This is a genomic window from Actinomyces dentalis DSM 19115, assembly GCF_000429225.1.
Lineage (GTDB): Bacteria > Actinomycetota > Actinomycetes > Actinomycetales > Actinomycetaceae > Actinomyces > Actinomyces dentalis.
Map to the genome: position 1 here is coordinate 1 of NZ_AUBL01000003.1, position 57671 is coordinate 57671.

At 73.5% G+C, this 57671-nt stretch carries 42 protein-coding genes (1 of these 42 running past the window's edge); 24 read left to right on the forward strand and 18 right to left on the reverse strand.

Annotated elements, in window-relative coordinates; genetic code table 11:
* Window positions 1–1627 precede the first annotated feature (1627 nt).
* Window positions 1628–2293: a hypothetical protein gene (locus G446_RS19700; protein WP_156916471.1), complete on the forward strand. Its 666-nt coding sequence runs from the start codon at window positions 1628–1630 to the stop codon at window positions 2291–2293.
* A 695-nt stretch (window positions 2294–2988) separates the two neighbouring features.
* A complete protein-coding gene (locus G446_RS0101535) occupies window positions 2989–3855 on the forward strand; it encodes an undecaprenyl-diphosphate phosphatase (protein WP_026408804.1) in 867 nt (288 codons plus the stop codon).
* Window positions 3856–4056: 201 nt separating this feature from the next.
* Here the strand turns inward: G446_RS0101535 and G446_RS0101540 are convergent, their stop codons facing one another.
* Window positions 4057–5679 carry an OmpA family protein gene (locus tag G446_RS0101540; RefSeq protein ID WP_026408805.1) on the reverse strand — a complete coding sequence of 541 codons (1623 nt, stop codon included), beginning with the start codon at window positions 5677–5679 and terminating at the stop codon, window positions 4057–4059.
* 383 nt (window positions 5680–6062) lie between these two features.
* On the opposite strand from G446_RS0101540, the gene fxsT reads away from it, so the two are divergent.
* The 8 genes from fxsT to G446_RS0101580 all read left to right on the forward strand — a co-directional run bounded on the left by fxsT (window position 6063) and on the right by G446_RS0101580 (window position 20970).
* The gene (gene fxsT, locus G446_RS15285; RefSeq protein WP_051285540.1) at window positions 6063–9560 is read left to right on the forward strand and encodes an FxSxx-COOH system tetratricopeptide repeat protein; all 3498 of its coding nucleotides are present in this window, start codon (window positions 6063–6065) and stop codon (window positions 9558–9560) included.
* Between the two features lie 141 nt (window positions 9561–9701).
* Window positions 9702–12332 carry a tetratricopeptide repeat protein gene (locus tag G446_RS18555; RefSeq protein ID WP_051285541.1) on the forward strand — a complete coding sequence of 877 codons (2631 nt, stop codon included), beginning with the start codon at window positions 9702–9704 and terminating at the stop codon, window positions 12330–12332.
* 164 nt (window positions 12333–12496) lie between these two features.
* On the forward strand, window positions 12497–15127 hold the full coding sequence (locus G446_RS20510; protein WP_051285542.1) for a tetratricopeptide repeat protein: 2631 nt from the start codon (window positions 12497–12499) through the stop codon (window positions 15125–15127).
* A 58-nt stretch (window positions 15128–15185) separates the two neighbouring features.
* On the forward strand, window positions 15186–15383 hold the full coding sequence (locus G446_RS0101560) for a hypothetical protein (RefSeq protein WP_026408806.1): 198 nt from the start codon (window positions 15186–15188) through the stop codon (window positions 15381–15383).
* A 73-nt stretch (window positions 15384–15456) separates the two neighbouring features.
* Window positions 15457–15648 carry a type II toxin-antitoxin system HicA family toxin gene (locus G446_RS0101565; protein WP_026408807.1) on the forward strand — a complete coding sequence of 64 codons (192 nt, stop codon included), beginning with the start codon at window positions 15457–15459 and terminating at the stop codon, window positions 15646–15648.
* Window positions 15645–16013 (forward strand): hypothetical protein, encoded by a 369-nt coding sequence (locus G446_RS0101570; RefSeq protein ID WP_026408808.1) that lies wholly within the window; start codon window positions 15645–15647, stop codon window positions 16011–16013. The genes G446_RS0101565 and G446_RS0101570 overlap by 4 nt, the downstream gene beginning before the upstream one ends.
* Window positions 16014–16159: 146 nt before the next feature.
* On the forward strand, window positions 16160–17668 hold the full coding sequence (locus G446_RS0101575; RefSeq protein WP_026408809.1) for a metallophosphoesterase family protein: 1509 nt from the start codon (window positions 16160–16162) through the stop codon (window positions 17666–17668).
* Complete coding sequence (locus tag G446_RS0101580) at window positions 17665–20970, forward strand: AAA family ATPase (RefSeq protein WP_245574540.1); 3306 nt, start codon at window positions 17665–17667, stop codon at window positions 20968–20970. Before G446_RS0101575 ends, G446_RS0101580 begins: the two co-directional genes overlap by 4 nt.
* A gap of 107 nt (window positions 20971–21077) precedes the next feature.
* On the opposite strand, the gene G446_RS0101585 is transcribed toward G446_RS0101580, so the two are convergent.
* From G446_RS0101585 to G446_RS0101595, 3 genes are all read right to left on the reverse strand, one after another.
* A complete protein-coding gene (locus tag G446_RS0101585; protein WP_026408811.1) occupies window positions 21078–21548 on the reverse strand; it encodes a DUF6912 family protein in 471 nt (156 codons plus the stop codon).
* A gap of 912 nt (window positions 21549–22460) precedes the next feature.
* Window positions 22461–24530 carry a CpaE/TadZ family protein gene (locus G446_RS15300; RefSeq protein ID WP_051285544.1) on the reverse strand — a complete coding sequence of 690 codons (2070 nt, stop codon included), beginning with the start codon at window positions 24528–24530 and terminating at the stop codon, window positions 22461–22463.
* Entirely contained in the window at window positions 24527–25231 is a 705-nt protein-coding gene (locus G446_RS0101595) for a CpaB family protein (protein WP_245574541.1), read from the reverse strand. The genes G446_RS15300 and G446_RS0101595 overlap by 4 nt, the downstream gene beginning before the upstream one ends.
* A gap of 112 nt (window positions 25232–25343) precedes the next feature.
* On the opposite strand from G446_RS0101595, the gene G446_RS0101600 reads away from it, so the two are divergent.
* Window positions 25344–25559, forward strand: a complete 216-nt coding sequence (locus tag G446_RS0101600; protein WP_026408813.1) for a helix-turn-helix domain-containing protein — start codon at window positions 25344–25346, stop codon at window positions 25557–25559.
* Window positions 25560–25578: 19 nt separating this feature from the next.
* On the opposite strand, the gene G446_RS0101605 is transcribed toward G446_RS0101600, so the two are convergent.
* Window positions 25579–26139, reverse strand: a complete 561-nt coding sequence (locus tag G446_RS0101605) for a hypothetical protein (protein WP_026408814.1) — start codon at window positions 26137–26139, stop codon at window positions 25579–25581.
* Window positions 26140–26260: 121 nt separating this feature from the next.
* Here G446_RS0101605 and G446_RS19705 point away from each other — a divergent pair, with 121 nt between their 5' ends.
* Both G446_RS19705 and G446_RS20810 read left to right on the forward strand, forming a co-directional pair.
* Complete coding sequence (locus G446_RS19705) at window positions 26261–27100, forward strand: LysM peptidoglycan-binding domain-containing protein (protein WP_026408815.1); 840 nt, start codon at window positions 26261–26263, stop codon at window positions 27098–27100.
* Between the two features lie 12 nt (window positions 27101–27112).
* A complete protein-coding gene (locus G446_RS20810; RefSeq protein WP_245574542.1) occupies window positions 27113–27784 on the forward strand; it encodes an Rv3235 family protein in 672 nt (223 codons plus the stop codon).
* Between the two features lie 122 nt (window positions 27785–27906).
* Here G446_RS20810 and secA read toward each other — a convergent pair whose 3' ends face one another.
* Complete coding sequence (secA, locus tag G446_RS0101620; protein ID WP_026408817.1) at window positions 27907–30867, reverse strand: preprotein translocase subunit SecA; 2961 nt, start codon at window positions 30865–30867, stop codon at window positions 27907–27909.
* Window positions 30868–31145: 278 nt separating this feature from the next.
* On the opposite strand from secA, the gene G446_RS15305 reads away from it, so the two are divergent.
* Entirely contained in the window at window positions 31146–32105 is a 960-nt protein-coding gene (locus G446_RS15305) for a ComF family protein (RefSeq protein WP_051285545.1), read from the forward strand.
* 179 nt (window positions 32106–32284) lie between these two features.
* Entirely contained in the window at window positions 32285–32926 is a 642-nt protein-coding gene (gene hpf, locus G446_RS0101630) for a ribosome hibernation-promoting factor, HPF/YfiA family (RefSeq protein WP_026408818.1), read from the forward strand.
* Between the two features lie 36 nt (window positions 32927–32962).
* Here hpf and G446_RS0101635 read toward each other — a convergent pair whose 3' ends face one another.
* Genes G446_RS0101635 through mtrA form a run of 3 tightly spaced genes read right to left on the reverse strand, consistent with a single transcriptional unit; the run spans window position 32963 to window position 37349 of the window.
* Window positions 32963–34801: an LpqB family beta-propeller domain-containing protein gene (locus tag G446_RS0101635; RefSeq protein WP_026408819.1), complete on the reverse strand. Its 1839-nt coding sequence runs from the start codon at window positions 34799–34801 to the stop codon at window positions 32963–32965.
* Window positions 34798–36669 (reverse strand): MtrAB system histidine kinase MtrB, encoded by a 1872-nt coding sequence (mtrB, locus tag G446_RS15310; protein ID WP_273119092.1) that lies wholly within the window; start codon window positions 36667–36669, stop codon window positions 34798–34800. The genes G446_RS0101635 and mtrB overlap by 4 nt, the downstream gene beginning before the upstream one ends.
* Window positions 36666–37349 carry an MtrAB system response regulator MtrA gene (gene mtrA, locus G446_RS0101645; RefSeq protein ID WP_026408820.1) on the reverse strand — a complete coding sequence of 228 codons (684 nt, stop codon included), beginning with the start codon at window positions 37347–37349 and terminating at the stop codon, window positions 36666–36668. Before mtrA ends, mtrB begins: the two co-directional genes overlap by 4 nt.
* Before the next feature lie 159 nt (window positions 37350–37508).
* Here mtrA and G446_RS15315 point away from each other — a divergent pair, with 159 nt between their 5' ends.
* From G446_RS15315 to G446_RS0101670, 5 genes are read left to right on the forward strand one after another with little or no spacing between them, the layout of a single operon-like run.
* Entirely contained in the window at window positions 37509–38672 is a 1164-nt protein-coding gene (locus G446_RS15315; protein WP_051285546.1) for a DUF7847 domain-containing protein, read from the forward strand.
* Window positions 38673–38703: 31 nt separating this feature from the next.
* A complete protein-coding gene (locus G446_RS15320; RefSeq protein WP_211228216.1) occupies window positions 38704–39393 on the forward strand; it encodes a DUF4129 domain-containing protein in 690 nt (229 codons plus the stop codon).
* A complete protein-coding gene (locus G446_RS0101660; protein WP_026408821.1) occupies window positions 39390–40580 on the forward strand; it encodes a DUF4350 domain-containing protein in 1191 nt (396 codons plus the stop codon). Before G446_RS15320 ends, G446_RS0101660 begins: the two co-directional genes overlap by 4 nt.
* Complete coding sequence (locus tag G446_RS0101665) at window positions 40577–41617, forward strand: AAA family ATPase (RefSeq protein WP_026408822.1); 1041 nt, start codon at window positions 40577–40579, stop codon at window positions 41615–41617. Before G446_RS0101660 ends, G446_RS0101665 begins: the two co-directional genes overlap by 4 nt.
* Window positions 41618–41654: 37 nt before the next feature.
* Window positions 41655–42947, forward strand: a complete 1293-nt coding sequence (locus G446_RS0101670; RefSeq protein ID WP_026408823.1) for a DUF58 domain-containing protein — start codon at window positions 41655–41657, stop codon at window positions 42945–42947.
* Window positions 42948–43027: 80 nt separating this feature from the next.
* On the opposite strand, the gene G446_RS0101675 is transcribed toward G446_RS0101670, so the two are convergent.
* The gene (locus tag G446_RS0101675; RefSeq protein ID WP_026408824.1) at window positions 43028–44023 is read right to left on the reverse strand and encodes a stage II sporulation protein M; all 996 of its coding nucleotides are present in this window, start codon (window positions 44021–44023) and stop codon (window positions 43028–43030) included.
* A gap of 14 nt (window positions 44024–44037) precedes the next feature.
* Here G446_RS0101675 and G446_RS0101680 point away from each other — a divergent pair, with 14 nt between their 5' ends.
* Window positions 44038–44895, forward strand: coding sequence for an RDD family protein (locus G446_RS0101680; RefSeq protein ID WP_026408825.1), 858 nt, complete (start codon window positions 44038–44040; stop codon window positions 44893–44895).
* A gap of 47 nt (window positions 44896–44942) precedes the next feature.
* Here G446_RS0101680 and G446_RS0101685 read toward each other — a convergent pair whose 3' ends face one another.
* Window positions 44943–45386 (reverse strand): DUF3499 domain-containing protein, encoded by a 444-nt coding sequence (locus G446_RS0101685; RefSeq protein ID WP_026408826.1) that lies wholly within the window; start codon window positions 45384–45386, stop codon window positions 44943–44945.
* 99 nt (window positions 45387–45485) lie between these two features.
* Here G446_RS0101685 and G446_RS15325 point away from each other — a divergent pair, with 99 nt between their 5' ends.
* Window positions 45486–45947: a metallopeptidase family protein gene (locus tag G446_RS15325; RefSeq protein ID WP_026408827.1), complete on the forward strand. Its 462-nt coding sequence runs from the start codon at window positions 45486–45488 to the stop codon at window positions 45945–45947.
* A gap of 120 nt (window positions 45948–46067) precedes the next feature.
* Here G446_RS15325 and G446_RS15330 read toward each other — a convergent pair whose 3' ends face one another.
* Genes G446_RS15330 through G446_RS0101705 form a run of 3 tightly spaced genes read right to left on the reverse strand, consistent with a single transcriptional unit; the run spans window position 46068 to window position 52095 of the window.
* Window positions 46068–47579 (reverse strand): DUF5719 family protein, encoded by a 1512-nt coding sequence (locus G446_RS15330; RefSeq protein WP_245574543.1) that lies wholly within the window; start codon window positions 47577–47579, stop codon window positions 46068–46070.
* Window positions 47576–51844, reverse strand: coding sequence for a glycosyltransferase family 2 protein (locus G446_RS15335; RefSeq protein ID WP_026408828.1), 4269 nt, complete (start codon window positions 51842–51844; stop codon window positions 47576–47578). The genes G446_RS15330 and G446_RS15335 overlap by 4 nt, the downstream gene beginning before the upstream one ends.
* Window positions 51841–52095 carry a WhiB family transcriptional regulator gene (locus G446_RS0101705; protein ID WP_245574547.1) on the reverse strand — a complete coding sequence of 85 codons (255 nt, stop codon included), beginning with the start codon at window positions 52093–52095 and terminating at the stop codon, window positions 51841–51843. Before G446_RS0101705 ends, G446_RS15335 begins: the two co-directional genes overlap by 4 nt.
* A gap of 298 nt (window positions 52096–52393) precedes the next feature.
* Between G446_RS0101705 and G446_RS15340 the strand changes: the two genes are divergently transcribed.
* Entirely contained in the window at window positions 52394–53302 is a 909-nt protein-coding gene (locus tag G446_RS15340) for a TIGR03089 family protein (protein ID WP_051285547.1), read from the forward strand.
* Window positions 53303–53389: 87 nt separating this feature from the next.
* On the opposite strand, the gene manA is transcribed toward G446_RS15340, so the two are convergent.
* Together manA and G446_RS18560 are read right to left on the reverse strand one after the other, a co-directional pair.
* Window positions 53390–54580, reverse strand: coding sequence for a mannose-6-phosphate isomerase, class I (manA, locus tag G446_RS0101715; protein WP_026408830.1), 1191 nt, complete (start codon window positions 54578–54580; stop codon window positions 53390–53392).
* 86 nt (window positions 54581–54666) lie between these two features.
* Complete coding sequence (locus G446_RS18560; RefSeq protein ID WP_051285548.1) at window positions 54667–54864, reverse strand: hypothetical protein; 198 nt, start codon at window positions 54862–54864, stop codon at window positions 54667–54669.
* 16 nt (window positions 54865–54880) lie between these two features.
* On the opposite strand from G446_RS18560, the gene rfbA reads away from it, so the two are divergent.
* Window positions 54881–55753, forward strand: a complete 873-nt coding sequence (gene rfbA, locus G446_RS0101725) for a glucose-1-phosphate thymidylyltransferase RfbA (RefSeq protein WP_026408831.1) — start codon at window positions 54881–54883, stop codon at window positions 55751–55753.
* Window positions 55754–55793: 40 nt separating this feature from the next.
* Here the strand turns inward: rfbA and G446_RS0101730 are convergent, their stop codons facing one another.
* Together G446_RS0101730 and G446_RS0101735 are read right to left on the reverse strand one after the other, a co-directional pair.
* Window positions 55794–56870 carry a pyridoxal-phosphate-dependent aminotransferase family protein gene (locus G446_RS0101730; protein WP_026408832.1) on the reverse strand — a complete coding sequence of 359 codons (1077 nt, stop codon included), beginning with the start codon at window positions 56868–56870 and terminating at the stop codon, window positions 55794–55796.
* A gap of 133 nt (window positions 56871–57003) precedes the next feature.
* Window positions 57004–57671 carry the 3' portion of a Gfo/Idh/MocA family protein gene (locus G446_RS0101735; protein WP_026408833.1) on the reverse strand. 679 nt of this gene lie beyond the right edge of the window, so 668 of the gene's 1347 nt are visible here — the last part of the coding sequence; the start codon falls outside the window, past its right edge — the gene reads right to left on this strand; it ends in the stop codon at window positions 57004–57006.

A 57671-nucleotide genomic window follows, 5' to 3' on the forward strand; every position in this document is an offset into this window, starting at 1 on the left:
GCCCGCCACCATCCACCTCAGCAGGAGCACCGCCTGGGCCCGGCAGGTGGCCGCCCTCTGCCACGGACGCGCGTCGTGCGCCCTGCGGTGGGCGGCCAACCACAGGCAGATGGTGTGGGCGATGGACTCGGGAACATCCAAAGTGGCAGGATAGGACAGCACGCGGGGACCCCCTGGTAGCGAATCCAGTGGTCAGAACACACTATCCCGGGCGGCCCCCGCGCGCACCACCCCCGCCCCCGCCCAATCCCCCCCGCGCCACTGCGCCGATCCCGGCCAGTCCAGGGGCCCTCCTGGTGAGAAAGGCTCAATATTCAGTCCGCTAAGGCGCACCTGGCGGAGATCCCACCAGGAACCGCGGCTCTTTTCCTCGCTCCTGTACCCGAGCGCCCTGAACTCGTAGCCCACCTCATCATCGACCACACTGGAAGCTCAACCTGTTCCGTTGCTGAGCTCCCCGACGAGACGGTCCGCGCGATTGCCGCGCTGCACGAGGGCAATCACTATCTGACGCATCAGGAGCTCAGCAGGTTCTCGCGAATCATCCCTTCGGAGATCCTAAGACTTCCTCCCGGCACGCCGATCCTTCTGGTCCCGCTCGAAGAACTGTGGCCGATCCCGTGGCCAGCGATTCCTCTCCAGGGCACCGCTGAAGAGCCCCTCGGACAACGGCACCCGCTAAAACTCTGCCCCTCGCTGTCTGTTGCAACCGCGGTGAGGAGAAGAAGCTTCCCCGCCGAACGCCGCGTACGAGCGTGGATTGGCCCTGACGTTCTTTCAAAAGAATCCTGGCCCTTCAAAGACTCGGACTGGTGCCACTCGTCGACGGAGATCCTCGAAGCACTGACCAATGGAACTCCGAACCAGGATGCCGTGGTTGTTGCTCACGGGGTTCCTGCAGAAGGAATTACACACGCACTGGTCCTCGATGAAGGAAAATTCCTCACTCCCTTCGAGGCGATGATCGGCACACCACCGGGCAGGGTCGGACTGCTGACGTGCTGGAGTGCTCACACACCCATCGGCTCGTCCGGAGACCCGCTTAACGTTGCAACGGTCATGCTCGCACGAGGAGCTAATAGCGTATTAGCGACTTCTGCCGAACTCGCCGATGATTCTCTGAGCGGGATCTTCGCAGGCAATGTGATTCATGACGTCTCTGAAAGTGATTGGGGTCGCTCTCTTCAGAGGGCCATCACCCGGTTCTCACGCACGGAGCCGTTCCAGGAGGACCTTTCGAGATGGGCCCCTCTGCGCGTTCTGGGCGCGTGGTGACGATTGAGAGCAAGCCGTGTTCGACCAGGATCTGACTAATCTGGCCTTCCAGTTCCAGAGAGAAGGATTGATCTCTGCCGAGATCAGTGGAAGACCTCCGCGCCTCTTAGCCCGAGGGAAGTGCCCTCGGTGCGGACAAACCTTTGACATCAACATGCCCATGTCTATCGTCGCGGTGGGGCATTTAGGACTAGGACTCGGCAAGAGAAGGAGATTATTGGAATCGGCTCCCAGTACCTCCAGATATATTACACAATCCGTGATCTGCAACGCAAGGCTCGAGGTGGAAGGGACAACCACTGAATGCGGCGCCTGCTTCAAGTTGTACGCAAAACGCCCCGAAGGATAACCCATGAACGATCAGACGGCCCCGAATGACCCTCACTCCGACCTGCCCGCCATTCCGCCTCGAGCACCCACAGAAGAAGAGCGCGCAGCCCTTTCGGAGTGGAAACTACTGATAGAGACAGCGACGCAAGAGGTTTCCGAATCGGCGACCAAATGGCGAGAAGGACTACTGGCTCTGGTGACCACAGCATCGTCAGGGCTGCTAGTAATTCGAAGCACCGAGTTGTCAACCCTCCAGGGCGTCATGTTCTGGATAGTATTGATAGCATGGTCAACGGCATCAGTCGCAGGCATGATCGGGGTCTGGTACTCGCTCTCCGCCAGTGCGGGCACGCCGATAGAGATTGACTACAGCACGTTTGCGAGAGACTATGGCTCGGTCGAGGGGTTCCGCATAGAGCAGAGCCTTCACATTGCAAGAACACTGCGAACAGCCCGTCTCGCAGTCATACTCAGCCTCACTCTCACCCTGATCGGAGCATTCTCGCTCCACCTGTCACACAATGTCGTAGAACCAAGACTCTTGATCGAAACCACGACGGGGAGCTTTTGCGGATCGGTGGAATCGGCGGACCACGGTGAGATCCATCTTCTGATCGACGGCGAGCGCGATGCGCGCGTGTTCCCCTTCTCCGACGTTTCCAACCTCAGCGTTCACAGTTCCTGCTGAATCCGCGGTCACTACTCGCAGAGCACAGGGCTGCAAGGAAAGGAGAGGGAGCGCACGGACCTCCTCGTCTCCGCACCCGCCCATCCCCGTCACCACCTTGATCCGGGCCCATCCCGGGATCTTTCTGGTGAGAAGGACGCATTCTCCCCTCGGTGGGAGTGCGCACTGGAATGAGAGGCTCCTCCAGGGCTCAGGAGAGGAAGCTTTTCTTAGTCCAGAAAGTCCCTCTCGCTCCGGCGCAGGATCTCATCGAGCCGGGTGACGCGGCATCGGCAAGGTCCCCGCGCGCGACCGCGTTCCTCTTTGACGGCCGACGGGTCGAACACCCCGTCGTTGCCCCCGCGTCGATGCCGACGGGTACGTCAACGTGCATACCCTCCCCCAGCTCCCACCCGGAGCGCGGACCCGTGCGGGGTCTCCGGGCGAGCACGACGACGTGACGTCTCACACCTGATGTCCCCGCGCTGAGCGCCGCCGTCGTCGAGACCCCAGCGGTCGGACGTCACCTCGTCCAACGGGGCCTCCACGTGCTCGACGGCGCGCCCGAGTCCGAGGGCACCGCTGGCATCCGCCCTCGGCTCCTGGTCCGCGGGACGCCGTGAGGCAGGTTCCACACGGACACTCAGCGCGCGTCCAGGGCGGCAGCGGGTAGCCTCACGATCGCCATCGCCGCACGCACCCCTGGGAGACGCCCCATGAACTGGCTGCACGCCGTCATCCTCGGCATCGTTGAGGGCATCACCGAGTTCCTGCCCGTCTCCTCCACGGGTCACCTCAACATCGTTGAGAAGCTCCTCGGCTACCAGATCGACGACAAGGGCATGACCGCCTTCACCGCCATCATCCAGATCGGGGCGATCCTGGCCGCCGTCGTCTACTTCTGGAGCGACATCGTGCGCATCGTCGTCGCCTGGTTCAAGGGCCTGGCGAGCAAGGACGCGCGCAAGGACCCCGACTACACCCTGGGCTGGGGCATCATCCTGGGCTCCATCCCGGTGGCCGCCGTCGGCCTGCTGCTCAAGAGCTTCATCGAGGTCACCGCCCGCTCCATGTGGGTCATCGCCGGCGCCCTCATCATCTGGAGCGCCGTCATGTGGTTCGCGGACGAGCACTCCGACGGCCCGGTCGGCGCCACCCACGCCTCCACCGGCAAGGGCATGAGCGAGGTCAAGGTCAAGGACGCCCTCATCATCGGCTCCTTCCAGGCCCTCGCGCCCGTGCTGCCGGGCATCTCCCGCTCCGGGGCGACCATCTCCGCGGGGCTGTTCCTGCGCTTCGACCGGGTGACCGCCACCCGCCTGTCCTTCTTCATGGGCATCCCCGCGCTCATCGCCGCGGGCCTGCTCGAGGCGGTCACGGCGGCGGAGGACATCAGCTCCCCGCAGATCGGGTGGACCGCCACGATCATCGCGACCGTGGTCTCCGGCGTGGTCGCCTACGCGACGATCGCCTGGCTGCTGAAGTTCGTCTCCTCCAACAAGTTCACCGACTTCCTCCTGTACCGGGTGGCCCTGGGCGTGATCATCATCGTGCTGGTGGCCACGGGCACTATCGCGGCCTGAGCGGCCCCGCCCCGCCTCCCCGTTGGGATGCGGGGCGGCGGCGCGGGCGGCGGGACTGGTCACCGCTGCCGCCCGCCGCCCCGCCCGCCCTCGCGGTGACGCAGAGAGGGACCGACGAGGGCCAGCGCGACGGCCGGCGGGACGGGCGACCTGCCGTTTCCGCCGGTTTCGCGTGTCTTCTCCGCCGGTTTCAGCGGCGAATCAGCCCTCGACGGGCACGTCCGTCAGGCGCCAGGGGACCGGGGTGTACTTCGAGTCGGCGGGGCGGTCCACGATCACCGTCTTCTCCCCCGTGTCCGGCCACGCCATGCAGATGCGGGCGCTCCGCCCGTCCTCGGACAGGGAGATCAGGTTGAGATCGGCCAGGGGCCGGTGCGAATCGGCGCCGACGGGCAGGTAGTCGACGGGGAAGACGTAGTTCCCGCCGGAGATCAGCGTGACTCCGCTGGCGGCGACGATCGAGCTGACGCCGCCGAGCTCGCCGCGGGCGTTGTTCAGCCCGAACCCGGCCGAGTCCCTGAAGTAGGTGGACAGGAACTTCAACTTCTGATCGTTCCCCGACACGACGAACTCGCCGAAGAGCAGCCCGCCGCGCCGCGTCACCTTGTCCAGGACGATGGTGACCCCCGGGTCGTCGGCGCCGCTCGAGACGGAGACGCCGTCGGGCCCCTTCGCGCTGGGCCCGGCCGCCTGCGGCGCGTCGCCCCCGCCGGGGGTCTGCGGGGCGTCCGGCTTGGTGCCGCCGGTGGGCGTGATGACGATCTCGACGCGGCGGTTGGCGGCGCGGGCCGCGTCGTCGGTGCCCTGCGCGCGGGGTTCGGTCTCGCCCTTGCCGGTCGTCTGAACCGTCCACGCCGACAGGGGCGTGAGCTGCCCCAGGCGGTCCGACACCGCCTGCGCCCGCTTCTCCGACAGCGTCTGGTTGTAGGCGTCGTCGGCCACGTCATCGGTGTGACCGGTGACGGTCAGGGCCCCGCCGTCGGGGTACGAGGCGATGGTGTCCGACACCCCCTTGAGGATCCCCTCGGCGTCGGCCGACAGGTCCGCCGAGTCCGACTCGAAGGACACGTCGTTGGACACCGTCACCTTCACCGAGTCATCCGTGGTCAGCTCGCTGGTGGACCGGTCGACGGCCTCGACGTAGCGCTCCAGGGCGAGCGGCGCCGCCCGGTTCTGATCGGGCTCCGCCTCCTTGAGGACCGCCTGCGCATCGAGGTCCGGGACGGCGCCGGCGTCCACGACCGGCACCTCGAAGAAGCCCGTGTCGCTGAGCATGACCGTCACGCTCGTCACCTCGGGTCCCACCCCGCCGAAGGTAGGGTGGTAGTCGGCCGACCCGCCAGCCTTCACGCCGGGCAGGCCCGCGACGGCGCCCCGCGTCGTCACCCAGACGCGGCCGGCGCCGGGATCGACCATTCTCAGGGGCCGAGTGGCCGTCAGGTCATGCACAACGGTGCCGACCCACCGGTCGCCGACGCCCAGCTCGCCGTCCTGGATCGGGTCGTCGGACGGACGGTCGACGTGGAGGCACAGGATCGAGGAGGATTCGTCCACGCGCACGAGCGGGCCGATCCTCACGTCGAGGGTGTGGCCGCCCAGGACGTTCTCGAGGCGGGTGTCGACCGCCGTCGGGGCGGTCGACGGCGAGGCCGCGCCGGGCGTCGAGGATCCATCCGCCGAGGGCGCGCCCGCCGTCGGCACCGGCACACTGTCGTTGCAGGCGGCCGCGGCGCCGATGGCGAGGGTCAGGAGCGGCAGGGTCAGGGCATGACGGCGGGTCAGGACGCGGCGGCGGGGCGGGAGGGGACGATTGGCGGAAGGCACGAGACACCTCTTCGTATGGCCGATGGAGTACGGAGCACGCGGCCGGCCGGTTTCACGGGCCGGCCGGCGGCACTCGCCACCGTAGACGCCCGCCCGCCGCCCGCCCATGGGGAGAAGCGCCCGGTCCCCTCCCCGTCCGTCCCCGTGGACAACCTGTTCGGAGCGTCCTCGGCCGGCGAGCGGGATGGGGGCTTGACACCTCGCCGGCGCCCACCGGGCCGCCGGTCGCTCCGAGGATGCCACGGCCCTGTTCGATCCACCGCCCGACTCCGGCGCCGCAGATGCGGATCGGCCCGACGAGTGACACAGCAGTGCGGATGTCTCCAACAACAGAACACCCCCGCTCCGCGCATGCCAGCGGCTCGATCCCGTAGACTGCCGGCATGGTCGCCCTCTCCCTGATCCCGCTCGGCACGCGCCTGGCCGAGTTCGTACTGCAAGCCCCGGTCGTGATGGCCGTCCCGTCCGCCGACGCCCTCGGCGAGGAGGTCGCCTCCCGTCTGGAGGCCGGGGTCACGGATGCCCGACGCCGATGCGAGGAGCAGGGCGTTGACGCCGTCCTGCTGCGCGGTGCGGCGACCGAGGTCGAGATCCTCCTCGCGGAAGTGGTCGCCGATGACGACGCCGTCGGAGCCCTCGCCCGGGAGCCCGGTCACTTCGAGGAGACCCTTCGCGAGCGGGCCCGGGATCGCCGCCGGGACGTGGAGGCGGCGGTCGAACCCTTCTTCGACGCGCTCGTGGGGGCCGTCTGCGGGGAGTTCGCGCGACTGGTACCGGAATCCGCGTGTCCTCGGCGCGGGGACCCCACCCGCCCGCGCATCCGGTTCGGCAGCCGTCCCGCGGAAGATCCCGGGTTCGTCGTCAGGCGGGAGCAGGCGAGGCTGTTCGACGCCGTCTTCTCCGAGGCCGCGCCGCGCACGGTGCTCACGGGAGCGGCCGGCAGCGGGAAGTCGCAGCTCGCGACCGCCGTCGCGGCCCGCTGCGAGGCGGAGGGCTGGCCGCTCGTCGCCTGGATCAGCGCGGAGTCCCGCGGGGCCCTCGTCTCGGGGTTGTCCGGCCTCGGCCGAAGGCTCGGCGTCGACGGCGGGCGGCAGCACTCCCCCGAGGATTCCGCGCGGCGGTGCCTTGAGGCGCTGGCGTCAGCGGAACGGGCGGACCGGCTCATCGTCCTGGACGATTTCGACAGTCCCGACGACCTGACCGACCTCATCCCTCGTGGGGAGGGGCTGCGAGTCCTGGCCGCGACGAGACGAACGGATTGGGATCAGGACCGCTTGGCGCATATTCGCGTGGGGGGCTTCGAGCGAGAGCAGTCGATCGGAATGCTGCTCGACCGCACGAATCAGACCGACCGCGAGGCGGCGGACGCCATCGCCGAGACTCTCGGCGACCTGCCGCTGGCAGTTTCGCAGGCCGCGGCAACTATCAAGCGCGGCCGGTACGGTCTCGAGGATTATCTCGAGCAACTCGAGAAAGGCTCCTCGAGGCCACGGCGCCACCGTCCGGAGGGGGATTGTTCCGAAGCGATTGGTACAGCTCTGCGGCTGGACTTCCAGAGTGCGTTCGAATGGATCGGGAGTCGGAGCCCGCGCCAGGCCATGATCACCCGTTACAATCTCGGCATTCTCGCCCTGCTCGCCGCCTCGGGAATACCCAGACGCTGGATGGAGGGCGCGGACGAGGGGTCCTCCGACGCCCGTGAGGCGCTGAACGCGCTCATCGAGTCCTCGGTCTGCAGACTGTCGGAGGACGGCACCAGGGTGATGCTGCCCCGGCTTCAGGTCCAGGTCATCCACGAGGACTGGGAGAACGATCCGGTGCAGCGGGAGCGGACCGAGAGGGAGGCGGTCGGTCTGCTGAATGTGGCGGATTTCTTCTACATACAGAAATCGCAGGGGGAGGTCCGGCTCCGGGAGGTCCTCGACCTTGTGGACCAGTTGCGGGCGACGGCCGAGCAGAACTACTCGAAGAACCTGTTCGCTAATCCCCGAATCGGAGACGCCATCACGGCCGTTCTCCAGTGCACGGCGGAACTCGGGATTCCCCAGGCGTCCCTGCTCCTGTCCGGCGCCGTGGAACGTCTCAGCGATTCCCTGGGATCCGATCATCCCGAGGTCGTTCTGCGCGCGCGCACCAGTCTCGCCTACGCCTACAGGGATACGGAAAGGCTCGATGAGGCCATCGACCTGTACGAACGGGCCCTCGCCGACAGCGCCCGCGATCTGGGGCCGGATCACCCCCGCACCCTCGCCGTCCGCGACGCTCTTGCGGGTGTTTACCGGGAGACGGGCGAACTCGATCGGGCCATCCCCCTGTATGAACGCAGTCTCGCCGATCGACTCCGCATCCTGGGCGCCGATAATCTCGATACTCTGCGCTCGCGCAACAATCTCGCCTACGTATATCAGACTGCGGGAAGACTCGATCAAGCCATTGATCTGTTCACGCAGAATCTGGCGGAGCACGAGCGCCTCCTGGGCCCCGATCACGCCCTCACCCTCAGTGCCCTCAGGAATCTCGCCAACGCCTGCCAGGAGGCGGGCAGGATCGACGAGGCCACACCCCTGTTCGAGCGGGTCCTCACTGACAGCATCCGCATTCTGGGGCCCGATGATCCCGGCACCTTCATCTCCCGCAACAATCTCGCGGGAGCCTATCAGGGGTCGGGAAGGATCAACAAGGCGATTCCCCTGTTCCAGCAGAACCTCACCGACAGTGCTCGGGCCCTGGGTCCCGATCATCACGACACGGTCGTTTTCCGCAACAATCTTGCGAACGCCTACGCGATCGCGGGGAAGCTCGACCGGGCCATCCCACTGTTCGAGCAGATCCTCAACGATCACGAACGATCCCTGGGGCCGGACCATCCCCACACCCTCGCCTCCCGGGGGAATCTCGCAGATGCTTATCGGGAGGCGGGCCGACTGGAATCCGCCATTGACCTGTTCACGAAGAACCTGGCATATCACGAGCAGATCCTCGGCCCCGAGAATCCAAATACTCTCTCATCGCGCAACAACCTCGCGGGTTCATATAAGGACGCGGGCAGGCTGGAGAAGTCCATCGAGCTGTTCGAGCGGGTCCTGACGGACCGCGAACGCATTCTCGGACCCGATCACCCCGACACCCTCGCTTCCCGGAGCAATCTCGCGGGCGCCTACCAGGAGGCGGGGAGGATTGATGAGGCAATTCCCCTGTTCGAGCGGGTCCTGACGGACTGCGAGTGCTCATTGGGGACCGCGGATCCTCACACTCTCGCCGCGCGAAACAATCTCGCGGGCGCGTACTTGAAGTCGGGTAAGCTGGATCAGGCCCTCCTCCTGTTCGAGCAGGTTCTGACGGACCGCGAACAGGCTCTGGGCACCATGCATCCTCTCACCATTATCTCGCGCGGCAATCTCGCGGGCGCCTACGGGGACGCGGGCGAGCTCGCCCTGGCCGCCGATATGTTCGAGCAGACCCTGGTTGACAGTCAGCGCGTTCTGGGACCCAACCACCCGCACACCCTCACCTCGCGCAATAACCTCGCCAGCACCTGTCTCGCGATGGGGAGGTTCGACCGGGCCATCGACCTGTTCGAGCAGAATCTCGCCGAGAGCCAGATACTCCTGGGACCCGACCACCCGCACGCCATAGCCTCCCGGGGAAATCTCGCCGCGGCTCATCGCGATGCGGGCAGGCTCGACGAGGCCATCGACCTGTACGAGCGGACCCTGGCCGACTGCGAACGGGTCCTCGGCCCCAAGCACCCCCAGACCGAGCTCTTCAGGAATAGGCTCGCCGCCGCCTACTGGGCCGCCGAGCGCTCCGAGGACGCCAGGGCCCTGCTGGGCCCTCTGCCCGATATCGATGGCACAGGTGCGGACCGGACCGGCGACTGAACGGGGCGCGGGCCGGACCGGCGACCGAGCGGGCGCGGGCCGAGCTTACGGCCGGTACGAATGCAGGCATCGGTGCTCCGGCCTGACGGCGGGGCGCCGTCGTCCTTCCTTCACCGGCGGGTCGACTTGTAGACTCCCGGCATGACCACCTTCTCCCTGGTCCCGCTCGGCACTCGTCTGGCCGCGCTCCTGCTGCGCGCCTCGGTCATGACAACCACCCCGCTCCCGCCGTCGGACGATGCGACGGCCGCCCCGCCCGCCGACAGCGCGGCTGCGCCAGTCGAGGAGGTCCACGTCGACTGGCGCGACATCGCTGCTCTCAGGAAGCGGGGCGATGAGGCGGCCGAGGTCCTCGGCGGGCGGATCGCCTTCCATCTGGAGGCCGGGGTCGCAGATGTTCGGCGCCGGTGCGAGGAGCGGGGCGTCGACGCCGGTCTGCTGCGGGGCGCGGTGACCGAGGCCGAGCTCCTCCTGGGCGAGTTCGCGGCTGACGACGCCGTCGTCCTGACCATTGCGCGCGAGCCCGACCGCGTCGAGCAGGTCGTCCGCAGGCGCGCCCAGAAGCACCGCCAGAACACGGGAGCAGGGGCCGAGCCCTTCTTCGACGCCCTCGTGCGGGCCATCATCGGGGAGATCACCCGTCTGGCGGGAGTCGGAGGCTCCCGACAAGAGGCCGCCGACGGCGTTGCACCGGCCTTCCAGAGCGTGCTCGAACAGATCAGGAGTCGGAGCCCGCGTCAGGCGGTGATCGCGCGCTGCCAGCTCGAAACTCTCGCCCTGCTCGCCGCCTCCGGTGTCCCCGCGCGCTGGCTGGAGTTCGCAGATGAGGGATCCGACGACGCCCGCGAGGCCCTGAACGCACTTATCGAGTCCTCGGTCTGCCGACTCTCCAAGGACAGCTCGACAGTCGGACTGCACCCGCTTCAAGGGCTGATGATTCGGGAGTCCTGGGAGGCCGAACCAGCGCATCGGGAGCGGATCGAGAAAGAGGCGGTCGGGCTCCTGGATATGGTGAACACGGTATTCATTCGGGAATCACAGGGGGAGAATCGACGACGAGAGGTACTCGATCTCGCAGACCAGTTGCGAGAGATTGCCGATCAGGACTACTCAAGAAGCCTGTTCGCCGACCCGCGCACCGGAAAGATCCTCGCAGCCGGTTTGCTGTACGTCATGGAACTCGAGGGAATCGAGTCCGCTATATCCCTGTCCAACGCGGTGGATAATCTTGTCCGCTCCCTGGGCCCCGACAATTCCTATACCCTGATTTCGCGCAATAACCTCGCGTGCGCCTACCGGGATGCGGGCAGGCTCGACGAGGCCATCGACCTGTTCGAGCAGGTTCTCGCCGGCCGACTCCGGGTCTTGGATCCTGATCACCTCGACATCCTGGCCTCTCGGAACAATCTCGCCGCCGCCTACGAGTTGGCGGAGAGACTCGACGACGCCATTCCCCTGTTCGAGCAGAACCTCACTGACTGCGAACGCATTCTGGGATCCGATCATCTCGACACCCTGGCCTCTCGGAACAATCTCGCGGGCGTCTACAAGTCCGCGGGCAGGCTCGACGAGGCCATCGACCTGTATGAGCGGACTCTGGCCGACCAGTCGCGCATCCTGGGACCCGACCACCCCGACACCCTCTCCTCCCGGGGAAATCTCGCCGCCGCCTACGAGTCCGCGGGCAGGCTCGACGAGGCCATCGACCTGCTTGAACAGAACCTGAGCGACCGGCTGCGCATCCTGGGACCCGACCACCCCGACACCCTGACCGCCCGCAATAACCTCGCCTCCGCCTACAAATCCGCGGGCGGGCTCGACAAGGCCATCAACCTGCTCGAGCAGAATCTGACGGACCATGAACGGATCCTCGGGCCCGACCACCCCCGCACCCTCATCTCTCGCAATAACCTGGCAGGATCTTACCGGGATGCGGGCAGGCTCGACGAGGCCATCGACCTGTACGAGCGGAACCTCGACGACGGTCTGCGCATCCTCGGCCCCGACCACTCCTATATCTTCAGTTCCCGAAACAATCTCGCCGGCGCCTACGAGTCCGCGGGCAGGCTCGACAAGGCCGTCCCACTGTTCGAGCGGACTCTGGCCGACCGTGAGCGCGTCCTGGGGCCCGACCATCCCGACACCTTGACCGCCCGCAACAACCTCGCTGGCGCCTACCACGCCGCGGGCAGGCTCGACAAGGCCATCGACCTGCTCGAACAGAGCCTCACTGACCGGGCTCGTGTCCTTGGCCCCGACCATCCCGACGTCCTGGGGGCCCGCAACAACCTCGCCTCCGCCTACAAATCCGCGGGCAGGCTCGACGAGGCCATCGACCTGTACGAGCAGAACCTCAAAGACTGCAGGCGCATTCTGAGTCCCGACCACCCCGACGTCTTCCTATTCCGCGATAATCTTGCGGACGCCCGCAGGAAGGCGGGAGAACTGGACCGGGCCATCGACCTGTACGAGCGGAACCTCGACGACCGCCTGCGCGTCCTGGGGCCCGACCATCCCGACACTCTGGCCTCGCGCAACAACCTCGCCCTCGCCTACGAGTCAGCGGGCAGGCTCGACGAGGCCATTGACTTGTACGAACAGAACCTGACCGACTGCGAACGCCTCCTGAGCCCCAATCACCCCTACATCGAGATCTTCAGGGACAACCTCGCAGACGCTTATCGCGCCGTCGGACGCGATGAGGACGCCAAGGTCCTGCTGGGTCCTCTGCCCGATATCGATGGCACGGGTGCGGACCAGACCGGCGACTGAACGGGGCGCGGGCCGGGCCTGCGACTGAGCGGACGCGTCCAGACTCCGGCGACTGAACGGGCCGGGCCGGCGGCCGGTACGAATGCAGGCATCGGTGCTCCGGTCCGACGGCGGGACACCGTCTTCCTCCTTTCACCGGCGGGTTGGTCTTGTAGACTCCCGGCATGACCACCTTCTCCCTGGTCCCGCTCGGCACTCGTCTGGCCGCGCTCCTGCTGCGCGCCTCGGCCATGACAACCACCCCGCCCCCGCCGTCGAATGACGCGACGGCCGCCCCGTGCGCCAACGGCGCGGCCGCACCGGTCGGGGCGACGCGCGAGGACTGGCTCGCCGTCGAGAACCTCAGTGGGCGGAGCAATGAGGCGGCCGAGGTCCTCGGCGGGCGGATCGCCCCGCGTCTGGAGGCCGGGGTCGCGGACGCCCGGCGCCGGTGCAAGGAGCGGGGCGTCGACGCGGGTCGACTGCGGGGCGCGCTGGCCGAGGCCGAGCTCCTCCTGGGCGAGTTCGCGGCGGACGACGCCGTCACCCTGACCATTGCGCGCGAGCCCGACCGCATCGAGGGGGTCGTCCGCAGGCGCGCCCAGAAGCACCGCCAGAACGTGGGAGCGGGGGCCGAGCCCTTCTTCGACGCCCTCGTGCGGGCCGTCATCGGGGAGATCACCCGTCCGGTGGGAGCCGGGGACTCCCGACAAGAGACCGCCGACGCCGCGCAGCCGTCCTTCCAGAGCGTGCTCGAACAGATCAAGAACCGGAGCCCGCGCCAGGCGGCGATCGCGCACCGCCACCTCTGGATTCTCGCCCTGCTCGCCGCCTCCGGCGTCCCCGCGCGCTGGCTGGAGTTCGCGGATGAGGGATCCGACGACGCCCGCGAGGCCCTGAACGCACTCATCGAGTCCTCGGTCTGCCGACTCTCCAAGGACGGCTCGAAGGTCGTGCTGCCGCCGTCTCAGGGCGGGGCCGTCCGGCAGGAGTGGGAAGTCGAACCGGCTTATCGGGAGCGGATCGAGAAAGAGGCGGTCGGGCTCCTGGAGTTGGTGAACACGGTATTCATCCGGAAGACACGAGGAGAGAACCAGCGACAGGAGGCTCGCGATCTCGTAGACCAGTTGCGGGCGATCGCTGATCAGGACTATTCAAGGGGCCTGTTCGCCGACCCGCGCACCGGAGAAATCCTCGCAGCCGGTTTGCTGTACGTCATGGAGCTCGAGGGCACCGAGGCCGTTATATCCCTGTCCGACGCAGTGGAGAACCTTGCTCGTGCCCTGGGCCCCGACAATTCCTACACCCTGATCTCGCGCAATAACCTCGCGTGCGCCTACCGGGATGCGGGCAGACTCGATGAGGCCATCGACCTGTTCGAACAGGTTCTCGCCGACCGACTTCGTGCCCTGGAGCCGGATCACCTCGATATCTTGGTTTCTCGGAATAATCTTGCGGACGTCTGCAAGTCCGCGGGCAGGCTCAACGAGGCCATTCCCCTGCTCGAGCAGAACCTCACTGACTGCAAACGCATTCTGGGGCCCGACCACCCCGGCACCCTGACCGCCCAGAACAATCTTGCCGACGCCTACGAGTCCGCGGGCAGGCTCAACGAGGCCATCGACCTGTATGAGCGGACTCTGGCCGACCAGTCGCGCATCCTGGAACCCGACCACCCCGACGCCCTGACCACCCAGAACAACCTTGCCGCCGCCTACAAGTCCGCGGGCAGGCTCGACGAGGCCATCGACCTGCTCGAACAGAACCTGAGCGACCGGCTGCGCGTCCTGGGCCCCGACCACCCCGGCACCCTCGTTTCACGCAACAGTCTTGCCGACGCCTACAAGTCGGCGGGCAGACTCGAGCAGCCCATTCGCTTACTCGAGCAGAACCTGACGGACCATGAACGGATCCTCGGACCCGACCACCCCCGCACCCTCATCTCTCGCAACAACCTTGCAGAATCCTACCGGGAGGCGGGCAGGCTCGACGAGGCCATCACCCTGCACGAGCGGAATCTCGCCGACCGCCTGCGCATCCTCGGCCCCGATCACCCCTCTATCTTCGGTTCCCGAAGCAACCTCGCCGGCGCCTACTATGCCGCGGGCAGGCTCAACGAGGCCATCGACCTGTTCGAACAGAGCCTGAGCGACCGGCTGCGCGTCCTGGGCCCCGACCATCCCGACACCCTGACCGCCCGCAACAACCTCGCCGACGCCTACCGGTCCGCGGGCAGGCTCGACGAGGCCATCGACCTGTACGAACAGAGCCTCAATGACCGGGCTCGTGTCCTTGGCCCCGACCATCCCGACGTCCTGGGGGCCCGCAACAACCTCGCCTTCGCCTACCGGTCCGCGGGCAGGCTCGACGAGGCCATCGACCTGTACGAACGGGTCCTCGCCGACTGCAGGCGCATTCTGAGTCCCGATCATCCCAGCATCTTCCTATTCCGCAATAATCTTGCAGACGCCTACCTGAGGACGGGAGAACTGGACCGGACCATCGACCTGTACGAGCAGAACCTGGCCGACCGCGAGCGGGTCCTGGGACCCGGCCACCCCGACACTCTGACCTCTCGCCACAATCTCGCCACAGCTTACTGGTCCGCGGGCAGGCCCGGGGACGCTATTCTCCTGTTCGAACAGACCCTGGCCGAGGCCCTACGGGCCCTGGGGCCCGACCACTCCGACACCAGACTCTTCAGGAAGAAGCTCGCAGACGCTTATCGCGCCGTCGGACGCGATGAGGACGCCAGGGCCCTGCTCGCCCCGCCGTCCGCCTCCGACGGCGAGAAGGCGGGCCGGCCCGAGGACTGATGCGAACCGTCCCGAAAGTCACGCGAGATGCACTGCGCGCCATGGAGAGGAGCAAGGCATGAGCGAGACCGTCACCGTCACGGCCCGACGCTGGTCCGGAGGTTGGGAGCTGTGGAGCGGAGACGACTGCTGGACCCAGGTCGCCCGCCTCGACCGGGCCCGCCAGCAGGTCGTCGACTACCTCGACACTGTCGACGAGGACACCGACCACTCCGACTGGACCATCACCGTCGTCCCCGAGACGGCGCCCGCGTGAAAGACGGCGTCAGCGGGCTCCGCACGCCGTCGTCCTCACAACCACCGCATATTAACGGTACTAGACTGACGTGGTGACCAAGCCCATGAAGTACCGGGAGCTCGTCCGTCTTCTGACCGAGGCCGGCTTCACCCCCCGACGGGGCAAGGGCGACCACGAAGTCTGGCGCAACGGCGCCGTGAGCGTGACCATTACACGGACGCGCGAGGTCTCCCCGAAAGTCACGCGGGATGCACTGCGCGCCATTGAGAGGAGCAAGGCATGAGCGAGGCCGTCACCGTCACCGCTACCCGCTGGTCCGGCGGTTGGGAGCTCGAGATCGACGAGAACCACCACACCCAGGTCGCCCGCCTCGACCGCGCCCGCCAGCAGGTCGTCGACTACCTCGACACCGTCGACGAGGACACCGACCACTCCGACTGGACCATCACCGTCATCCCCGAAGTAGCCTCCCTCGACCGGGTCCACGCGGCCAGGGAGACCGCCGACCGCGCCCGGGCCCTCCAGGAGGAGGCCGCCACCGCCTGGCGCGAGGCCGCTCTCGCCCTGCGCGCCGAAGGGCTGTCCGTCGCCGACGCCGCCACCATTATGGGCGTCTCCCGCGGCCGCATCTCCCAGCTCACCGCCTGAGCCGGCGGCGCGCAGAGTCCCCGGCCCCCAAAAAAAGGGGGTCGGGTGCGGGGTCGCATCCGCGCCCCGCACGGGAGGCTGCGTTGACCGGGTCCGCTCCTCTCGGGCCCGGGCGGGATCCGCGCCCCGCATGAGAGGCTGCGCCCATGCGGATCCTGCACACCTCCGACTGGCACCTGGGTCGGACCTTCCACGGCCGAGTGCTCGACGACGCCCACGCCGTCTTCGCCGACCACCTCGTCGAACTCGCCCGCGCCGAGGCCGTGGACGCCGTCGTCGTGTCCGGGGACATCTACGACCGCGCCATCCCGCCCACCGACTCCGTCCGCCTCCTGGACGAGACCCTGCGCCGCCTGAGCGACATCACCCGCGTCATCCTCACCCCCGGCAACCACGATTCCGCCCGGCGCCTCGGCTTCGCCTCCGATCTCCTGCGCGAGGGCCTGACCATCCGCGCCCGCGTCGCCGACGTCGACCGGCCGATCGTCATCCCCGGCCCCGACGGCGGCGACGGGCTGTACGTCTACGCCCTGCCCTACCTCGACCCCGACGCCGCCCGCGAGACCCTGCCGCCCCTGCTGGCCGATCGTCTCGGCGAGGAGATGGCCGACGCCGCCCGGACCGCCGACCCCGAAGGCGCCCGGACCGCCCCCGAAGGCGCCGGGGGCCACTCGGAGAAAGCGGCCGGCGATCCTCCCGGGACCGCCTCCGACGCCGCCACCCGGCGCCTGCCCCGCAGCCACGAGGCGGTCGTCTCCGGCGCGCTGCGACTGGTCGCCGCCGACCTCGCCGCCCGCCGCGCCGCCGCCCCCGCCCGCGTCCCGGCGCTGGTCATGAGTCACGCCTTCGTCGTCGGCGGTCTGCCGAGCGAGGAGTCCGAGCGGGACATCCGGGTCGGCGGCGTCGACTCCGTGCCCTCCGGGGTCTTCGCCTCCCTGGGCGGCTCGCCGTCGGCCCGCGAGTGCGGCGGGCTCGACTACGTCGCCCTCGGGCACCTGCACCGTCCCCAGGAGATCCGCTCAGCCGGCGGGGCGGGCGGCGCGGGTCGACGGAACGGACCGGACGATGCCGGCGGGGCGGGTCGGCCGAACGGGCCGGGCAAGGCCGACGGAACCGGCGGGCCGGAGGCCAGCGAGTCGGATGAACCGGACGAGTCCGGTCCGCCGCAACGGGGCTCCCGGCCGGGCCCGCGCCTGGTCTACTCGGGCAGTCCCCTCGCCCTCTCCTTCTCCGAGGCCCCCTTCCCCAAGTCCTCGGTCCTGGTCGCACTGGGTCCCGACGGCGTCGCCTCGCTAGAGCGCGTCCCCGCCCCGGTGCCGCACCGCATCGAGACCGTCACCGGAACCATGGACGAACTCCTGAGCCCCGCCTGGGATCACGCCGCGGGCGCCTGGGTGCGGGCCGTCGTGCGCGGGCCGATGCCGCTGGGCGCGACCTCGCGGTTGCGCGAGCGCTTCGGGCAGGTCCTGGCGATCGTGCGCGAGGAGGACGAGGAGGCGCCCCGCGAGCGCATCGTCGTCACCCGGGCGGCGGACCCGCTGGAGGTGTCGGCGCAATTCCTCGCCGAGGTCGCCGAGCGCGAGCCGAGCCCCGCCGAGCGCGCCGTCCTGGCCCGGGCCTACGAGGCGGTCCTCGCCTCCCGCGGGGGCGAATGATGCGTCTGCACCGACTGACCATGACCGCCGTCGGCCCCTATGCGGGCACCGAGACGATCGACTTCGACCGCTTCGCCGCCTCCGGCCTGTTCCTGCTGACCGGCCCCACCGGGTCGGGGAAGACGACGATCATCGACGCGATCGTCTTCGCCCTCTACGGGGACGTGGCCGACGCCGACGACTCCTCCAAGGACCGCATCCGCTCCCGCCTGGCGGGGCCGGAGACCCAGACCGTCGTCGAGCTGGTGTTCTCCACCTCGGCGGGCGCCTACCGGGTGCGCCGCACGCCCGCCTACCGGCGGCCCAAGCGCCGCGGCACGGGCACCACCCCGGAGCGGGCGAGCCTCAAGGTGTGGCGGTTGACCGGTCCGGACGGGCGCAGCGCCGACGACGCCGTGCTGCGCCCCGACGAGGCGGGGCCGGAGCTGGCCCGGGCGGTCGGGCTCAGCCGGAGCCAGTTCACGCAGACGGTGGTCCTGCCCCAGGGCAAGTTCGCGCGCTTCCTGCGGGCCAGCTCCGACGAGCGGCACCTGCTGCTGCGCGACGTCTTCGGCACCCGCGTCTACGACGACCTTCAGAAGGAGCTCGCCGATCGGGCCCGCGGCGCCAAGCGCGCGGCGGAGTCGGCCCGCGCCGACGTGCGCAGCGCCGCCGAGGCGCTCATTGCGCTGCTGTGCGATGCGGACGGGGCGGACGACGACGCGGACGGGGCGCCCGATCCAGCCGATCGCCTGCGCCTGGCCACGGCCGGCGCCGAGGTGGACGCCGTCGCCGTCGAGGCCGTCCTGGACGAGGCCCGCGCCGGACTCGACGCCCGACTCGCCCGAACGGAGGCGGACCTCACCGAGGCCCGGGAGCGCAGGAGTCGTGCGACCGCCGCCCTGGAGGAGGCGAAGGACCTCGCCGCCCGCCTGGCCCGGCGCGCCGAGCTCATGGAGGCGGGGCGGCGCCTGGAGGACGGCGCCGCGCGGGCGCGGGAGGACGTCGATCGGCTCGACGCCGCCCAGCGCGCGGCGCGGGTCGCCGGCGTCGAGGCCCTCGCCCGCCGTTCCGCGCTCGGCGCGAGGGCCGCGCTGGAGGATCTGGCGCGGGAGGGTGCGGGCGACGGCGAAGGCGAGGATGCGGGCGACGGGGCCCGCGCCGAGATGGCCGGCGCCCTCGACCGCCTCGACCTGGACCATCTTGGGGCCGCCGCCCCGCAGGCGGATCCGACCGCTGCCCCGGCGATAGACCCGACCGCCGCCCCGGGACCGAACTCGGTCGCGGCCCCGGGACCGGAGGCCGGCCCGACCGCGACCCCGCAGGCCGGGTCCGCACCGGAGACTGAATCCGTCCCGCAGGCGGATCCGACCGCTGCCCCGCCCCCTGTCCCGCCGCTGTCGAGCACGGCCGCCCTCCTGGAGGATCTGCGCGTTCGGGCGAAGGCCGCCCGGGAGCGCGCCGCCGCCCTCGCGCCGCTCGAGGAGCTCGAGCAGGACCTTGGCGCCCGCCGTGCCGAACTGGATGAGCGCCGCGCGCAGGAGGCGGAGATGCACGACCTGGTCGTGCGCGACGAGGAGGCGCTGGCGGCCCTGCCTCAGGACGAGGATCGGCTGCGCGCCGGTCTGGCCGCCGCGCGGCGGGCCAGTTCCCGCCTGCCCGCCCTGGAACTCGCCCACGAGCGGGCGGCCGCCCGCCTGGAGGCGCACGAGCGGCTCGCCGAGGTCGCCGAGCGCCTGGAGACCGCCGCCGGCGCCGTCGAGCAGGCCCGGACCGGGGCCCTCGCGGCCCGGGACCGGGCGCACCGGCTGCGCCGCCAGTGGATCAGTGCGACCGCCGCGGGTCTCGTCGGCGAGCTCGTCGAGGGCGAGCCCTGCCCGGTCTGCGGCTCCCCGGACCACCCCGCCCCCGCCGAGGCCGGCGCCGAGGCCGTGCCCCGCGCCGACGTCGAACAGGCCGAGGACGAGGCCCGCCGGGCCGAGGCGCTCCTCCAGGAGGCCGTCCTGGACGCCGAGCGGCTGCGCACCGAGCGGGACGCCGCGGCCGACCGCGCGGGGAGGGGCACCCGGGCCGAGGCGGCCCGGGAAGTCGAGTCGGCCGCCGCCGCCCTCGAGGCGGCCCGCGACGAGGCCGCGGCGGAGGAGCGCCTGGACGCCGAGTTGGCCGAACTGGGCCGGCGCTCGGCCGAGCTGTCGGAGCGCCTGGCGGGGCGGCGGGAGGCCCTGGCGGGCCTGCGCGCCTCCTCGCAGACCCTGGACGAGCGGCTGCGGGCCGACGCCGCCCGCATTGAGTCGGCGCGGGGGGACGCCGGCACCGTCGCCGAACTGCGCGCCGGCCACTCCGCCCGGGCGGACGCCGACGAGCGCCTGGCCGATCTCACGGCGGGGGCGCGCGACGCCGTCCTGTCCGCCATCGAGGCGGCCGGGGCCCTGGCCGACGCCCTGCGGGCCGAGGGCTTCGCCGACGCCGGGGCCCTGGCCCAGGCCGGTCTGGACCCCGGGGCGCGCGAGGACCTGGCCCGGCGGGTCCAGGAGACCGCCGTCGAGGCCGAGCGCGTGCGCCGCGGTCTGGCGGAGGGGGCCGTCGCCGCCCTCACCGGTGAGGAGAGCGCCGACGTGGAGGCGGCCGAGGCCGACGGCGAGGCGGCCGAGGCGGCCTGGCGGGAGGCCGTCGAGGCGCGCAGTTCCCTGCGGGCGCGGCGCGACGCCGTGGAGGCCTCGTGCCGGACCCTGAGCCGGGCCGTGACCGCCCTGGGAGCCGCGACCGGCGATGCCGCGGCCCTGGTGGAGGTCTCGGCCCTGGCCTCCGGCTCCGGCTCCAACCGCCGGGCCATCCCCCTGGCGAGCTGGGTGCTGCTCGAGCGCTTCGCCGAGGTCCTCGTCTTCGCCAACCAGCGCCTGGAGCACATGTCCGGCGGGCGCTACGCCCTCGTCCGCGTCGATGACGAGAAGCAGGCCGCGCGCAGGCGCGGGCTCGGACTGGGCGTCGTCGACCGCCTCGGCGGCGAGGCGACGCGGGATCCGCGGACGCTGTCCGGCGGGGAGACCTTCTACGTCTCCCTGGCCCTGGCGCTGGCGCTGGCCGACGTCGTGACCACCGAGTCCGGTGGGATCGCCATGGAGACGCTGTTCGTGGACGAGGGCTTCGGGTCCCTGGACCCCGAGGCCCTCCAGGACGTCCTGGCCGAGCTCTCGCGGCTGCGGGCCGGCGGGCGCACCGTGGGGATCGTCAGTCACGTCGAGGAGCTGCGCCGTCAGATCCCCGACCAGATCCGGGTCGGCCGCGACGATCGGGGCTCCCGCCTGCGCACGATCGGCGGTTGAGCCAGCAGACGAGGACGCCCCGGAGGCCGGGGCTCCCGCCTGCGCACGATCGCCGGCTGAGGTCCGGGCGGCGGTCGCCCGGGACCCGGACCAGCCGCGCCTGCGGCTCAGGCGCCCAGCCGCTCCGCCAGCGGGGCGCGCTCGGAGACGTCGAACCACAGCAGGTCCGCGTCCGCTGCCCGTTCGAAGGCCTCCTCGTCCCCCGTGCGCGCCGCCCGCACATCCGCCTCGGCCCGCTCCTCGTCGACCAGCAGGGCCGCCACGTCGTCCCAGGACACGGGTCCGAGGAGCTCCACCGTCCCCGGCAGCGCGTCCGGCCCGACGGCGAGCTCGCGCACCGCCTCGGCGTCGACGTCCGCGGCGATGACGATGCGCCGGTCCGCCGCGCCGTCCGCGGACGGTTCGGCCAGCAGCACGAGCGAGGCGTCGGCCGCGCACAGGCTCGCCGACATCTCCAGGCCCTCCTCATCCTCCTCCGGCAGCGCCCGCGCCAGCTGCGCGGTCACGGCATGGGCGGGGCGCGCGGAGATCTCGGGGGCGGACAGGTCGGCGGCGGTGGCGGGGATGTAGATGCGCATGGGACCAGTGTGCCCCGCCCCGCGCCTCTTCCCGGTCCCCTCGCCGAAACGGCGGAGAACCGCCGGACCCATCGAGGCGTCCGACCGGGCTCGACGCGCCGAGTCCGGCCGATCAGTCGCCGATCCTCAGTCGCGGGGCGGTTCCGGTGCGTCCTCGGAGGTCGTTTTGGCGCTCTGGGAGGATCGTTCGCGCCGGCACTCCGGGTGGGTCCAACAGTTTCCGCATGATTCCGCGGTTTTCGCAATAGTGCAGTCGGGTGCGGGACGGAACGATCCTCCCAGGGCGCCATTTCTCGTGCCTGACGCCCGCCGTGGCCTCCGCCGTCCGCCGCCCCGGAGGTAGGAGTCGGCGTACGCCCCCGTCGGCCTCCCGCGAACGCCCCGCTGTTCGCCGCCCCGGAGGAGTCAATATGGTTGCAGCTCGACTCGGCGGTGCATGTACCACCATCCGCCGCCCCGGGGGACTTCGATTCGGTGATGTCATCTCGTCTCGCATTGTGCGAGACGGGCTCGCGCGGATTGAGTTCGTGTGGATTGTGCCGGGCCGGGCTCGCATTGCGCGAGTCGAGATGGATCTCGGCGAGCAGACCTGGAATTTCGTGAACCGGCCTCGGGGTGAGCCCCCTGGCGCGGTGGCGTATCCGGCGCGGGGAGGCGCCATCCCTGGTCGGATGCGGTCGAACCGGGGGCCGCGGCCTTGAATCATCAGCGGGTCACTCCGGGCGCCCCGCAAGTCCCATGCGTCCCATCGGGCCGGGCGCCGCGATCCGCGAGCACGTCACTTAACCTGCGAGCACGTCACTTAACCCGCGAGATCGCCGGGTAACCCGCGAGAACGTACCTCTAGCAGACGTTCTCGCGGGTTAAGTGACGATCTCGTCGTCTACCCGACGATCGGGGCGCCCGGTCCGCTCAGCTCGCGTGCCGCCCCTTGCGGCGACGGGGCGGCCGACGCGCCTCCCGCGAGGTTCGTTGAGGCGTCTCCCGGGCGGTCGGCGGCGTCACCGGCGGCGGCATCGGCGGCGTCACCGGTTGCGACGGCGTCCGAGGCGCCGGTGATGTCGCCGAAGAGGGCGCCGTGAACGGAGTCGCCGCGGACGGCGGGAACGCCGCGGTGGGCGCCGCAGACGGGGGCGCCACGGGCGGCATCGTCCGGGGCGGCATCGGCGGCGGTGGGGGCGGGGGCGGCGCGGAGGCCCCGGGCGGCGCAGGCGACATGGGCGTCCCGGGCGGAGAAACCGCGAATGGGAGCGGAGGCGCGGACGCTGGCGGCACGGGCGGCGAGGGTATCGCGGAGGCACCGGGCGCTTCGGGCGCGGAGGACGCCGCAACCGGCGCGGAGACGTCCTCGGGCGCGTCGGCGCCGTCCCGGCCCGGCCCCGCCCCGGGCGCCGCCGTCCGGGGCGGGGAGCGCCGCTCAGCGCGCCGATCCCGCCACCTGCGCAGGAGCCCGCGCCGCCGCTGGCGCGAGGCGGTGCGCCGGGCGCCGGCGGCCGGATCGATCCGGTCCACGAGGACCGCGAGCGCCCGCCCCAGGGCGCTGCCGGGGGCGCCGTCGAGCACGCTGCACCCGGCGAGCATGCACTGGTCGGCCACCGGATCCTCCGGCAGCAGCGTCACCTCCTCCAGCCCGCCGAAGCGCGCCAGCGCCTCCCTGACCGCGCGCTCGGGGGACGGGCCGGCCGCGGAGGCGCGCACCCGGTTGACCACCACCTCGATCCTGCCGGCGGGGCGCTCGCCCTCGTCGAACTGGGAGACGAGCTGGAGCAGGCGGCGCACTCCGACGGGGTCCGCCGCCCCCACGATGACGACGACGTCGGCCGAGCGCACCAGGGACGCCGCCAGGGCGTCGCGCCCCGGTTCGAGGGTGTAGTCGTCGACCTCGTCCTCCAGCGGCCCGCCGGCGATGTCGACCACCGTCCAGGCGGCCACCTCCCGGCACCCGGTCCACACGTCCGCCATGGGCGAGGGCGGCAGCTCCCGCCAGCGCCCGGAGCGCCCCAGGCCGCTGAGCAGGCTGTGGTCGGGGCCGACCGGGACGAGCAGACCGACCAGGCTCTCGGTGTCCAGGCGCGAGTGCGAGGCGAGCCGGGCGGCCGTGGCCAGGGAGGAGGAGTCCTCGGGCAGGCCGAGGACTTGGACGAGGCTGGGGGCCTCGACGTCGGCGTCGACGAGGACGGACCCGCCCGCCCGGGCCAGGCCGTGGGCCAGTGAGGCGGCGACCGTGGTGCGCCCCGGCGCGCCGTGCGGCCCCCAGACGACGGCGAGCCGCCCCTCGCGGGGCTGGGCCGTCTCCGCTCCGGCGTCCGGCGGGGAGCCCGGCAGGGGGCGCCCGGCGGCCGCGGCGCGCGTCCGGGCCGACCCGTCCCGGTCCGGCGCGGACGCGGGGTGCCGGCCGTCCGCATCCGAACCGGCGATGGACCGGCCGCCGCCCGGCGCGGACGCCGGGCGGGCGCCGCCGGGCGGGCCGGGCATTCGCGCGTCGGGCGGGTCGGCGGATGCGGCGGACACGGCGGGGGCTCCGGACGGACCGGAGGCGGCGAACGAACCGGATGCGGCGGACACGGCGGGCGGACCGGCGGGCGGGAGCGCCGGCGCGGCCTTCGCACCGCCCCGGCGGGCGATCAGCTGGAGCCGGGCGCGCAGCATGGCGGGGTCGACCCGGCGCGGCATGGTGGGCCATCCGGCGGCGGCCCAGCGCCGCTCCTCGTCGTCGTCGTCCACGAGGAGGACGCCGGCGACGCCGCACCGCTCCAGGCGGTCCAGGACGGTGCGGTCGAGGTCGTCGAAGCCGGTGTCGAGGACCGCCAGCCGCGCCAGACCCGCCAGGGCGGCGCTGAGCAGCTCGGCGACGTCTCCGCAGCGGCGCACGACCCTCAGGCCGCTGCCGGCGGCGTCGAGCGCCCGCACGATCGCGGCGTCCTCCCCCGTCAGGGCCAGCAGGACGCCGTCGGCGCCGCGCCAAGCGGGAGGGTGGCTCATGAGCTCTGGCCCGTCGGCACGAGGACGAGCGGCCCCTGACCCCCCGCGGCGGTGAGCACGGGCCTCACGAGTTCGACGGGGACGAGGACCTCGACGCTGACGGTGGTGCCGCTGACGAGCCCCGTGTCCTTCTGGCCGATCGAGACGATGATGAGGTTCTGGGCGACGAGCTCGGCCTGCGGGGCGTCCGCCCGACCCGCCGCGGCGGACTGGGAGGACTGGTCGGGCAGGGCCCACAGGTCGGCGTAGTCCCCGGCCTTGACGCCTGCGGGCAGGCCCTCGGCCACCTCGATGAGGATGGAGCGCAGGTTCTGCTCCTGGGCCGGTCCGACGGCGCCGGCGGGCAGGAGCTCGCCGGCCTTGAGCGAGCGGGTGGCGACGGCGCCGGCGGGCAGGTCGCCGGCGCGCACGTAGGCGCCGGTCCCCGGATGCGAGGAGACGACCGTCAGCACGCCGTCGGCGCCCAGGTCCGCCCCCGGGGCGACGTCCTGGGCCAGGACGTAGATCTCCTCGGTCTCGGCGGCGGCGTCGACCGCCCAGGCGCCCAGGGCGACGGCGGCGCCGATGAGGGCTATGCCGCCGGTGAGCCGCGGATCCCGCCAGGGCCTGGAGCGCAGACGCGGTGGGCGGGAGCGGCCGCGCGGCGGCGTGGTCGTGTCTGTCGGGCCCTGGGAACGGGGGCGACGGAAGGCTGGACTCATGAGGTCCTCCTTGCTCACTCATGATGGTCGTGGATGCTGGGAGGGGGTCTCAGAGCATCCGTGATGTGTTTCAGGGATAGCGCACAGCGCTTCGCAATGTGACAATGGTGCCATGAGCACCACGTTCCTGACTATCGCCGACGTCGCCGAGAGACTGCAGTTGTCCGCCCAGGGCGTCCGCTCGCTCATTCTGTCCGGGGATCTGCCCGCCATCCAGGTCGGGGCGCGGCACCTGTGGCGCGTCCCGGAGGACGCCTTCGACGCCTACGTCGAGCGCCAGCTCGCCTCGACGCGCGAGATGGTCGCCGCAGGGCGCGCGGAGGGCTGAACCCGGCCGGGCGCCCCGCTCAGCGGCTGCGCACCGCCTCCACGGCCGCGAGCAGCACGCTGGTGCGCCCCCGCCGGGGACGCACGGGCTCCAGCCGCGAGGCCGGGTCGATGCCGTCGACGAGGACGTCGACGTGGTCGGCCCCGACCCGCGAGAGCCTGCCGACCACCTCCCCCGCCGCGAGCAGGAGGCGCGCCCTCGCGCCCTGACGCGCCAGGGCCCGCAGGGCCGCGGTCAGACCGGACCCGCCCGATCCGCCCCGGGCCGGATCGGCGACGGGCGCGGGGCCGGGCAGTGACGAGACGACGGCGATGGCCCGCACGGGCACGAGCGTGCGCAGCCCCTCGCCCTCGTCGATGACGAGGACCTCCCCGCCGGCTTTGAGCAGGCGCCCGTCCACGGCGAACCCGGAGAGGGTGCGCATGTGGAGCTCGGCGCCGACGGCGTTGCGCAGGCGGTCGAGGATCCGGATCCCGGCCAGCTCGGCCTCGGCGAGATCCGCGCTGGCGGCGGCGATCTCGGCCCGCCGCTCCGCGTCGAAGCGGCTCTCCAGGTCTGCCAGAAGCGCGTCCCACTCCACGGCCCCACCCCATCACACCCGCGCCGACCGGACAAGACTCGCCGAAGCACTTGACAGTACCGACACTAATCACGCATGATCAAATCATCTCAAACATAGTCGTTCGAGATAGGAGCATCTCATGCGCACCCGCCTGCGTCTCGGCGCCCTCACCCTCCTCGCCTCGGCCCTGGCCGTCGGGCTCGCCCTCGCCGCCTGCGACGCCGCCGGCCGGCTGGCCTCCGCTCCCCCCTCCGCCTGGGGCCCGACGGCGCTCACCCGGGCGCTCGTCCTCCTGGCCTGCGGCGCGGGCGCGCTCGGCGCCGCCTGGCACGCGCTCTCCGGAGCCCTGGCCGTCATCGCCCTGGCCGGCCCCGCCCCCTCGACCCGGGGAGCCGGGATCCGCCGCGCCGCGCTCCGGGCCCTGCACCGCTGGGGCGCCCCGATCATGCGGCGCACGACCGCCGGGGCCCTCGTCGCCGCGGTGGCGGCGGGCGCCCCGGCGATGGCCGCGCAGGCGCCGGGGGCGTCCGACGACCTGGGCTGGGCGCCCACCGCCTCGGCATCCGCGCCCGCCGAGCCCGCGCCCGCCCCCGGCCCGGACGCCTCCCCGGGCGCCGAGCCCGCGGCCCCGCGGCCCGATCCCGCCGCGGGAGCGCCGAGCGGGGAGACATCGGCCGCGGACCCGCCGGCCGGGGATCCACCGGCCGCGGAGGCGCCGAGCGCGCCCGCGACCACCCACCAGGTGAGCGCCGGGGAGTCGCTGTGGTCGATCACGCAGGAGCTCCTCGACGCCGGAGCCGCGGAGGCCCCGACGGACCCGTCGTCGGGCGGGCCGAGTGCGCAGGCCCGGGTCGCGCGGGCGTGGCCGATCCTGTACGCGGCCAACGCCGAGAGCATCGGCGCCGACCCCGACCTCATCCTCCCGGGGACCGTCCTGAGCGTGCCCGAGGACCTCCTGAGACCGCCGTCCCGCCCCTGAGAGGAGACCGCCGTGACCGCCGAGCCGATGATCCTGACCCAGCCGGGTGCGCCCGCGCCGCGCAACACACCCGCCCGACTCAATGCACCCGCGCAGCTCGAGGCGCCCGCACCGCCCCCGACGCCCCCTCCGCTTCAGCCGGGCGCGCCGTCGAGAGCCCCGGCCCGCGCACCGGCGCATGCCCCGGCCCGCGTCCCGGTGCGCGTGCGCCGCACCGGGGCGGGCGGCGCCGCCGTCGCGCCCGCGGCCCTGACCAACGCCGAGATCGACCGAGGATGGGACCGGCTGCGCTTCCAGCCGGCCCTCCAGCCCCGCAAGACCCAGACCGAACGGGCGGGCACGACCCGGCCGCAGATCTGCCCGGACCCCGTCCGGGTCGTGCGCGCCGTCGTCACCGCCGCCGTGGAGGTCCTCGCGGGTCTGCGCCCGGCCACCCAGCTGGGCCGCTGGACGACGCCGGAGCTCTACGACGCCATCGCCCGGCGCGCCGGTCTGGCCAGACGGATCCTGGGCGAGTACGGATCCGTGCGGCCGCGCGTGCGCTCGGTCGATCTCCAGCTGACGCGCTCGGGCGCCTACGAGGCCTGCGTCATGGTCGAGGACGGGCACCGCCTGCGGGCCGCGGGCGCGCGCGTGGAGCCGCGCCACGGCCGGTGGGTGCTCTCCGCCCTGGAGGTCGGCTGAGCCCGGCCGAATCGCCGCCGCGGGCCGTCCGCCCGGAAGGCCGCCCGGCGCCGCGAAGAGCCGCGTCGGCCCGGCCCGTCACCGGACCGACGACGTTCCGGTGACGGCGCCGGCCCGGCTGCTCAGTGGCGGCGCGAGCGCTTCTTGGCCGCGCGGCGCCTCTGGGCCCGGTTGCCGGCCTGAGCCTGACCGCCCGCCTGGGCCTGTCCGCCGGACTGCGCCCGGCTGCCGGCCTGAGCCTGACCGCCGGACTGCGCCTGGTTGCCCGCCCGGGCCCGGCCCCCGGCCGCCTGACCCGCCCGATTGCCCGCCGTCCGACCGCCGGACCGGGGCGCGGGCGCCCGCCCGGCCTCGGACCTCGTCGTGGCCTGGCCCGAGCCGTCCTCCGAGGGGGCGGAGTAGGTGACGCGCTGGTTCATCGACGCCCGGCCGGTGTCGCCCATGACGGAGCGGCGCGGCGCCGACAGGCCGGCCACGGCCGTGCCGTCGGAGCCGGCGACCGCGCGGGCGGCCTCGGCGGTCCCGTCGGCCTCGGCCCGCGCCGCGGCCGCGTCGAAGCGGACCACGTTGGCGAAGACCTGCTCGACGGTCTCCTCCCGGATCCCCTCCATCATCGCCTTGAACATGTGGGCGCCCTCGTTGGCGTACTCCACCAGCGGGTCGCGCTGCGCCATGGCGCGCAGGCCGATGCCCTCCTTGAGGTAGTCCATCTCGTACAGGTGCTCTCTCCAGCGCTTGTCCACCACCGCGAGCAGCACGCGGCGCTCCAGGGCGCGCATGGGCTCCTCGCCGAGCTGGGCGCGGGCGAGCGGGTTGACGTTCAGCCGCTCCTCGGCCTTCTCGTAGGCCAGGGCCGCGTCCTCGGTCAGCTCCGCCGTCAGCCGCTCCGCGGTGAGGTTGTCCCGCCCGCCCACGGCCTCGACGATCTCGTCGGCGGTCAGGGACACCGGGAAGAGCCGGCCGAGCTCGGCCCACAGGGACTCCAGGTCCCACTGGTCGGGGCGCCCCTCGGCGGTGGCGGCGTCGACGATGCCGCCGACCGTCTGGGAGCGGAAGTGCTCCATCTGCGGCTCGAGGTCCTCGCCGTCCAGAACCCGACGGCGCTCGGAGTAGACCTTCTCGCGCTGCTCGGTCATGACGTCGTCGTACTTGAGGACGTTCTTGCGGATCTCGTAGTTGCGCGACTCGACCTGGCGCTGGGCCGAGGCGATGGCGCGGGTGACCACCTTGAACTCCAGGGGGACGTCGTCGGGGTAGGCCCCCGAGGACATGATGCGCTGGGCCAGCCCGGAGGCGAACATGCGCATGAGGTCGTCCTCCATGGACAGGTAGAAGCGGGACTCGCCGGGGTCGCCCTGGCGCCCGGAGCGCCCGCGCAGCTGGTTGTCGATGCGGCGCGACTCGTGGCGCTCGGTGCCCAGCACGTACAGCCCGCCGAGCCCGACCACCTCGTCGTGCTCGGCCCGGCAGGCCTCCTTGGCGGCGGCCAGGGCCGCGGGCCAGGCCCGCTCGTACTCCTCGGCGTTCTCCTCGGGGTCGAGCCCCTGCTCCTTGAGCGCGGTGACGGCGATGTGCTCGGCGTTGCCGCCCAGCATGATGTCGGTGCCGCGCCCGGCCATATTGGTGGCCACGGTGACGGCCCCCTTGCGGCCGGCCATGGCGACGACGGCGGCCTCGCGGGCGTGCTGCTTGGCGTTGAGGACCTGGTGGGGGATCCCCCGCTCGCGCAGCAGGGAGGACAGCTGCTCGGACTTCTCCACGCTGGTGGTGCCCACGAGGACCGGCTGGCCGGCCTCGTGGCGCTCGGCGATGTCGTCGACGACGGCGATCAGCTTGGCGGCCGCCGTCGTGTAGACCAGGTCGGCCTGGTCGACGCGGATCATCGGCTTGTTCGTGGGGATGGGCACGACGCCGATCTTGTAGGTGCCGGCGAACTCGGCGGCCTCGGTCTCGGCGGTGCCGGTCATGCCGCAGCGCGAGCCCTCGGGGTAGAGGCGGAAGTAGTTCTGCAGGGTGATGGTGGCCAGGGTCTGGTTCTCCGCCTTGATCTCCACGCGCTCCTTGGCCTCGATGGCCTGGTGCATGCCCTCGTTGTAGCGCCGCCCGGGCAGGACGCGGCCGGTGTGCTCGTCGACGATGAGGACCTCGCCGTCGCGCACGATGTAGTCCTTGTCGAGGTGGAACAGCTCCTTGGCCCTGATGGCGTTGTTGAGGAAGCTGATGAGCGGGGTGTTCTCCGACTCGTAGAGGTTGTCGATGCCCAGGTAGTCCTCGACCCGCTCGATGCCCGAGGCCAGGACGCCGACGGTGCGCTTCTTCTCGTCGACCTCGTAGTCCCTGCCCGCGCGCAGCCGCTCGGCGATCTTGGCGAACTCCTTGTACCACTTGTTGACGTCGCCGCCGGCCGGGCCGGAGATGATGAGGGGGGTGCGGGCCTCGTCGATGAGGATGGAGTCGACCTCGTCGACGATGACGAAGGCGTGGCCCCTCTGGACGAGGTCCTCGGGGCGCTGGGCCATGTTGTCGCGCAGGTAGTCGAAGCCGAACTCGTTGTTCGTGCCGTAGGTGATGTCCATCGAGTACTGCCTGCGGCGCTCGGCGGGGGCCTGGCCGGTCAGGATGCAGCCGGTGGTCAGGCCCAGGAAGCGGTGGACGCGGCCCATGAGGTCGGACTGGTACTCGGCGAGGTAGTCGTTGACGGTGACCACGTGCACGCCCTTGCCGGTCAGGGCCCGCAGGTAGGAGGGCATGGTGGCCACCAGCGTCTTGCCCTCGCCGGTCTTCATCTCGGCGATATTGCCCAGGTGCAGGGCCGCCCCGCCCATGATCTGGACGTGGTAGGGGCGCATGCCCAGCACGCGGTCGGCGGCCTCGCACACCGCGGCGAAGGCCTCGGGCAGGAGCTCGTCGAGGGTCGCCCCCCGGTCGTAGCGGTCCTTGAGCTCGTCCGTGACACCCTTGAGCTCGGCGTCGGTGAACTCCGCGTAGTCGTCCGCGAGGGCCTCGACCTGGTCGGCGATCGAGTCGAGCTTCTTGAGGGTGCGGCCCTCGCCGAGGCGAAGGATCCGGTCGACGATCGACACGCTGGCATCTCCCTTGTCGGTGGTGGGACGCGGGCCCCGGCGGGCCGCGTCCCCCGCCCGGTCCCACCGGGCGCAGTCGATGGTCATCGTAGTGGACCGCACGACGGCGGCGACCGGCGCGCCGCGTGGTCTTGCTCGCGGCGATACCGCGGCCGCGGCCCCTCCCCCGCGGCCCTCCGCCGCGGGGCGCGCGGCTCCACGGCCCGGCCCGCCCGCCCCGGCGGCGCGGCCCTGTGGACAACCGGGGGCCGGCGGACGGCGGCGTGGGATCATCGTCCGTGTCCGCACCGACCCCCGCCCCCGCGCCTCCGCCCGCCTCCCCCCGCCGCCCGGCGCGGTCCGACGGCGCGGGGCCGACGCCGGGACGGGAGGCCGCCCGCCTGCTCCTGCCCGTCTCCTGCGCCGGCTGCGGACGGTGGGAGACGGCGCTGTGCCCCTCGTGCCGCGCCCTGCTGCGCGCCCCGCCCCTCGCCGTCGAGCGCGCCGAGGCCGCCGCGGGACTGCCGATCCTCGCCCTGGCCCCCTACGCCGGGCCGGTGCGCGCCATGGTGCTGGCCTGGAAGAGCGGCCGGAGGGAGGACCTGTCCGCCGTCATGGAGGAGGCGGGCGCCGCCGGAGGCGCGGCCTGGGCGGCGGCTCTGGGCGGCTCGGGGCGCGAGACCCTGCTCGCCTCCCGCGGGCTGCTGGTGGTGCCCGCGCCCTCGGGCGCGGCGCGGCGGCTGCGCGGGCGGCTGGTGGCGGCGCGGCTGGCCGACGCCGTCGCCCCGGCCGTCGCCCGGGAGTTGGGGCGCTCCTGGCGCCGCGCCGGCCGGCCGGCGGGGCCCGTGGTCGTGCTGAGCGCGGACGTGCTGCGGCGCGGCCCGGCCTCGGGCGGCGCGCACCAGGCCGGACGCTCGGCCCGGCAGCGGCGGCGCAACCGGTCCGCCCCGCCGCGGGTCCTGGCCCCCGTCCGCGGCTGGAGCGTCCTGCTGGTCGACGACGTCGTGACCACCGGGGCGACTCTGGGCGCCTGCGCCCGCGCCCTGGAGGGGGCCGGGGCGCGGGTCCTGGGCGCCCTCGTGGTGGCCGCCCCGCCTCCCCCGCGGCGCGGCGCCGAGCGCGTGCCGGGACCGCGCCCGAGCCGTCCCGGCGATGGGGCCGCCCACGGTCGGGGCGATGGCCCGGCCCGCGCGCCCGGAGCGTCCGCGGGCGGCGATCGCGGGGCGCGCCGGCCGTCGTCGGAGCCCGGCATGGTGTAACTTGTTGTGTCACAACACACAAGGCGCGGCGGCCCGCGAACGGGCCGCCGACCCGCCCCGCGGGGCGGATGGCAAGGAGGTGATCGGCGACCTTCCAGTGCCCGCCGTGAGGTTGCGGCGGGCATCCCCACCCGATCCCCCTCCACGGGATCATCAGGACCCAGAAAGGGATTCCCACCATGGACATCACCGTCGTCGGCCGTAACGCTGAGATCAGCTCTCGCCTGCGGGACTACGTCGAGGAGAAGGCCACCAAGGTCGAGCAGTTCGACCCCCGCGTCCAGCGCGTCGAGGTCGAGGTGACCCACGAGCGCAACCCGCGCCAGGCGGACACCGCCGAGCGCGTCGAGGTCACCGTCATCTCCAAGGGGCCGGTCATCCGGGCCGAGGCCACCTCCTCCGACCGCTTCGCCGCCTTCGACATCGCCATGGGCAAGCTCACCGAACGCTTGCGCCGCGCGCGCGACCGCAAGAAGGACCACCGCCGCTACGTGGTCGCCGCCGTTCAGGAGCGCGCCGAGCAGGCGGGCGAGGAGCCCGTCGTCCCCGAGACCGACGACGCCCCCATCGAGGACTCCCCCTCGGCGCCCACCGAGCACGGCGTGGCCGTCGAGTCCCAGCTCGGCGACTCCCCGGTGATCGTGCGCCAGAAGCTGCACGAGGCGACGCCGATGACCGTGGACGAGGCCCTGTACCAGATGGAGCTGGTGGGCCACCCCTTCTACCTCTTCATCGAGAGGGCCACCAAGCAGCCCTGCGCCGTCTACCACCGGCACGGCTGGACCTACGGCGTCATCCGCCTCGACGCCCAGGTGATGTAGGGGCGCGGCGTCCGGACGGGCGGGCCCGGCCCGGGCTCAGGCCAGGCAGTAGCCGACGTCCTGAAGATCGGTGGCCGCCACCCGCCAGGTCCCGTCGTTGCGGTGCCAGATCTGGCCGGCGGAGTCGGTCAGCAGCACCAGCCCGTCCGTCCGGTTCGCGGTCAGCTCCACGGCGCCGGCCAGCCCGGGGATGGTCGCCGCCGTCCCCCCGACCTGGATCTGCTTGACGTCGGGCGCGCCGGCCCCGCCGTCGGCCAGGACCGCCACGGCCACCGGATCGGACCAGGCCAGCGCCCGCGTCCCCCCGGCCCCCGGGACGGTCAGGGGCGGTCCCAGGCGCTGCGGGAGTCCCCGGGCGTCGCGCACGATGACGGCCGCCTCGACCCGGTCCGCCGTCTCGCCGTCCACCAGCCGGCGCACGACCAGGCGCTCGGACTCGGCCGAGACGTCCAGGGCCAGGACCCGGCTGCCGACCAGCCACTCCGCCGCCAGATCGGCCCGCAGCCCCGCCCGGTTGAGCACGACGATCTCGCCGCGGGCCGCGGTCCACGTCCAGCCGTGGCGGTCGATGACGGGGGGCGTCATCCCGCCGCCGCTCTGGCCCGCGCCCGCCTGATCGCCGCCGTCGGCCTGGTCGCCATCGCCCGCCTGGTCGCCGCCGGCCTGGTCGCCGCCGGCCGTCTGACCCGCGGACTCGTCGTCGACGGAGTGGATGACGCTGGCCACGGACCTTCCCGGCGCCAGCAGGAGCATGCTGCGGCCGGCCAGGGCGACGATGGTGCCGTCGGCGCCCACGTCGGGCCACCGGGCGCTCGTCGTCCCCAGCGCCCGGGAGGTCGCCAGGGTCTCGCGGGCCGTGGACAGCCCCCGCACGACGTTGCCCCCGCTCATGCCTATGGCCTGTCCGGAGGCGCCGGGGGCGGCGTCCAGATCCGCGGCCCCGCCCAGGGCGGTGCCCGCGTCGGCGTCCCGCGGATCCTCCCCGTCGCCGAGCGCGCGCACGCTCACGGAGTGGATGCCGGCGACCTGGGTGAGGGTGCGCTCGATCTGGGCGACGAGCAGGGCCCGGCCGGTCGGGTCGAGCGCGGCGGCCTCGGAGCTGACGCTGACCGTGACGGCCCCGTCCGCCGGCAGGGGGGCGTCGAGGCCCCCGAGGAGCCGGAGCCCGGGCGGCACGAGGGTGTCCGCGCCCGGGGCGAGCCAGTCCGAGGGCCCCCCGAGCAGCAGGCGCATGAGCGCGGGCGCCGCGGTGCGCAGGGCGGCCCACCGCAGCTCGGGCACGGCCCGCTCGCGGTCCAGCGACAGGAAGTGCAGCAGGTAGGCGGAGAACTCCTGGCCGAAGACCGGCTCGGGCAGCAGGATGCCGTCGGGGAGCGCGGCGATGCGCCACTGCCCCGTGGAGTCGGCGGTCAGGGAGTAGGACACGGCGTGGTCCTCGTCGTCCCGGGGGGTGAGGATCCCGGCGCCGTCGAGGCTGCCGATGAGCCGGGTGCGCAGATCGACGGCGCCCTCCCCGGCCTGCTCGACGACGGGCGACTCGGAGCCGGTGTAGACCATCACGATCTCCTGGGGGCGCCAGGAGTCGGCGGCCGCCTTGGTCAGGAAGCTCCGGGCGGTGGCGAAGCCGTCGGAGTACCCGGCGGCGCAGGCGCGCAGGAAGCCCTCCACGATCTCCTTCGGGGAGGCGCCGACCTCGGGCCCGGCGGCGCTCTGCACGAGCGAGTCCCCCTCGGCCACGACGACGTCGGACTGCCTGACCTCGCCGTCGCGGGGCAGCCGGGCGCAGGCGCCCACCGCCCCCGCGCCGCCCAGGGCCGCGAGCAGAGCCGCGCGCCGGCTGATGAGGGGGGCCCGGGCCCCCGGCGCCCGGGTCATCGGCGGTGCCCCGGACGGGTCTGGACGTCCTCGGGGGTCTGGGCGGTGGACACGAAGCCGGGCCCGCGCACGGTGACGCGGCCGCGCTCGCCCTCGACCGCCTCGCGCACGGCCCCCGGGGGCGGGGCGGGGGCGTCGTCGCCCTCCTCGGGCGTGATGATCGTGCGCGGCTCCGTGGTCCGGCGCGAGGCGGGGGCGGGGGGCAGGTAGGTGGCCTTGACGGCGGGGACGACCCCGGCGGCCCGGAACCCCGCCTTGGCCAGCTCGGGGGCGTCCTCGGGGACAACGTCCAGGGGGCGCGGGCCCGTGAGCGCGCCGCGCTCGCCGTCGGCGCCCAGATGGCGCGGCAGGGTCAGCAGGAAGGAGGCGCCCTCGTCGGGCCAGCCCCACACCTCCAGCGTGCCCCCGTGGAGGACGGCATCCTCGGCGGAGATCGACAGGCCCAGGCCCGTGCCGCCCAGGGTGCGCTGGCGCGAGGGGGCGGCGCGGTAGAAGCGGTCGAAGACCTTGCTGGCGACCTCCGGGGTCATGCCCACGCCGTGGTCGCGCACCCGCACGGCGACGGCGCCCTCGTTGCCGGCCACGGTGATGTCGATGGGGGTGCCCTCGGCGTGCTCGAGGGCGTTGACCAGGACGTTGCGCACGATCCTCTCCACGCGCACGGTGTCCATCTGCGCCACGACGGGCTCGTCGGGGGCGTGGACGCGCACGTCCGCGCCCAGGCGGTCGATGTGGATCTGGTTGTCGGCGATGACGGCCTCGACCAGGGCGGTCAGGTCCTGCTCGGCCACCGACAGCCGGACCTTCCCGGAGTCGACGCGGGAGATGGCCAGCAGGTCGTCGAACAGGCGGCGGAAGCGGGTGACCTCCCGCAGGAGGATGTCCAGGGAGCGCAGGGCGAGCGGGTCGTCGATCTCGTCGCGGACCTCGTCGAGCCGCTCCGCGGCCAGGGTGATGGAGGTCAGCGGGGTGCGCAGCTCGTGGGAGACGTCGGAGACGAACAGCCGCTGCACGCTGGACAGGCGCTCCCAGTTCTCCAGCTGGCGCGCCAGGGAGCCGGCCATCTCGTTGAAGGAGCGCGACAGCGTGGCGATCTCGTCCTCGCCGGTGACCTTCAGGCGCTCGTCCAGGTGGCCCTCCGCCAGGCGCTGGGCCGCCAGGGAGGTGCGCCGCACGGGGATGAGGACGCCGACGGCCAGGGCCCACACGGTCAGGACCAGCATGAGGAGGAAGCCGATGGCGGCCAGGGCGATGGCGCGCGTGGTGAGATCGATCAGCTGCTGCTCGGGCTGGAGCGTGTAGACGAGGTAGAGGTCGTAGCCCCCGGCCGTCGGCACGCTGACGCGCGAGCCGACGATGATCCCGGGGACCTGCCCGCCGTCGGCGCCGGGGACGGTCACCGACTTCCAGTACTGGCGCCCCTCCTGGCCGCCGGCGACGGTGGCGGCCAGGTCGTCGCCGACGAGGCCGAGCAGCCCGGGGTCGGTGTACATGTTGTTGACCACGGGGGTGGAGGTCTCGTCGGAGGCGCGCAGGAAGACGACGCCGATGGCGCCCGATGCGGCCGAGATCTGCCCGAGCTTGGCGACCATGTTCTTGGTGGCGACCGCCACCTGGTCGGCCGTGGTGGTGTCCGCGTTGTCGAGCTCGGCCTGCGCCGCGGCGACCCGCTGGTGGGCGTCGCTGAGGATGGCCGCGCTGCGGTCCTCGAAGACGTCGTCGCGGATGAGATTGGATACGACGAGGGTGAGCAGGACGATGAGGACGATGCCGATGCTCAGGGTCAGCGCGACCATGCGCAGGCCGAGACTGCGCCTGAACAGTCCGAACGCGTCCCCCGGGTGAAGGCGCCGGGCGCCCGCGGTCACCTCGCGTCGCCGGCGCGGTAGCCGACGCCGCGCACGGTGACGACGATCGTCGGGTGCTCGGGATCGTGCTCGATCTTGGCGCGCAGCCGCTGCACGTGGACGTTGACCAGGCGGGTGTCGGCGGCGTGCTGATAGCCCCACACCTGCTCGAGGAGCTCATCGCGGGTGAAGACCTTCCAGGGGGTGCGCGCCAGGGTGACGAGCAGGTCGAACTCCAGGGGGGTCAGGGAGATGACCTGGCCGTCGCGGCGCACCTGGTGGCCCGAGACATCGATGTCCAGGTCGCCGGCGCGCACGTGCTCGGCGGCGTCGGCGTCCGCCACGCGCCGCAGGCGGGTGCGCACGCGCGCGAGCAGCTCCTTGCTCTTGAAGGGCTTGGTCACGTAGTCGTCGGCCCCCGCCTCCAGGCCCGCGACGACGTCCTGGGTGTCGGTGCGCGCGGTGAGCATGATGACCGGCACATCGGACTCGGCGCGGATGAGGCGGCACAGCTCGACGCCGTCGACACCGGGGAGCATGAGGTCGAGCAGGACGAGATCCGGCTCGACCTGGCGGAAGATGTCCATCGCCTTGGCGCCGTCTGCGCAGAACGAGGGCGTATGGCCCTCGGACTCGAGCATGATGCCGATCATCTCTGCCAGGGCGGTGTCGTCGTCAACGACGAGGATGCGGGTGCTCATGAGCACATCCTGGCACACAGATGATGCTAACACGCTTAGGTCGTCAGATCTTGACTCGGATCACGTCTCGAGACGGAAGGCCGATCGCGCCCCGGGCGCAGGACGTCTCCTCCTGCGGACGGATGCCCCCGGTGCGAATGCGTGCCAGCATTGATTCCCATGAACAACCACGACGACTCCGGCTGGCAGTCCCCGTCGGACGACTCCGCGGACCGGGAATCCCCCCGGCCTCAGGACGACGCCCCCCGGTTCGGCGCCTACGGCTCGCCCCCGCCCGGTCGGGACGACGCCGGCTATCCGGCGCCGCCGACGCCCGCCGGCGCGGACTGGGACGCGGCGGGCGGTTTCTTCCTCGCGCCCAAACCGGGCATCATCCCCCTGCGCCCGCTGAGCATCGGGGAGATCATCAGCGGGGCCTTCGAGTCCCTGCGCGCCAACCCCCGCGCCATGTTCCTGCCCTCGCTCATCGTCCTGACCGCCACCGGCGCGCTGTCGGCGGTGCTGAACTACTTCGGCGCCAGCCTCCTCCTCTCCCGCGTGGGCGCCCTCCTCAACAATTCCTCCGACGCCGGACCCTCCGAAATCCTGCCCGCATTCATAGGCTCATTCGCCTCCCAGATGGTGGGCGCCCTGCTCACCGCGCTGGCCACCACCATCCTCACCGGCCTGCTCATCGTGGCGGTCTCCCGCTCCGTCCTGGGCCGCATCGCCACCCCCGGCGAGGTCTGGGAGCGCACCAGGGGCCGCATTCTGCCCCTCATCGGACAGACCCTGCTCATCACCCTCATCACCATCGTCGCCGATATCATCATCCTGGTCATCGGCGTCGTCCTCATCGCCGTCATCGCCGCCTCCATCATGGGCTCGGACCCGGGGGCGGGCGCGATCATCGCGACCCTCCTGGTGGCCCTCGCCCTGATCGTCCTCGTCTTCATCGCCGCCGTCTTCCTCGTCGTGCGCCTGTCCCTGGCGCCGGCGGCGCTCATGCTGGAGAACACCGGCGTCATCGAGGGCATCGGGCGCTCCTGGGCGCTGACCCGCGGCTCCTTCTGGCGGGTCCTGGGAATCCTCGTGCTCGCCGGGCTCATCACCGGGCTCGTCACCGGGACGCTGTCCTTCGGCCTGGGCATGGTCTTCGGCGTCGTCTCCGTGGGCCTGCCCGCGGCGCAGCCCCTCGTCTCCGCCGTCACCGTGCTCCTGACCTCCGTCCTGTCCGCCCTCGTCCTGCCCTTCACCGCGGCCGTGACCGCCCTGACCTACATCGACCTGCGCATGCGCACCGAGGGCCTGGACGTCGAGCTGCGTCAGGCGGCGGGCGTGTGAGTCCGGCCCCGCCCGCCCGCCGGTGCCCGCCATGAGTCCGCTCCCGGCCCTGATCGCCGCCGCCGACGCGCCCGCCACCCCCGGCGCGCAGGAGGCCCGCGAAGCCGCCGAGGCCGAGCTCGCCAAGCCCGCCTACCACCCCGTCCCGAACCTGCTGGGCCGGCTGTGGAGGTGGCTGGTCGAGCACCTCGACCCGACGACCGCCATCCCGGGGATCCCGCCCCTGCTCTCCGGGCTCATCGTGCTCCTGGTGCTCGTGACCTGCGTCGTCCTGCTCGTCGTCCTGCTGCGCCGGTTCAGGCCGGTCGGCCGCTCCCGGCGCGCCGCCCGGCTCTTCGACGACGAGCGCGACGCGCGGGCCCTGGCCCGCGCGGCCGACGCCGCCGCCGAGCGCGGCGACTGGGACGCCGCCGTCGTCGAGCGCTTCCGGGCGATCATCCGCTCGCTGGACGAGCGCGGCCTCATCGAGGACTACCCCGGCATGACGGCCCACGAGGCGGCCGCCCTCGCCTCGTCGGCCCTGGGGGCCCTGGGCGGGGAACTGACGCGGGCGGCCGTGCTCTTCGACGCGGTGCGCTACGGGGAGGTCGTCTCCACCGCGGAGCAGGACGCGTGGATGCGCGACCTGGCCCGGCGCGTGGACGCCGCGCGGATCGACCGGGCCGGGGCCGCCGGGGCGCACAGCGCGGACGCGGCCGCGCCCGCGGGGAGGCGGGCGTGAGCGCCCCGGCACGGGAAGAGCGCCCCTCCCGCCCGGAGGGGGCCGGGACCGGCTCCCAGGTCGTCGGCGAGCCGATCGGCGCGCGCCTGAGGCGCTGGCGCCCGTTCCTCATCGTCACCGCCGCCCTCGCCGTCGTCGCGCTCGCCACCAGCCTCATGCAGCCGACGACCTCGAAGATCCCCTACGCGATCGACAACCCGAAGGGCAACGGGACGCAGGCCCTGGCCCAGCTCCTGCGCGACGAGGGCCTGCGCGTGAGGAGCGCCGACTCGGTGTCCGAGGCCGCCGCCGCGGGCCCGGGCACCACCGTGGCGGTGGTCAACATCGGCCTGCTGACCGACGACCAGCGCGCCGCCCTGGCCCGCTCGGGCGCCGACATCACCGTCGTCGGCGCGCTCTACCAGAACTTCGACGGCCTGACCGCCGGGATGGTCCCGCAGGGCGCCTCCGCCACCGGCGTCCTGGCCCCGCACTGCCGGGACGACGACGCCGTGGCCGCCGAGGCGCTCGCCGGCTCCCGGGGCTCGGTGTCCGTCGACGAGGATGCGGGCGCCGCCGGCTGCTTCCCCGTGGGCGAGGACCGGTTCGCCTACGCCACGGCCCGCCTGCCGGGAGGGGGGAGGCTGCGGGTCATCGCCGACGCCGACCTGGTGGCCAACGGCGCCCTGGCCCGCTCCGGCCACGCCGCCCTGGCGATCCGCGCGCTCGGCCACCACGAGCAGCTCCTGTGGTTCGACGCCTCCCAGTCGGGCCCGCCCTCCGTGTGGGACACCCCCTCCCTGCCGCCGTGGATGCCGCCGCTCATGCTCCAGCTCGGCCTCGCGGTCCTCGTGGCCGCCCTCGCGCTCGGGCGGCGCTTCGGACGGTTCGCGCGCGAGGACCTGCCCGTGCTCGTGCGCGCCACGGAGACGACCCGCGGACGCGGGCGCATGTACCGGCGCGCCGCCGACCGCCGCCGGGCCGCCCAGGCGCTGCGCGCGGGCACCGCCCTGCGGCTGGGCCGCAGGCTCGGCGTGCCCGCCTCCGCCGAGCCGGGCGACCTCGTCGAGGTGGTGGCCCGCGCCGCGGGCCTGCCGGACCGGGTCGTCGCCGGCCTCCTGCACGGCCCCACTCCCCCCACCGACAGGTCCCTCGCGGACCTGGCCGCCCAGCTCGACCGACTCGAGAGCGAGGTCTCCTCACCATGAGCACCCATGACCACCAGTTCGGCGCCGCCCCGGCCCGCTCCGACGGGGAATCGGGCCCGCGCCCGCCGGCCGGCCGCGGCGACCGCTCGGCCGACCCGCGCGCGCGCCTCGTCGCCGTGCGCACCGAGGTCGGCCGGGCCGTCGTCGGGCAGGACGCGGCGGTGACCGGCCTGGTCATCGCGATCCTCGCCGGCGGGCACGTCCTGCTCGAGGGCGTGCCGGGCGTGGCCAAGACGCTGCTCGTGCGCTCCCTGGCCGCCTGCCTGGACGTGGGGACCAAGCGGGTCCAGTTCACCCCCGACCTCATGCCCGGGGACGTGACCGGCTCGCTCGTCTACGACGCGCGCAGCGCCGAGTTCTCCTTCCGGCCGGGACCGGTGTTCACCAACCTCCTGCTGGCCGACGAGATCAACCGCACGCCCCCCAAGACCCAGGCGGCGCTGCTGGAGGCGATGGAGGAGCGCCAGGTCTCCGTCGACGGCGAGCCCCGCCCGCTGCCCGACCCCTTCATGGTCATCGCCACGCAGAACCCCGTCGAGTACGAGGGCACCTACCCGCTGCCCGAGGCCCAGCTCGACCGCTTCCTGCTCAAGCTGGTCCTGCCCCTGCCCGAGAGGGGCCAGGAGATCGAGATCCTGTCCCGCCACGCGGGGGGCTTCGACCCGCGCGACCTCGTCGGCGCCGGGCTGAGCGCCGTCGCCTCCCCCCGGGACCTGGCGGCCGCCCGCGAGCAGGTGCGCACCATCGGGGCCTCCCCCGAGGTCCTGGCCTACATCGTCGACCTGGTGCGGGCCACCCGCTCCTCCCCGTCCGTGTCCCTGGGGGTCTCCCCCCGCGGCGCCACCGCGCTGCTGGCCACCGCCCGCGCCTGGGCCTGGCTGTCCGGGCGCTCCTTCATCACGCCCGACGACGTCAAGGCCCTGGCCCTGCCGACGCTGCGCCACCGCATCGGGCTGCGGGCCGAGGCGGAGCTGGAGGGCGTGACCACCGAGTCGGTCATCACGGGCGTCCTGCGCTCCGTGGCGGTGCCCCGCTGAGCGCGCGCCCGCCCATGCGCGGGGAGAGGAGGAGAGCGTGTACCTGACGCTGCGCAGCGTGTGGGCGATGGCGCTCGGCGCCGTCGCCGTCATCGCCTTCCCGCGCCCGCTGTCGGCGGTGGTGTGGACCGCGGGGGTGGCCCTGGCGGTCCTCGTCGACGTCGTCGCCGCGCCCTCGCCGCGCGCCATGCGGGCCGAGCGGGAGGCGCCCCGCGCCATCCGCCTGGGCGAGTCGGCCACGGCGACGCTCACCATCGGCAACGGGGGCCGGCGCCCGGCCCTCCTGCAGGTGCGCGACGCCTGGCCGCCGTCGGCCGGGGCCGACGCCGCCCGCCCGACCATGGCGGTGCCCGCCGGCGAGCGCCGTCGCATCCGCACCGTGCTGACCCCGACCCGCCGCGGCGACCGCCGCGCCGACCTGGTCACCATCCGCGTGCGCGGGCCCCTGGGCCTGGCCGGGCGGCAGGCCTCCCTGCGGGTGCCGGCGCGCGTGCGGGTGCTGCCGGCCTTCGCCTCGCGGCGCCACCTGCCCAGCCGCCTGGCGCGCCTGCGGGAGATGGACGGGCGCAGCGCCGTCAATGTGCGCGGGGCCGGCACCGAATTCGACTCCCTGCGCGAGTACGTGGTGGGCGACGACGTGCGCTCCATCGACTGGCGCTCGTCGGCCCGGCGCGGCGAGGTCCTCGTGCGCACCTGGCGCCCGGAGCGGGACCGGCGCGTCCTCGTCCTCATCGACACCGGGCGCCTGGCGGCCGCCCGCCTGGGCGACGAGCCGCGCCTGGACGCCCAGATCGAGGCCTGCCTGCTGCTGAGCGCCCTGGCCTCCCGGGCGGGCGACCGCATCGACGTCGTGGCCCTGGACGAGCGCGTGCGCGCCCAGGTGCGCGGGCGGTCCGGCCCGGCGCTCATGAGCGCCCTGGCCGACGCGCTGGCGCCCGTGGACGCCGCCCTGACCGAGACGAACTGGGCGCTGATGACCGACACCGTGCGCTCCGCCCTGTCCCAGCGCGCCCTCGTCGTCGTCCTCAGCGCGCTCGACGGCGCCGGCGCGGACGCGGGCATGCTCCGCGCCCTGGGGGCCATGGCGCGCGACCACGCGGTGGTCCTGGCCTCCGCGACCGACCCCGGGCTGGAGGAGCTGCGACGGCGGCGCTCGGACGCGGAGGCCGTGTACACGGCCGCGGCGGCCGAGCGCGACCTGGTCGAGCTCGACGCGGTGCGCGCGCGCCTGCGCCGCGGCGGCGTCGAGGTCGTGCGCGCCGAGCCGGGCGACCTGGCGCCGCGGCTGGCGGACGCCTACCTGATGCTCAAGGCCGCGGGAAGGCTGTGATGCGGGCGGGCGGGCGCGTCGTCGGCGGGCCCGGTGCGCACGCCGCCGGCCCGGACCGCGGCCCCCGCACCGGGGCCGGCTCAGGCCGCCACGGCCTCGCTGAGACCGGCGTCCTCCTCCGCCAGGTCGCCGGTCCGGCCCGACGCGGCGGCGCGGCGCCCCAGGACGAGGGTGTAGGCCCACAGGAGCGCGAGCGCGAGCGCGCCGGCGGTGATCTTGGCGGGCCAGGGCACGGGCGCGGGCGTGACGAAGGCCTCGATGAGGCCGGCGACGGCGAGCGCCGCGGTCAGGCCCACGGCCACGGTGATGAGGGAGCGCCCCTCGGCCGCCAGGGCGGTCGCGCGCGGGCGCGGGCCGGGCGCGAGCATGGTCCAGAACAGGCGCAGACCGGCGGCGCCGGCGATGAAGATGCAGGTGAGCTCGAGCAGCCCGTGGGGCGAGATGAGCGCCAGGAAGAGCCCGAACAGGCCGTGGTCGGCCATGACGGCGCCCGCCTGGCCCAGGGCGACGGCGTTGGCGTAGAGCATGTAGGCGGGCAGGAGGCCGGTGATGCCGCCGGCCACGCACACGGCGGCGATGCGGGCGTTGTTGGTCCACACCATGGCGGCGAAGTCGGGGGCCCTGTAGGCGGAGTAGTAGGACTCGAACTGCTCGTGGGCGTAGCCGCTCAGCTCGCTGGGGCTGCCCAGGGCGGACATCGCCTCCGGGCTGCGCAGGGTCCACACCCCGACGATCACGGCGATGGCCAGTTCGACGACGGTCACGCCGAGGGTCCACCAGCGCAGGCGGTACAGCGCGGCCGGCACGCTCTCCAGCACGTAGCGGCGCGCGTCGTTCGGGGTCACCTCGCGGGTGCCCGTCACGCGGCCGCGGGCGGCGGCAACGCGGGTCGACATCAGTGCGATCAGCTGCGGCTCGGGGGCGCTGGTGCGGATGCGCGACAGGTCCCTGGCCGCCGACCGGTACAGGCCGACGAGCTCATCGACCTCGGCGCCGGTGAGCCGGCGGCGGGAGACCAGATGGTCCAACCGCTCCCACTGATCCCGGTGGGCGGCGGAGAAGGCATCGATATCCACGGCAGGAGTGTTTCATGACCGATATGACGGACGCCTCGTCCGAGCGAATGATGACGCCCGAGCTCATGATCACCGGGGAGGCCGTCGCCCTGGAGATCATTCCCGCGTCGGTGGGCCTGCGCCTGCTGTCGGGCCTCATCGACTACGGCCTGTACGCGGCGGGCGCGGTCCTGACCCTCGCCACCTGGTCCGCCGCCCAGGCGCACCTGTACCCGGGCATGTCGTTCGCGGCCGCCATCGCCCAGGTCTCCGTGCTGGCCCTGACCTGGATGGTGGTGATCCCGCTCACGGTCGAGGTCCTCTCGCGCGGCAGCAGCGCCGGCCGGCTCGTCACCGGCTGCCGGGTGGTGCGCGACGACGGCGGCGCCATCCGGCTGCGGCACAGCCTCGTGCGGGCGCTGGCCGCCGTGATCGAGGTGTGGCTCGTCCAGGGGATACCCGCCGTGTGCTCCTGCATCGTCACCAAGCGCGGCAAGCGCCTGGGGGACCTGCTGGCGGGCACCTACGTCATCAACGAGCGCTCGGGGGCGATGAGCGCCCCGCCCCTCATCATGCCGCCCGAGCTCGCCGGCTGGGCCGCGCAGACGGACATCCGCCCCCTCCCGGGGAACCTGGCGCTGGCGGGCCGGACCTTCCTCCAGCGCACCGCGACCCTCCAGCCGGCCGCCCGCGCGCGCCTGGGGGCGGGCCTGGCGGCGTGGATCCTGCCGTTCGTGGCGCCCCCGCCGCCCGCGGGCACGCACCCCGAGCGCTTCCTGGCGGCCGTGCTGTGCGAGCGCCGGGACCGGGAGCTGGCCATGAACCTGCACGACCGGGCCGTGGAGGAACGCGACGTCCTGCGTCTGGAGCGCCTGCCCTACGGGGTGGCCTAGCCGGGCCCGGGGCGGCCCGGCCCGGGCCGCGGCGGAGGGGCGGGGCGTCAGTCCTCCTTCTCGCCGCGCAGCACCCGCAGGTGGCCCCGACGCGCGATCTCGCCGTCGCCCAGCCCCGTGAGGTGGTCGGGCAGCGTGGCGGGGTCGTGGGTGACGGGGGCGGGGATGATCCCGCCGGGGCGCCCGGAGCGCTCGGCCGGGCGGGGCTTGGGGCGCGAGCTGCGCGAGGCGTCGCGCACGGCGTCGGCCAGGGCCAGGAGATCGTCCTCGCTGGGCCGGGCGGGCTCGAAGGACGTGGCCAGGCGGATCACCTGCCAGCCGCGCGGGGCGGTGAAGGACTCCACGTGCTTGGAGCACAGGTCGTAGGCCTCGGGCTGGCGCTCCGTGGCCAGGGGCCCGATGACGATCGTGGAGTCCGCGTACACGCTGGTCAGGGTGGCGACGGCGGGGTTCTCGCAGCCGGGCCTGCGGCAGCTTCTGACGCTTCTCACCAGGGCAGGCTACCGCGCGCGGGCCCGCTGCGGGAATTCCCCTCCCGCGCAATCCGCACGACGTCGTCGGCCGGACGGCGCGGTACGTATGGTGGTGCGGTGACCTCTTCGACGCAACCCGGCCCGCCCCAGCGCCTCCCCGTGCCCGCGCCGACTCCCGCGCGCCGGCGCGACCGTCACGGCCGCGGGCTGCGGGGGCCGCTGCTGCCGCCGATCCTGCCCGCCTGGCGCACGCGGGCGGAGCGATTCGACGAGCTCGTCACCTCGGCGGCCGACGACCTGGCCCGCGACTGGCCGCAGATCGCGCGCATCCAGTTCGCGGTCGAGGAGGTGCCGCCCTCGGACCCCGCCCCCTGGGAGCGCGGGGCGGTCCTGGGCCGGGGCTTCGCCGCCGAGCCGCGGGCGGGCCTGCCGGCCCGGGTGGTCGTCTACCGCCGGCCGGTGACCTCGCGGGCGGCCGACGAGGGGGAGCTGGCCGATCTGGTGCGCCGCGTCGTCGTCGAGCAGGTGGCCCTCATGCTGGGGCGCCGCCCCGAGGAGATCGACCCGGACATCCCCTGACCTTCACGGAACCGGCGGAAACGACGCGCGAGATCACCGGGCAACCCGCGGGAACGTCCGCCAGGGACACGTCCTCGCGGGTCGGCGGCGTCCCCGCTGCGGCGGGGCGGGGCCCCGCCATCAGCGCGGGAGCAGGGACAGGGCGTCGGCGACGGCGGCGTCGGACACGGGCGGCACGACGGCGATGAGCGTGCCGGGCACATCGCCGCCGACCTCGGCGGTCACCACCGCGGCGGCCGCCACCGACGCGCCCTCCGCTCCGCGGAGGGTGAGGGCCGACACCCCCGCCGGCAGCTCCGGGGCCACGGTGCTCCCGGCCGGAACGCCCACCTCCTGGCTCCACGAGCCGTCGGCGGCGGCGATGGCGATGGCGGCCGCGGCCGCGCCGGAGTTGGAGATGGTCAGTGTGCTCGTCATGCCCCCCGCCGGCAGGGTCAGCGCCCCGGAGACGGTCGCCTGCGAGTCCTGCGCCTGGATCCAGCCGACGTCGTGGACCAGCGCCCCCGAGCGCGCCGGATACTCCCCGCCGCTGCGCACCAGCCGCACGGCCGCCCCGACCGCCCGGTCCGAGGTCACGTGCACCCCGTAGGATCCGGGGCTCACCCCGGCCAGGCTGATGTCGAAGACGGCGCCGGGATCGACGACGACGCCCGAGGCGCCGGCCAACTGCGACTCCCCCTCGGGCCCGAGCATCGACAGGGACACGGTCGCCGCCTGATCGCCCGGGTTGACGATGCGCACGGCGGGGACGTCGGAGGACACGGCGCCGGCCGCATCGGCGCTCTGCCCCTGTTTGGCGGGGTCGACGAGCACGACGCCGGGCACGGTCAGGTCCGTGCCGGGGGCCGCCCCCGCGGTCAGGACCTCCGCGCCGGCCGGGGTCTCGCCGTCGAGGGACTCGGTGGCCAGGGCCGGGATGAGGGTGCCGCCCTCGGAGGTCACCGACAGGGCCAGGCGCGGGTCCGCGGCGGCGCTCTCCAGCAGGACGCCGACGGTCTGCCCCGCGGGCACCGCCACGATCCCCCCGGAGGGCAGCGAGATGGGGCCGGTCGAGCCGTACAGGGCGACCGTCGCCGTGACGGTGGTGGCGCCGGGGTTGGTCAGGCGCAGCTCGGCCGAGGAGCCGACGGCGCTCGACCCGCCCACGATCCACGACACTGCGCCGTCGGGGGCGCAGGGCGCGGCCGTCAGGCCCCGCAGGTCCCCGGCCTCGGTCAGCGTGGTCACCAGCCCGGTCGCGCTCGCGGAGATCGCCGATCCCGGGTGCACGGTGAGGATGCCGCCCTCGGCGCTGTCGATGCGCAGCGGCGTCGAGGGGTCGAGCTCCCGGCCGCCGTAGAGGGCCGACCGGGCGTCGCCGAGGAGGGTGATGGAGGTGGTGGCCGCGGCGGGTCGCAGATCGACGGCGCCCAGGGTGTTGGCGGGCGCGGCCGGGCAGGCGTAGACCGTGTCGGCCGCGGGGGCGGGCACCTGGAGGGCCCGGACCAGGGGCTCGGGGGCGGCCGGGACCCGCTCGCCCCACCAGGTCAGGGCGGCGGCGCCGGACACGAGGAGGACGCCGGCCATCAGGGCGGCGACGCGCGCGAGCATCGGCCTTCCGGGGCCCCGGGTTCGACGGCGGCGGGTGCTCATGCGACGCTCCTCCTGCCCCTGAGCGGCAGGGCCCACAGGATGGTCAGGGCCCAGACGATCCAGATGACCCGGGTCATGGCGGTGGCCGGTGCGGACCGGTGCTCGATGACGAGTTCGCCGCCCGCCCCCGCGGGGACGGCGAAGGCCTGCCGCCAGGCGCCGTCGGGCGGCGCGGCGGCGCTCAGGGGCGCGCCGTCCAGGGTGGCCCGCCAGCCCGGGTCGGCGCGCTCGGCCAGGACGAGGGTGCGCGGGGCGTCGGCGGTCTCGATGGTCGTGCTCACCCTCCCGGCGCCGGAGGGCACGGCCGTCACCGCGCCGTCGGCGGACACGAGGGTGAGGCGGGCGACGTCCCCCGGCTGGGAGGGGCCGACCCGCCAGGAGGTTCCGACGACGGTCTGGGCCAGGGGCTCCAGGCCCGGGGTCGCGTCCAGCCCGGCGCGGGCCGAGGCGGCCTTCTCCCCGGCGCGGTCGGTGAGCAGGACGACGGCGATGCCGTGGGCGGCCAGGTCGGTGGCGACGCGCTCGTCCTGGCCCGTCACGGCGCGGGCGACGACGTCGGCGAGGTCGGCGTCGGCCGCGTCGCCCAGGTCGATCGCGGCGTCCGTCCCGTCCCGGGCGGCGGACCCGCCGCGCAGGCGGGCGTCGGACCAGCCGGTGGTGCGGTCGGCCAGCTGGGCGAACAGGACGTCGGGGGTGACGTCGGTCAGCTGCGTGCCCCTTCCGCGCCACAGGCGCAGGGCCACCCCCTCCGACGTGGGGGTCAGGACCAGGACCCGGCCGGCGGTCGGCGCGCGCTCCAGCTCGCCGGCGATGACGGGCACCTGCTGGGAGGCCGGGCGCAGCGCCATGACGAGGGCCCCGGCGCCCTCGCCCGTGGAGCCGGCGGCGGCCGCGGCCCAGGTCCCGCCCACCAGGACGGGCACGAGGACGGCGACGAGGCCGACGCCGACCGTGCTCAGGTGGCGCCAGCCGAAGGAGTAGCGCACGAGGCCGACCCGGACGGCGTCCCCAGCGGTCAGGGCCGAGGCGAGCATGCCGGCCAGGGCGAGGCTGATGCCGGTGCCGGCCCAGCCGGTCGCGAGCCGGACGCCGGTGCCGTCGAGGGCGGTCCCCAGGCCGGTCACGTGGCGCGCGGCCAGGAGCGCCAGGGCGAGGCCGCCCAGGGCCAGGAGGGCGCCGGTGCGGGCCCGCCGTCCGCGCCGCCCGCGCGTGAGGAGGCCGGCCGCGGCGAGGACGGGGACGACGGCGAGCCCGATGAGGACGGCGAGGCGGGGCGCCCGGGCCAGGGCGGTGCCGGCCAGGAGCGCCTCCAGGCTCACGGGCAGGCCCAGGAGCGTCTCGACGCCGCTGGGGCGGCCGGGCGCGGCCACGGGAAGCCCGGGGTCGGTCAGGAGGTAGCGCAGGCCCCCGTGCCAGGACCCGGTGGCGGTGATGAGCCTCCAGGCGCGCCAGCAGGCGGGCGCGGCGGTGACCGCCACGGGCACCAGCGTGAGCATGAGCCGGGCCCGCGAACCGCGCGCCGCCAGGAGCACCAGCACGAGGACCGGGACGATGACCAGGGCGCTGGAGGGCGCCGCGGCGACGACGACGCCGAACAGGAGGCCCGCGAGGGCCGCCGCCGTCGGCGAGCCGGGGCCGCAGCGCTCGGCGGCCGCGGCGCGGGCGGCCGCGCCGCGGGAGGTGCGGGCGGAGATGCGCAGCTCGCGATCGTCGTCGGCGGGGCCGTCCGCGGACCTCGTCGCGGCCTCCTCGTCCGGGGTCTCCTCCGCCGTATCGTCCGAGTCCTCCTCGGCGGCCTCCTCCGGGGGGGCCGGATCCGGCTCCTCGGGCGCGGGGACGACGGCGGCGTCGGAGGCGGTGCGGGCCGGGTCCGCGGCGGTCTCCAAGGGGTCGGCCCCGGTCCGCTCGGCCCCGTCCTCGGAGCGGTCGGTCCCGCCCGCGACGTCCGGCGAAGCGGCCGAGCCGGTCGGAGTTCCGGCGCCGGCTGGATCCCCGGCGGCCCCGGCGCCGGCCTCCCCCTCGGCATCGGGGGCGCCGGCGGTGTCGATCCGCTCGGTGTCGGCGTCGGCCCGGGACCCGGTAACGGGGGCGCCGGTCACGCCCCCGGCGCCGGCTGCGGCGTCGGCGCCGGCCTCGTCGTCGACGGCCTCGGCCCATGCCCCGGCCTCGTCGTCGGGCCCCGCGACCGGCGTCGGATCCGACGTCCGCTCCGCGTCCGCCGCACCGGCTGCATCCGCCGCGTCCGCCGTCTCCTCCTCATCCGGCCGCCCCAGGGTGTCGAGGCGCTCGGAGGTGAGGAGATCGGCCTCGTCCCGCTGCTCCCGGGTCAGGTGCCGGGCGCCGACGAGGCCGGAGAGCACGGTATCGCGCCGGTCGACCCCGACGGCGCGGGCGAGGGCGGTCAGCGCCCAGGGCAGGGTGAGATGGACCAGGACCGGGGCCAGGCGCCCCTGCCCGAGGGCGAGCAGGAGGGCCGGCGCACCGGCCCACACCAGGGCCGCCCAGGCGCGCAGCGTGGTGCGCCGGGTGACGGTGCCGGCGGCGTACCAGGCTCCCACGGCGGCCAGGGGCACGGCCAGGATCACGAGCAGGTGGACGAGCGCGCCCCCGTCCAGGCCCGCGAGCGAGCCGAAGGCGAGGGGCGGCGCCAGGAGGGCGAGGAGGGGGTTGAGCGTCCCGGGGTACCCGTCGCCGGAGCCGCTCCAGGTGCTCCAGGCCGCCTCCCACAACTGCCGCCAGGTGAGGTCGAGCAGGGGCAGCGCCCCGCCCGTCACGGCGCGGGCGACCAGGATCCCGGAGGTGCCGACCAGGCCGATGGCCGCGGCGATCGCGACCGACGCCGCCAGCATCCGGCGGCGCCGGCGGGTCAGGACCGCCAGCTCTCGCAGCTCGAGCTCGGAGGGGGCGGCGGCGCGGGCGGTCCGTTCGCGCTCCTGGCGGGCGCGATCGCGCCGGCCCGCGCGGATCTCGGAGGCGGGCACGTACAGCTCGGCCACGACGGAGCGGGGCACGGTGGCCAGCTCGTCGAGACGGCGCCGCTCGGCCCGCAGGCGCCGATCGGCCCCGGACACGGCCCCGGCCGCGGCGAGCTCGTCGCGCGCCAGGCCCGGGGCCTTGGACAGCAGCCGCCACGCGGCGCGGACGAGCCCCAGAATGAGGATCCAGGGCAGCAGGAGCGCCAGGGGCCGGGGGGAGAGGGTCGCCCAGGACCGCAGCTGGGCCGTCCGGCGCGCCCGGAAGGAGCGCTCGGCGTCGGGCTCGGGCTCGCCGACGACGGGCTCGCGCCGCTCCCCGTCCCCGTCGGCCGAGCGCGGCGCGGCGGTGCGGAAGCGGGGCCGCAGGCCGAGGTAGGAGGCGCGCCGGTGGCGGATTCGGGCGCGGGGCACGACGACGACGCGGTGACCGGCCAGGCGCAGGGCGCGGGAGATCGCCAGGCCGTCGCCGAAGGGGCCGATGTCGTCGCTCAGGGCGTCCAGGGCGGACCAGGCGGAGCGGCGGATGAGGGCCCCGGCGGTGCCCACGGCGAGGACGTCGCTGCGGGAGTCGTACTGGCCCTGGTCGATCTCGCCCTCGACAATGTCGTTGGTGCGGCGCGCGGAGGCGGTGACGCGCAGGCCGACCTCGAGGAGCTCCTCGGGACGCTCCCAGTCGACCTGCTTGGGCCCGGCCATGGCGACGGTGCGGGTGTTGGCCACGACCGCCCGCAGCTCGGCCAGGCAGGTGGGCTCGGGAGCGGAGTCGTCGTGGAGGAGCCATATCCACGAGCCGGGGGTGGGGCCGTCGGCCCGGCCGTCCGACTGGGCGAGGGCCTCGGCCCGGGTGATGGGCGAGCGCGCGCCCCGCGGCGGGGTCCTGGGCCCCTTCTGGTCGGGGCGCTCGCCGCTGTCCCTCATCGAGCCGCCGATGGAGCGGGGCCCGCGGGCGCGGCGGCGCTCGCCGGCGGCGACCAGCTCGGCGTAGCGGCTCAGCCCCTGCCGCACGGCGGCGAGGAAGGTGGTGGCCTCGGGGGTGCGCACGACCCGCACATCGGCGACGTCGTCGAGCCCGGAGTCGGCGACGGCGTCCTCGACGGGGGTGCCGTCGCCCAGGCCGTTGGCGCGCGAGGCGGCGTCGATGAGAAGAACGACCTCAGGCGGCCGGGTCTGGGCCGCGACGGCCCGCAGCGTCCGGTCCAGATACGGGGTGACCCCGCAGGAGACGACGACCGCGAAGGTCTGCAGTCCGAGTGCTGAGGTGTGGGCGGCAGAGTGGGCCGCCGACGTCATACGGCACGCCGCTTGAGCTTGCGACGCTCGCGCTCGGACAGGCCGCCCCAGATGCCGAAGCGCTCGTCATTGGCCAGGGCGTACTGGAGGCACTCCTCGCGCACCTCGCAGGTGGCGCACACGCGCTTGGCCTCGCGCGTCGAGCCGCCCTTCTCGGGGAAGAAGGCCTCCGGATCGGTTTGGGCGCACAACGCCCGCTCCTGCCAAGCGAGGGGACCCTCGTCGAGGTCGTCGGCGCCGAAGAGGAGGATGACCGCCTCGTCATCGGCCTCATCGGTCCGCTTCAGCGGACCCTCACCGAGGATGTTCCACACGATCGCGTCCCTTCGTCGTCCATCGTCCAGCTCACAGGAATTACACGGATGTGAGCTTGACGAGTCAAGCGGGGTCACGGAAAGACGTCTTTTCGTGACCAACTGGCAGGATTTAGCCAATCACCGTTACCTTACCGAGTCCTGGGAAGAGCGATGAAGAGGGGTGGGAGAGTGGGGTGAAGCCACCCACAGCAGCGATTGCAAGCGGATCCGGCGGTCCTGCTTCAATGTCTTCATGACCCCGTTCCCCGACTCCGCAGATCCCTCGACCGAGCCCAAGAACACCTCTCGCCACGATGGCATCTTCCATCCCGACAGCACCTTCAATACCTCTCATTCCGACAGTTCCTCCAGCATCTCCCGTTCCGGCGGCATCTCGCGCCCCGAGGGCGACCCGCTGCTCGGCATCCTCCCCACCGCCGCCGACGCCGACCGCCCCTGGCTCGTGTGGTACTCCCCCGACGAGCGCATCGAGCTCACCGGCCACGTGCTGAGCATGTGGGCCGCCAAGACCGCGGGCCTGCTGAGCGCGGAGGCGGGCGGGCGGCCCCGCGTGCACGTGGCCCTGGAGCCGGGGTGGCGGGCCCTGACCTGGTGCCTGGGGACGTGGCTGACCGGCGGGCGGGTCCTCATGGGTCCGGCGGCGCTGCTCGGCGCCGCCGGGACGCACGAGCCCGACGCGAGCGTCGCCGACCGGCCGGAGGCGCTGGCCCCGCGCGCCGGGGTCCAGGTCCTGGTGCCCCGGGCCTCGCTGGCCACGGGCTGGGACGGGGCGCTGCCCCCGCTCGTGCTCGACGGCGTCGCCGACGTCATGCCCCACCCGGACGCGTTCGCGCCCGTGCGCACCGGGGCGGAGCGGACGGCGCTGACGCTCGTGACCGGCGGGGGCGCGGTGGACATCGGGCGCGGCGAACTGGCGGACGCGGCGGTCTCGGCGGCGCCGGACGCCCGGGCCGTCCTCGTGCGCGCCCCCGACGCCGCCGGGGCCGTGCGGGCGGTCCTGGCGGCGTGGGCGGGCAGGGCGACGGCGGTGCTGCTCGACGCCGCGGCGCCGGATTCGCTCGCGCGCACCGCCGCCCGCCAGGAGGGCGCGGTCGCGCTCTCGCCGCAGCCGGTCGCGGCGGCCGCCGGGAACCCTGGCTGACGGCGGCGGGCGCGCCGCCGCCCGGCTCGGGGAGCGCCGGCCGCCGCCGGGGCGGCTCCCGGCTCGAAGCCGGCGCCGGGGCGCGGCTCAGGGCACGTCGGCCTGGGCGAACTCCCCCTCCCCCTCGACGGCGAGGGTGCGCTCGTCGGCCCCCACGAACAGGGCCCGCCCGCGGGTCAGCTCGGCGCTGCCCGCGGGCGTGGTCACCGTCGTCGTCCCCTCCAGGCCCAGGAGGATCCGCGGACCCCGCCCGGGCACGGGCACGCGCCCGTCCTGGGGGACGACGGTGGTCACCAGCAGCTCGAAGTCGTCCACGGGGGCGTAGTAGGCGCGGGTGGCGCGGGACAGGTACTCCGGCGCGGGCCGCACGGGCGGGGCGGCGACGTAGTCGACGCAGGCGAGCATGGCGGGCACGTCGACGTGCTTGGTGGTCAGCCCGGCCCTCAGGACGTTGTCGGAGGAGGCCATGATCTCCACCCCCAGGCCGCTGATGTAGGCGTGGACGGACCCGGCGGGCACGAACAGCGCCTCGCCGCGCCTGAGGGTGACGGGGTTGAGCAGGAGGGCCGCGGCGATCCCCGGGTCGTGGGGGAAGGCCCGCGCCATCTCGACGACGTTGGCGTCGACCCGCCGCGACGGTGAGCGCCCCTCGGCCAGGCGCCGGGAGATCTCGGCGACGAGCTCGGCCATCTCGGAGGCCTCCGGCCGGGTGTCGGCGGAGACGAGCTCGGTGAAGGCCTGCCGGATGCCGAACCGCGTGGGGTTGAGCCGCAGGGTGCGCCGCATGCGCCGGGCCGGCGGGCTGTCCAGCCCCCCGAGGACCTCGGCGGCCCGGCGCGGGGCCCGGAAGCCGGCGACTGCCTCGAAGCGGGTCAGCGCCAGGACCATCTCGGGCTTGTGGTTGGAGTCCTTGAAGCTGCGCACCGGGGAGTCCGGGGCGACGTCCGCGGCGTTCTCCCGCTCGAATCCCCGCACCGCCTGCTCCAGGGAGGGGTGCACCTGGAGGGACAGGGCCCGGTCGGGGGCGATGATCTTGAGGAGGAAGGGCAGCTGGGGGCCGAAGCGGCGCATGATGTCCTCGCCCAGGAACCGGTCGGGGTCGGAGGCGAGCAGCGCGGCCAGCGTGCGCCCGTCCGCCAGGCGGGTGGGCCCGGCGGGGTGGGCGCCGTACCACTGCTCGGCCCACGGGGCGCCGTCGGGCTCCAGGCCCAGCATCTCGGGGATGGCCGTCGTCGAGCCCCAGTCGTAGGACTGCCGTGCGCCGTCGAGTCGTTCCATGGCGAAGCGGTCCTCCGGGGTCGGGTGCGGGGTCGAACATGCGGCAGGGTAGCGCGGATCGGGTCCGCACTCCGCGAAGACCGGTGTCACAGGGAGTCGATCAGCTCCCGGACGACCTGGGAGGCGGTGGTGCGCCGCAGTCGGGCGACCTCGTCGAGCTTGGAGCGCCGAGCGGCGTCGAGGCGGAGGACGAGCGGGCGATCCCGGCCGCCCGCGCCCCGCGGGGCGGGTGGACGCGCGGGGCGGACGCACCGGCTGTGCCATTGGGCCGAAGCGCCGCCCATGCGTCAGACTGTGCCCATGCGAGGCATCATCCTGGCCGGCGGGTCCGGCACGCGACTCAACCCGATCACCCTGGGCACCTCCAAGCAGCTCGTCCCGGTCTACGACAAGCCGATGATCTACTACCCGCTGAGCACGCTCATGCTCGCGGGCATCCAGGACGTGCTGGTCATCACCACCCCGCACGACGCCGAGAGCTTCCACCGGCTGCTGGGCGACGGCTCCCGGCTCGGCGTCGACCTGTCCTACACCGTCCAGGAGGTCCCCAACGGCCTGGCCCAGGCCTTCGTGCTCGGAGCCGACTTCATCGGCGGGCAGAGCGCGGCCCTCGTGCTCGGCGACAACATCTTCTACGGCCCCGGCATGGGCACCCGGCTGCGGCGCCACACCAACCCCGACGGCGGCGTCGTCTACGCCTACCGGGTGGCCAACCCGAGCGACTACGGAGTCGTCGAGTTCGACGAGGACTTCAAGGCCGTGTCCATCGAGGAGAAGCCCGCCCGCCCCAAGTCCGACTACGCGGTGCCGGGCCTGTACTTCTACGACAACGACGTGGTCGGGATCGCGCGCGGCCTCAAGCCCTCGGCGCGCGGGGAGTACGAGATCACCGACATCAACCGCGCCTACCTGGAGGCCGGGCGCCTGACGGTCGAGGTCCTGCCCCGCGGCACGGCCTGGCTGGACACGGGGACCTTCGACTCCCTGGCGAACGCCACGAGCTTCATCCGCACCATCCAGTACCGCCAGGGCCTCAACATCGGCTGCCCCGAGGAGATCGCCTGGCGCATGGGCTTCATCGACGACGACGGCCTGCGCGAGCGCGCCGAGCCCCTGGTCAAGTCCGGCTACGGGCAGTACCTGCTCGACATCCTGGCCCGCGAGCGGCGCTGAGCGGCGGACGGCCGGGCGGAGGGCGGGCGGCCGGCGCGCCTCAGATCAGGTCGCGGGACCTCATGTCGACCAGGGCGTCGATGAGGGTCCGGTTGTCGTCCACCGTGAGGGCCCCGATGTGGCCGACGCGGAGCAGGGTCTGCGCGAGCTCGCCTCCGCTGGGGGTGACCCAGATCCCGTAATCCGTCTTGAGGGTCTCGACGACGTCCTTCGCGCCGGCCGTCGTCGGGTGGAGCGGAGTCACCGCGTTCGACAGGCTCTCGGAGGTGATCTCGAAGGGGAGTCCCGCCAGCCGGCGCCTGAAGTCCCCGGCGAGGAGCCCCGTCCTCGTGATCTCGGCCTCGACACCGCCCCTCTCCTCGATCTCGCGCAGCCTCTGGTTGATCTGGAGGAGGACGCCGACCGCCGGGGTGAAGGGGGTCTGCCCGCGGTCCCCGTTGGCCAGCGCGCTCCTCAGGTCGAGGTACATGCACTTGCTCGGGTGGGCCGCCACGCGCGCCAGGGCCCGCGGGGACAGGGCGATGAGGGAGATCCCCGGCGGGCAGGCCAGCGCCTTCTGCGACCCCGCGATGACGACGTCGATGCCGGCTGCGCCCATGTCCAGCGGGTCGGCGAGGAAGGAACTGATCGCATCGACGACGAGGAGCAGCCCGTTGCGCCTGCAGAAGTCGGAGATCAGGTCGAGGTCGTAGAGCACCCCGGTCGAGGTCTCGTGGATATTGACGACGAAGGCCGTGAATCCCCGCGCACCCTCGAATGGTTTCAAATCGTCGTCGGTCAGCGCCCTGCCGAACTCCGGGGAGATGCGCTCGAAGTCGACGGAATACAACTCGCACAACTCGCAGAAGCGCCTGCCGAAACTGCCGCCGTCGACGACGACGGCCCGGTCGTCCTCGCACAGGACATTCATAATGGAGGCCTCCATCGAGGCCGTTCCGGAGCCCGTGATGAAGACGGCGCGAGAGCCCTCGGGAGCGTGCAGCAGATCGAGGAACATCCGCTCGTTCTCCTTCATCACGGCCGAGAATTCCGGGGTCCGGAAGTATGGGACCTGCTCGCCGCCGATCCTTCTGATGGAGTCGTCGGCCTGGACCGGTCCGACGGTGAAATTGATCATTGTCGCATCCTTATGCAGCAGTTCCATGGGGGACCAGCGCCCTCCGCGCCCCGCGATCGGGGCGGTGACCGGGTCGGTCCGACGCGGACCACCCTACCGACCGCGGGGAGCGGCGGCGTCGGCCCTCGCGGGCTCAGATGGTGTGGACGCCCGCGCCGCCCCTGAAGATCTCGATGATCTCCGCGATCTTCCTGGTGAGCTCCTCGGTGACGATGCTCTCCCGCGCCTCGTTGCGGATCCTGCGGACGAAATCGGCCAGCTCGTCCCGGATGCCGTCGCCCTCGAACTGGTAGAAGTAGCGGCGGTTGTCCCGCGGATCCTCCTTGCGGATCTCGAAGTAGTCCATCTTCCACCACGGCGCCGGGGCGTAGACGTACCCCCTGGTGCCGGCCACGACGAGGTCGCCCTCGGCCTTGACGCCGCCCCCGGCTTTGAGGGTCGCCTCGGCGCGCGGGTACCTCATGATGATCTTCGTGTACTGGTCGACGTGCGAGGCCTCGTCGAACGAGGCGATGAAGGACAGGTCCACCGGGTCGTGGCCGAGGATGTCCAGGGCGGGCAGCAGCACGTACGGCCCCCAGTCCGTCATCGCCCCCGCCCCCTCGCGCCGGTCGCCGGACCAGCTCGGGCGCACGTGCAGGCTCGTGCAGGTCGCCTCGACGCTCTTCACCTCGCCGATGACCCCGCCCTTGAGCAGGAGCTTCATCCGCTGGAAGGCCAGGGAGTACGCGGTCTTCAACGCCTCGGCGAAGACCAGGCCCCGGTCCCGGGCGAGGTCGAGCAGTTCGGCCGCGTCGCCCG

Bases quoted from the DNA above. Each gene is read 5' to 3' on its own strand.
- G446_RS19700 (WP_156916471.1), top strand. From the start codon at position 1,628: ATGAACGATCAGACGGCCCCGAATGACCCTCACTCCGACCTGCCCGCC.
- G446_RS15340 (WP_051285547.1), top strand. From the start codon at position 52,394: ATGACCCCGTTCCCCGACTCCGCAGATCCCTCGACCGAGCCCAAGAAC.
- G446_RS15300 (WP_051285544.1), bottom strand. From the start codon at position 24,530: ATGAGCCACCCTCCCGCTTGGCGCGGCGCCGACGGCGTCCTGCTGGCC.
- G446_RS0101635 (WP_026408819.1), bottom strand. From the start codon at position 34,801: ATGACCCGGGCGCCGGGGGCCCGGGCCCCCCTCATCAGCCGGCGCGCG.
- G446_RS15315 (WP_051285546.1), top strand. From the start codon at position 37,509: ATGAACAACCACGACGACTCCGGCTGGCAGTCCCCGTCGGACGACTCC.
- manA (WP_026408830.1), bottom strand. From the start codon at position 54,580: ATGGAACGACTCGACGGCGCACGGCAGTCCTACGACTGGGGCTCGACG.
- G446_RS15320 (WP_211228216.1), top strand. From the start codon at position 38,704: ATGAGTCCGCTCCCGGCCCTGATCGCCGCCGCCGACGCGCCCGCCACC.
- G446_RS0101600 (WP_026408813.1), top strand. From the start codon at position 25,344: ATGAGCACCACGTTCCTGACTATCGCCGACGTCGCCGAGAGACTGCAG.
- G446_RS18560 (WP_051285548.1), bottom strand. From the start codon at position 54,864: ATGGGCGGCGCTTCGGCCCAATGGCACAGCCGGTGCGTCCGCCCCGCG.
- hpf (WP_026408818.1), top strand. From the start codon at position 32,285: ATGGACATCACCGTCGTCGGCCGTAACGCTGAGATCAGCTCTCGCCTG.
- G446_RS0101580 (WP_245574540.1), top strand. From the start codon at position 17,665: ATGATGCGTCTGCACCGACTGACCATGACCGCCGTCGGCCCCTATGCG.
- G446_RS19705 (WP_026408815.1), top strand. From the start codon at position 26,261: ATGCGCACCCGCCTGCGTCTCGGCGCCCTCACCCTCCTCGCCTCGGCC.
- G446_RS0101535 (WP_026408804.1), top strand. From the start codon at position 2,989: ATGAACTGGCTGCACGCCGTCATCCTCGGCATCGTTGAGGGCATCACC.
- fxsT (WP_051285540.1), top strand. From the start codon at position 6,063: ATGGTCGCCCTCTCCCTGATCCCGCTCGGCACGCGCCTGGCCGAGTTC.
- G446_RS0101665 (WP_026408822.1), top strand. From the start codon at position 40,577: ATGAGCACCCATGACCACCAGTTCGGCGCCGCCCCGGCCCGCTCCGAC.
- G446_RS0101560 (WP_026408806.1), top strand. From the start codon at position 15,186: ATGAGCGAGACCGTCACCGTCACGGCCCGACGCTGGTCCGGAGGTTGG.
- G446_RS0101680 (WP_026408825.1), top strand. From the start codon at position 44,038: ATGACCGATATGACGGACGCCTCGTCCGAGCGAATGATGACGCCCGAG.
- mtrA (WP_026408820.1), bottom strand. From the start codon at position 37,349: ATGAGCACCCGCATCCTCGTCGTTGACGACGACACCGCCCTGGCAGAG.
- rfbA (WP_026408831.1), top strand. From the start codon at position 54,881: ATGCGAGGCATCATCCTGGCCGGCGGGTCCGGCACGCGACTCAACCCG.
- G446_RS18555 (WP_051285541.1), top strand. From the start codon at position 9,702: ATGACCACCTTCTCCCTGGTCCCGCTCGGCACTCGTCTGGCCGCGCTC.
- G446_RS20510 (WP_051285542.1), top strand. From the start codon at position 12,497: ATGACCACCTTCTCCCTGGTCCCGCTCGGCACTCGTCTGGCCGCGCTC.
- G446_RS0101575 (WP_026408809.1), top strand. From the start codon at position 16,160: ATGCGGATCCTGCACACCTCCGACTGGCACCTGGGTCGGACCTTCCAC.
- G446_RS0101570 (WP_026408808.1), top strand. From the start codon at position 15,645: ATGAGCGAGGCCGTCACCGTCACCGCTACCCGCTGGTCCGGCGGTTGG.
- G446_RS0101595 (WP_245574541.1), bottom strand. From the start codon at position 25,231: ATGAGTCCAGCCTTCCGTCGCCCCCGTTCCCAGGGCCCGACAGACACG.
- G446_RS15330 (WP_245574543.1), bottom strand. From the start codon at position 47,579: ATGAGCACCCGCCGCCGTCGAACCCGGGGCCCCGGAAGGCCGATGCTC.
- G446_RS0101585 (WP_026408811.1), bottom strand. From the start codon at position 21,548: ATGCGCATCTACATCCCCGCCACCGCCGCCGACCTGTCCGCCCCCGAG.
- G446_RS15335 (WP_026408828.1), bottom strand. From the start codon at position 51,844: ATGACGTCGGCGGCCCACTCTGCCGCCCACACCTCAGCACTCGGACTG.
- G446_RS0101730 (WP_026408832.1), bottom strand. From the start codon at position 56,870: ATGATCAATTTCACCGTCGGACCGGTCCAGGCCGACGACTCCATCAGA.